54 protein-coding genes and 1 pseudogene (2 of these 55 only partly in view) are annotated in these 57,223 nt (G+C 61.7%); 30 read left to right on the forward strand and 25 right to left on the reverse strand.

Features of this window, described 5'->3' with window-relative positions; translation table 11 throughout:
• The 9 genes from AC1DD5_RS19435 to AC1DD5_RS19475 all read right to left on the reverse strand — a co-directional run.
• A protein-coding gene (locus tag AC1DD5_RS19435; RefSeq protein WP_442004138.1) for a LacI family DNA-binding transcriptional regulator crosses the window boundary here: on the reverse strand, positions 1-738 show its 5' portion. 309 nt of this gene lie to the left of the window's left edge; the window shows 738 of its 1,047 coding nt (coding positions 1-738); the start codon lies at positions 736-738; its stop codon lies beyond the left edge, outside the window.
• A gap of 76 nt (positions 739-814) precedes the next feature.
• Entirely contained in the window at positions 815-1,981 is a 1,167-nt protein-coding gene (locus AC1DD5_RS19440) for a Gfo/Idh/MocA family protein (protein WP_477522445.1), read from the reverse strand.
• A 24-nt stretch (positions 1,982-2,005) separates the two neighbouring features.
• Complete coding sequence (locus AC1DD5_RS19445) at positions 2,006-2,866, reverse strand: sugar phosphate isomerase/epimerase family protein (protein WP_477522446.1); 861 nt, start codon at positions 2,864-2,866, stop codon at positions 2,006-2,008.
• A 62-nt stretch (positions 2,867-2,928) separates the two neighbouring features.
• On the reverse strand, positions 2,929-3,816 hold the full coding sequence (locus tag AC1DD5_RS19450) for an ATP-binding cassette domain-containing protein (protein WP_442004135.1): 888 nt from the start codon (positions 3,814-3,816) through the stop codon (positions 2,929-2,931).
• Positions 3,813-5,717 (reverse strand): dipeptide/oligopeptide/nickel ABC transporter permease/ATP-binding protein, encoded by a 1,905-nt coding sequence (locus AC1DD5_RS19455; RefSeq protein ID WP_477522447.1) that lies wholly within the window; start codon positions 5,715-5,717, stop codon positions 3,813-3,815. Before AC1DD5_RS19455 ends, AC1DD5_RS19450 begins: the two co-directional genes overlap by 4 nt.
• Positions 5,714-6,655: an ABC transporter permease gene (locus AC1DD5_RS19460; RefSeq protein WP_442004133.1), complete on the reverse strand. Its 942-nt coding sequence runs from the start codon at positions 6,653-6,655 to the stop codon at positions 5,714-5,716. Before AC1DD5_RS19460 ends, AC1DD5_RS19455 begins: the two co-directional genes overlap by 4 nt.
• 6 nt (positions 6,656-6,661) lie before the next feature.
• Entirely contained in the window at positions 6,662-8,197 is a 1,536-nt protein-coding gene (locus AC1DD5_RS19465; protein WP_477522448.1) for an ABC transporter substrate-binding protein, read from the reverse strand.
• 244 nt (positions 8,198-8,441) lie between these two features.
• Positions 8,442-9,449, reverse strand: a complete 1,008-nt coding sequence (locus tag AC1DD5_RS19470; protein ID WP_477522449.1) for a Gfo/Idh/MocA family protein — start codon at positions 9,447-9,449, stop codon at positions 8,442-8,444.
• 51 nt (positions 9,450-9,500) lie between these two features.
• Positions 9,501-10,346: a sugar phosphate isomerase/epimerase family protein gene (locus AC1DD5_RS19475; protein ID WP_477522450.1), complete on the reverse strand. Its 846-nt coding sequence runs from the start codon at positions 10,344-10,346 to the stop codon at positions 9,501-9,503.
• A gap of 212 nt (positions 10,347-10,558) precedes the next feature.
• On the opposite strand from AC1DD5_RS19475, the pseudogene AC1DD5_RS19480 reads away from it, so the two are divergent.
• Positions 10,559-11,576: pseudogene (locus tag AC1DD5_RS19480) on the forward strand (LacI family DNA-binding transcriptional regulator).
• 534 nt (positions 11,577-12,110) lie between these two features.
• Here the strand turns inward: AC1DD5_RS19480 and nadE are convergent.
• Positions 12,111-12,932: an ammonia-dependent NAD(+) synthetase gene (gene nadE / locus AC1DD5_RS19485; RefSeq protein ID WP_477522451.1), complete on the reverse strand. Its 822-nt coding sequence runs from the start codon at positions 12,930-12,932 to the stop codon at positions 12,111-12,113.
• Between the two features lie 275 nt (positions 12,933-13,207).
• Positions 13,208-13,924 (reverse strand): FadR/GntR family transcriptional regulator, encoded by a 717-nt coding sequence (locus AC1DD5_RS19490; RefSeq protein ID WP_477516152.1) that lies wholly within the window; start codon positions 13,922-13,924, stop codon positions 13,208-13,210.
• A gap of 305 nt (positions 13,925-14,229) precedes the next feature.
• On the opposite strand from AC1DD5_RS19490, the gene eat reads away from it, so the two are divergent.
• From eat to AC1DD5_RS19535, 9 genes are all read left to right on the forward strand, one after another.
• Complete coding sequence (gene eat / locus AC1DD5_RS19495) at positions 14,230-15,660, forward strand: ethanolamine permease (protein ID WP_477522452.1); 1,431 nt, start codon at positions 14,230-14,232, stop codon at positions 15,658-15,660.
• 50 nt (positions 15,661-15,710) lie between these two features.
• A complete protein-coding gene (locus tag AC1DD5_RS19500) occupies positions 15,711-17,093 on the forward strand; it encodes a glutamine synthetase family protein (RefSeq protein ID WP_477522453.1) in 1,383 nt (460 codons plus the stop codon).
• Positions 17,074-17,844, forward strand: coding sequence for a gamma-glutamyl-gamma-aminobutyrate hydrolase family protein (locus AC1DD5_RS19505; protein WP_477522454.1), 771 nt, complete (start codon positions 17,074-17,076; stop codon positions 17,842-17,844). The genes AC1DD5_RS19500 and AC1DD5_RS19505 overlap by 20 nt, the downstream gene beginning before the upstream one ends.
• Positions 17,841-19,211, forward strand: a complete 1,371-nt coding sequence (locus AC1DD5_RS19510) for an aldehyde dehydrogenase family protein (protein WP_477522455.1) — start codon at positions 17,841-17,843, stop codon at positions 19,209-19,211. Before AC1DD5_RS19505 ends, AC1DD5_RS19510 begins: the two co-directional genes overlap by 4 nt.
• Positions 19,212-19,253: 42 nt before the next feature.
• Positions 19,254-20,036: a 3-oxoacyl-ACP reductase gene (locus AC1DD5_RS19515; protein ID WP_280626356.1), complete on the forward strand. Its 783-nt coding sequence runs from the start codon at positions 19,254-19,256 to the stop codon at positions 20,034-20,036.
• Positions 20,037-20,179: 143 nt separating this feature from the next.
• Positions 20,180-20,836: a PadR family transcriptional regulator gene (locus tag AC1DD5_RS19520; protein WP_477522456.1), complete on the forward strand. Its 657-nt coding sequence runs from the start codon at positions 20,180-20,182 to the stop codon at positions 20,834-20,836.
• A 91-nt stretch (positions 20,837-20,927) separates the two neighbouring features.
• Positions 20,928-21,686, forward strand: a complete 759-nt coding sequence (locus AC1DD5_RS19525; protein ID WP_477522457.1) for a MerR family transcriptional regulator — start codon at positions 20,928-20,930, stop codon at positions 21,684-21,686.
• A 44-nt stretch (positions 21,687-21,730) separates the two neighbouring features.
• The gene (locus AC1DD5_RS19530; RefSeq protein ID WP_477522458.1) at positions 21,731-22,336 is read left to right on the forward strand and encodes a TetR/AcrR family transcriptional regulator; all 606 of its coding nucleotides are present in this window, start codon (positions 21,731-21,733) and stop codon (positions 22,334-22,336) included.
• A 101-nt stretch (positions 22,337-22,437) separates the two neighbouring features.
• Entirely contained in the window at positions 22,438-22,989 is a 552-nt protein-coding gene (locus AC1DD5_RS19535; protein ID WP_477522459.1) for a hypothetical protein, read from the forward strand.
• Between the two features lie 41 nt (positions 22,990-23,030).
• Here AC1DD5_RS19535 and AC1DD5_RS19540 read toward each other — a convergent pair whose 3' ends face one another.
• On the reverse strand, positions 23,031-23,186 hold the full coding sequence (locus AC1DD5_RS19540) for a hypothetical protein (protein WP_477522460.1): 156 nt from the start codon (positions 23,184-23,186) through the stop codon (positions 23,031-23,033).
• 206 nt (positions 23,187-23,392) lie between these two features.
• Positions 23,393-23,761: a nuclear transport factor 2 family protein gene (locus AC1DD5_RS19545; protein WP_477522461.1), complete on the reverse strand. Its 369-nt coding sequence runs from the start codon at positions 23,759-23,761 to the stop codon at positions 23,393-23,395.
• Between the two features lie 311 nt (positions 23,762-24,072).
• On the opposite strand from AC1DD5_RS19545, the gene AC1DD5_RS19550 reads away from it, so the two are divergent.
• The 15 genes from AC1DD5_RS19550 (at position 24,073) to AC1DD5_RS19620 (ending at position 38,849) form a co-directional block, all read left to right on the forward strand.
• Complete coding sequence (locus AC1DD5_RS19550; RefSeq protein ID WP_477522462.1) at positions 24,073-24,669, forward strand: RNA polymerase sigma factor; 597 nt, start codon at positions 24,073-24,075, stop codon at positions 24,667-24,669.
• Positions 24,635-25,651 carry a CU044_5270 family protein gene (locus AC1DD5_RS19555; RefSeq protein ID WP_477519240.1) on the forward strand — a complete coding sequence of 339 codons (1,017 nt, stop codon included), beginning with the start codon at positions 24,635-24,637 and terminating at the stop codon, positions 25,649-25,651. The genes AC1DD5_RS19550 and AC1DD5_RS19555 overlap by 35 nt, the downstream gene beginning before the upstream one ends.
• Before the next feature lie 138 nt (positions 25,652-25,789).
• The gene (locus AC1DD5_RS19560) at positions 25,790-26,398 is read left to right on the forward strand and encodes an RNA polymerase sigma factor (RefSeq protein ID WP_477522463.1); all 609 of its coding nucleotides are present in this window, start codon (positions 25,790-25,792) and stop codon (positions 26,396-26,398) included.
• A complete protein-coding gene (locus AC1DD5_RS19565) occupies positions 26,395-27,195 on the forward strand; it encodes a peptidase M56 family protein (protein WP_477522464.1) in 801 nt (266 codons plus the stop codon). Before AC1DD5_RS19560 ends, AC1DD5_RS19565 begins: the two co-directional genes overlap by 4 nt.
• A gap of 43 nt (positions 27,196-27,238) precedes the next feature.
• The gene (locus AC1DD5_RS19570) at positions 27,239-27,772 is read left to right on the forward strand and encodes a hypothetical protein (RefSeq protein WP_477522465.1); all 534 of its coding nucleotides are present in this window, start codon (positions 27,239-27,241) and stop codon (positions 27,770-27,772) included.
• A gap of 238 nt (positions 27,773-28,010) precedes the next feature.
• Complete coding sequence (locus AC1DD5_RS19575; RefSeq protein WP_477522466.1) at positions 28,011-28,292, forward strand: DUF3311 domain-containing protein; 282 nt, start codon at positions 28,011-28,013, stop codon at positions 28,290-28,292.
• Complete coding sequence (gene mctP / locus AC1DD5_RS19580; RefSeq protein WP_477522467.1) at positions 28,289-29,965, forward strand: monocarboxylate uptake permease MctP; 1,677 nt, start codon at positions 28,289-28,291, stop codon at positions 29,963-29,965. Before AC1DD5_RS19575 ends, mctP begins: the two co-directional genes overlap by 4 nt.
• Positions 29,966-30,025: 60 nt before the next feature.
• Positions 30,026-30,865, forward strand: a complete 840-nt coding sequence (locus tag AC1DD5_RS19585; RefSeq protein ID WP_477522468.1) for a sulfurtransferase — start codon at positions 30,026-30,028, stop codon at positions 30,863-30,865.
• 83 nt (positions 30,866-30,948) lie between these two features.
• A complete protein-coding gene (locus AC1DD5_RS19590; RefSeq protein ID WP_477522469.1) occupies positions 30,949-31,107 on the forward strand; it encodes a hypothetical protein in 159 nt (52 codons plus the stop codon).
• 148 nt (positions 31,108-31,255) lie between these two features.
• Positions 31,256-32,152 (forward strand): RNA polymerase sigma-70 factor, encoded by an 897-nt coding sequence (locus AC1DD5_RS19595; protein WP_477522470.1) that lies wholly within the window; start codon positions 31,256-31,258, stop codon positions 32,150-32,152.
• Positions 32,153-32,241: 89 nt separating this feature from the next.
• Complete coding sequence (locus AC1DD5_RS19600) at positions 32,242-32,982, forward strand: SDR family oxidoreductase (RefSeq protein WP_477522471.1); 741 nt, start codon at positions 32,242-32,244, stop codon at positions 32,980-32,982.
• A gap of 205 nt (positions 32,983-33,187) precedes the next feature.
• Positions 33,188-33,481 (forward strand): hypothetical protein, encoded by a 294-nt coding sequence (locus AC1DD5_RS19605; RefSeq protein ID WP_477522472.1) that lies wholly within the window; start codon positions 33,188-33,190, stop codon positions 33,479-33,481.
• A gap of 181 nt (positions 33,482-33,662) precedes the next feature.
• On the forward strand, positions 33,663-35,174 hold the full coding sequence (locus AC1DD5_RS19610) for an aldehyde dehydrogenase family protein (RefSeq protein WP_477522473.1): 1,512 nt from the start codon (positions 33,663-33,665) through the stop codon (positions 35,172-35,174).
• Entirely contained in the window at positions 35,175-36,815 is a 1,641-nt protein-coding gene (locus AC1DD5_RS19615) for a GMC family oxidoreductase (RefSeq protein ID WP_477522474.1), read from the forward strand.
• A 405-nt stretch (positions 36,816-37,220) separates the two neighbouring features.
• Positions 37,221-38,849 carry an APC family permease gene (locus AC1DD5_RS19620; protein WP_477522475.1) on the forward strand — a complete coding sequence of 543 codons (1,629 nt, stop codon included), beginning with the start codon at positions 37,221-37,223 and terminating at the stop codon, positions 38,847-38,849.
• 78 nt (positions 38,850-38,927) lie between these two features.
• On the opposite strand, the gene AC1DD5_RS19625 is transcribed toward AC1DD5_RS19620, so the two are convergent.
• Entirely contained in the window at positions 38,928-40,148 is a 1,221-nt protein-coding gene (locus tag AC1DD5_RS19625) for an acyl-CoA dehydrogenase family protein (protein ID WP_477522476.1), read from the reverse strand.
• 137 nt (positions 40,149-40,285) lie between these two features.
• Between AC1DD5_RS19625 and AC1DD5_RS19630 the strand changes: the two genes are divergently transcribed.
• Genes AC1DD5_RS19630 through AC1DD5_RS19640 form a run of 3 tightly spaced genes read left to right on the forward strand, consistent with a single transcriptional unit; the run spans position 40,286 to position 43,612 of the window.
• On the forward strand, positions 40,286-42,004 hold the full coding sequence (locus AC1DD5_RS19630; protein ID WP_477522477.1) for an AMP-binding protein: 1,719 nt from the start codon (positions 40,286-40,288) through the stop codon (positions 42,002-42,004).
• A 24-nt stretch (positions 42,005-42,028) separates the two neighbouring features.
• Positions 42,029-42,538, forward strand: a complete 510-nt coding sequence (locus tag AC1DD5_RS19635; protein WP_442002742.1) for a MarR family winged helix-turn-helix transcriptional regulator — start codon at positions 42,029-42,031, stop codon at positions 42,536-42,538.
• A gap of 57 nt (positions 42,539-42,595) precedes the next feature.
• Positions 42,596-43,612, forward strand: coding sequence for a hypothetical protein (locus AC1DD5_RS19640; RefSeq protein WP_477522478.1), 1,017 nt, complete (start codon positions 42,596-42,598; stop codon positions 43,610-43,612).
• A 482-nt stretch (positions 43,613-44,094) separates the two neighbouring features.
• Here AC1DD5_RS19640 and AC1DD5_RS19645 read toward each other — a convergent pair whose 3' ends face one another.
• The 7 genes from AC1DD5_RS19645 to AC1DD5_RS19675 form a co-directional block, all read right to left on the reverse strand.
• Positions 44,095-44,391 (reverse strand): DUF4190 domain-containing protein, encoded by a 297-nt coding sequence (locus tag AC1DD5_RS19645; RefSeq protein WP_442002744.1) that lies wholly within the window; start codon positions 44,389-44,391, stop codon positions 44,095-44,097.
• A gap of 131 nt (positions 44,392-44,522) precedes the next feature.
• Positions 44,523-45,302 (reverse strand): enoyl-CoA hydratase, encoded by a 780-nt coding sequence (locus tag AC1DD5_RS19650; RefSeq protein WP_442002745.1) that lies wholly within the window; start codon positions 45,300-45,302, stop codon positions 44,523-44,525.
• A 35-nt stretch (positions 45,303-45,337) separates the two neighbouring features.
• On the reverse strand, positions 45,338-46,279 hold the full coding sequence (gene mmsB, locus AC1DD5_RS19655; RefSeq protein ID WP_442002746.1) for a 3-hydroxyisobutyrate dehydrogenase: 942 nt from the start codon (positions 46,277-46,279) through the stop codon (positions 45,338-45,340).
• Positions 46,280-46,350: 71 nt separating this feature from the next.
• A complete protein-coding gene (locus AC1DD5_RS19660; RefSeq protein WP_477519220.1) occupies positions 46,351-47,421 on the reverse strand; it encodes an enoyl-CoA hydratase/isomerase family protein in 1,071 nt (356 codons plus the stop codon).
• Positions 47,421-48,920 (reverse strand): CoA-acylating methylmalonate-semialdehyde dehydrogenase, encoded by a 1,500-nt coding sequence (locus AC1DD5_RS19665; RefSeq protein WP_442002968.1) that lies wholly within the window; start codon positions 48,918-48,920, stop codon positions 47,421-47,423. The genes AC1DD5_RS19660 and AC1DD5_RS19665 overlap by 1 nt, the downstream gene beginning before the upstream one ends.
• A gap of 168 nt (positions 48,921-49,088) precedes the next feature.
• Positions 49,089-50,459 (reverse strand): cryptochrome/photolyase family protein, encoded by a 1,371-nt coding sequence (locus tag AC1DD5_RS19670; RefSeq protein WP_477522479.1) that lies wholly within the window; start codon positions 50,457-50,459, stop codon positions 49,089-49,091.
• Positions 50,460-50,551: 92 nt separating this feature from the next.
• Positions 50,552-50,893 carry a hypothetical protein gene (locus tag AC1DD5_RS19675; protein ID WP_477519218.1) on the reverse strand — a complete coding sequence of 114 codons (342 nt, stop codon included), beginning with the start codon at positions 50,891-50,893 and terminating at the stop codon, positions 50,552-50,554.
• A 288-nt stretch (positions 50,894-51,181) separates the two neighbouring features.
• On the opposite strand from AC1DD5_RS19675, the gene AC1DD5_RS19680 reads away from it, so the two are divergent.
• Complete coding sequence (locus AC1DD5_RS19680) at positions 51,182-53,335, forward strand: amylo-alpha-1,6-glucosidase (protein ID WP_477522480.1); 2,154 nt, start codon at positions 51,182-51,184, stop codon at positions 53,333-53,335.
• A gap of 107 nt (positions 53,336-53,442) precedes the next feature.
• On the opposite strand, the gene hxlA is transcribed toward AC1DD5_RS19680, so the two are convergent.
• Complete coding sequence (gene hxlA, locus AC1DD5_RS19685) at positions 53,443-54,066, reverse strand: 3-hexulose-6-phosphate synthase (RefSeq protein ID WP_477522481.1); 624 nt, start codon at positions 54,064-54,066, stop codon at positions 53,443-53,445.
• Positions 54,067-54,152: 86 nt separating this feature from the next.
• Complete coding sequence (gene hxlB / locus AC1DD5_RS19690) at positions 54,153-54,743, reverse strand: 6-phospho-3-hexuloisomerase (protein WP_442018249.1); 591 nt, start codon at positions 54,741-54,743, stop codon at positions 54,153-54,155.
• A gap of 148 nt (positions 54,744-54,891) precedes the next feature.
• On the opposite strand from hxlB, the gene AC1DD5_RS19695 reads away from it, so the two are divergent.
• Complete coding sequence (locus AC1DD5_RS19695) at positions 54,892-56,184, forward strand: helix-turn-helix transcriptional regulator (RefSeq protein ID WP_477522482.1); 1,293 nt, start codon at positions 54,892-54,894, stop codon at positions 56,182-56,184.
• Between the two features lie 18 nt (positions 56,185-56,202).
• Here AC1DD5_RS19695 and AC1DD5_RS19700 read toward each other — a convergent pair whose 3' ends face one another.
• Both AC1DD5_RS19700 and AC1DD5_RS19705 read right to left on the reverse strand, forming a co-directional pair.
• Positions 56,203-56,832, reverse strand: a complete 630-nt coding sequence (locus AC1DD5_RS19700; protein ID WP_477522483.1) for an MBL fold metallo-hydrolase — start codon at positions 56,830-56,832, stop codon at positions 56,203-56,205.
• Positions 56,832-57,223 carry the final stretch of an S-(hydroxymethyl)mycothiol dehydrogenase gene (locus tag AC1DD5_RS19705; protein ID WP_477522484.1) on the reverse strand. Its footprint extends 712 nt past the window's final position, so 392 of the gene's 1,104 nt are visible here — the last part of the coding sequence; its start codon lies beyond the right edge, outside the window — the gene reads right to left on this strand; its stop codon occupies positions 56,832-56,834. Before AC1DD5_RS19705 ends, AC1DD5_RS19700 begins: the two co-directional genes overlap by 1 nt.

Raw genomic sequence — 57,223 nt, forward strand, 5'->3', positions numbered from 1 at the left:
GTCGCGCGCTACCTGGCGGCCGCCGTCGACTGTGGGTTTGGACGATTCCAGGCGGACTGCACCCAGCTTTGACCAATCGCATGCCGCTTTAACGCCCTCCCAGCGGCGAGCCGTCATCCAGGACTGCTTTGGACCCGCAACATAGGCGAGGTTCTCATGGCCATTGGCGGCGAGGCTTCTGACCGCTTGGCTGATGCCCTTGTTGACGTCCGGCACCACACATGGGACGCCTTGGACCTCGCGGTTGATAACGACTACCGGCTTGTCCTCAGCCAGCGCGCGGATGTGGTCGTCATCCATGCGGGGGCTGGCCAGGATGAGGCCGTCCACGGTGTTCAGCAGGCGACGACCTGCCGTGACTTCCGTCTCTGGCGACTCTGCGGATTCAGCCAGGACCAGGGTGTAATCACGGGCCGAGCCAGTGGTTTCAGCGCCACGGATGATGTCAAAGAAGGTCGGATTGGTGATATCTGCAACGATCAGCCCAATGGTCTGCGTCCTTCCCGTTGGAAGCGCGCGGGCGAACGGGTTCACCTGGTAATTCAGTTGCTCGGCTGCATCCTCGATGATCTTCTGCGTCTTGGCACTCACCCTCCCGGGCTTGCTCAAGGCACGGGACACCGTGGAGGGGTTGACGCCTGCAAGCTTGGCGATGTCGTAGATGGTGGGTGAGGACTTCTCCCCCCGGCCGCGTTTGGTGGGGGTAGTGGCTGCTCCGGAGTTCGTCACGTCGGTCACCGCTCCATCGTAGACCTTTTGGCAACAAAATCAGGCCGGTTGCCATTCATTAATCATGGCAACCGGCCCAGCTTGGTTAAGAACGCTCGGGGAACTTGCCCTCTTCAGCGATGCGCTTGTTGAGTTCCCGGAGGAATTCATCCTCGTCAAAGTCCAGCGAGACTTCCTTGCCGGTCCAACTGGAGAGGTGGATGGCATTGGCCAAGCGGACGCCGTTGATTCCGTCCGAGCCCGGAGCAAGCAGAGGAGTGCCATCCAGAATGTTGGCCGCAAAGTTCTCCAGGACGCCGGCGTGCTGGCCGCCCCACGCAGACTCGAACTCGATAACCTCGCTGCTGTACAACTCCTCGCGGTTCAGCTGGCCCATAAAGAGCTTGCGGACATCATCCATGCCCATGGAATCGCTGATTTCCCGCTCCGGCTTGACCAGCCGGGTGACTGTGGCCACCTTGCTGTCCTCCACCACGATCTTGCCCTGGTCACCCAGGATTTCGAATCTGTCTGTTCCCACGATGTCGTGGGTGGCTGTCACGAAAACGCCGGTGGCGCCGTCGCCATAGTCCACTACTGCGGTGACTTCATCCTCGACGGCGATGTCGCGGCGGAAGCCGTACGCCACCTTGGAGTAGACGGACTGCGGGACGCCACAGATCCACTGCCACAGATCCAGCTGGTGCGGCGCCTGGTTGACCAGAACGCCGCCACCCTCGCCGCCCCACGTAGCCCGCCACTCGCTGGAGTTGTAGTAACCCTGCGGCCGCCACCAGTTGGTGATGATCCAGTTGGAGCGGCGGATCTTGCCAATCTCGCCGTTATCGACGATTTCCTTGAGCTTCTTGTAGAGCGGGTTGTTGCGCTGGTTGAACATGATGCCGAAGGAGAGCTCAGGCTTCGAAGCGGCGAACTCGTTCAGCTCCTTGACCTGCTTGGTGTAGACCCCGGCAGGCTTCTCCACCAGCGCATGAATGTCTCGCTTGAGTGATTCGATCCCCATCTCGGGGTGCAGGAAGTGCGGCACGCAGGTGATAACAGCATCAACTGAACCGCTTTCCAGCAGGGCTATGTAGTCGTCGTAGAACGGGACATCCGGGTACTGGGATGCGGCAAGTTCCTTCTTGGCAGGATCGATGTCGCAAATGGCGCCGATCTCCATGTTCGGGACCAAGCCGTCGGTGATGAACTTGGCGTAGGCGCCGCCTTGCTGGCCCAGGCCGATGATGCCGAGGCGTACTTTCGTGCTCATGGATGCAATCTCCTGTGTTGAAATCTAGAAAAGGTCGGCGTGGCCCATGGCCACCAGGTTGTCGTACGAGGTCTGGAGTGCATCCCAGACGGTCCGTCCATACAGTTCGTCCTGCTCCACCAGGAGATACCGGGCACCTGCGCCCAGGGCGGCAGGAATGATGGATGGGAAGTCCAGGTTGCCTTCGCCCACTTCGGCGAACTGCACTACATTCCGGAACTCCGCCATGAAGCCAGGGAAGTCGCCCTTCTCCAGGAGCCCGAAGGACGATTCCGGCATCTGGCCGATCCTGTAGTCCTTGAGGTGCACCATGGCAGTCTTGCCGGCGTACTTTTGGAGGGCGCGGATGGGATCCAGGCCGCCGCGCTGCACCCAGTGGACATCAATCTCCATACCCATGGCCGGGGAGTTTTCGGCGATGATATCCAGCATGTATTTGCCGTCGAACTTCGCGAACTCAATGTGGTGGTTGTGGTAGTAAAGGCTGATGCCGTGTTCCTGCAGCCGTTCGGCGTAGCCGTTGGCTTGCTTGGCGAATTCAACCACCGAATCCAAAGACTTCATTGCCCCGAACGGAAGCATGCCAATGCGCAGCAACGAGGTATCCAGGCGCTTGGCATCGTCCACGATCTTGTCGAAGTCGTCTGCCAGTGATTCCACGGGCATGCCCTTGCGGCCTTCAATATTGACCGAAAGCGCGGCAATGTCCATGCCCAGCTCCGTGCGGGAGCGGTCCAGCTCGCCCACATTCTCCGGGGTCATGGGGATCTGGGAAATTTCGACGGCGTTATAGCCGATCGCACTGACCTTGCGGAGCGTTTCGAATGCTCCCACATCAGCAAAACTGTCCTTCAGCATCATGGCTTGGACGCCTATTGTGGCCACTTTTTCCTCCGGGGTTTTCGGGCCCTTCCGGGCCCTGGATGTGTCATGGGATGCCTGGCCGTTCAGGCCACGGCACCTTGCTGTTCGATTTGGCTGTGTTGGTTCGCGAGCAAGCGATGGCGGTCTGCCCGGCGTTGTTCCTGGCGGTCAGGATCGGGCACGGGCGAGGCGAGCAACAGTCGCTGGGTGTAGGGGTGATCGGGATCGCGGGTGACCACCTCGGCGGGGCCTTGCTCCACGATTTCGCCGTGGTACATCACGGCTACGCGGTGGCTGATGTGCCGCACGACGTCCAGATCGTGGGAGACGAACAGGTACGAAACCCCGGTGTCCTTCTGGATCTGCAGGAAGAGGTCCAGAACGCGGGCCTGAGTGGAGAGGTCCAATGCACTGACCGGTTCGTCGCAGACGATGAGTTTGGGTGACAGTGCCAAAGCCCGGGCAATCGCAACGCGCTGGCGCTGGCCGCCACTGAACTCACGCGGTAGTCGGTGGATCGCGTCCGACGGCAGGCCCACCTGGTCCAGCAGTTCCTTGACGCGCTTCTTGGCCGCTGCGGATTCCATGCCTTGCACGCCCAGTGGTTCAGCCAGGATGTCGCCGATTTCCAGCGCCGGGTTCAGCGAAGTGTAGGGGTCCTGGAACACCACTTGGAGGTCCCTGCTCAGCGTCCGGCGTTCCTTGCGGGAGGCGTTGCTGATGTCGTTGCCTTCGAAAATCACCTTTCCGGAAGTGACGGGGGCGAGGCCCAGAACGGCCCTGCCCAAGGTGGTCTTGCCTGAACCGGACTCCCCCACCAGGCCAAGGGTCTCGCCCTGGCCAATAGTGATGTTGATGTCCGTCAGCGCCCGGAAAGGCTTGGCCCGGAACCTCTTGCTGGGGTACTCGACCACCAGGTTCTCCACGGACAGCAACGGGGCGCTTTGCGGTGATGTAACTGAGATGCTCATGCCACCGGCTCCTTCTGTGCTGCTGATCCAGGCTTGGATACCAGCATCGTCATGGGGGTCTTTCCTTCGAGCATGGACCCAAGAAGGGTCTGGGTGTACGGCTCTTTCGGGTTTCGGAGGATATCCCGGACGGTTCCTTCTTCAACAAGCCGGCCGTTCTGCATGACCACAACACGGTCGCAGAGATCGGCGACGACGCCGAAGTTGTGGGTCACCAGGATCACGCCGATGTTCAGTCGCTGCTGAAGCTCGCGCAGCAGGTCCAGCACATCCGCTTGGACGGTGACGTCCAGTGCCGTGGTGGGTTCGTCAGCAATCACCAAGTCCGGTTCGCAGCTGATGGCACCGGCGATGAGCACGCGCTGGGCCATGCCACCGGAAACTTCATGCGGGTAAGCGTTGAAGGTTAGTTCCGGGTTGGCAATACCGACGTCGGTGAGCAGCTTGAGCGCACGCTGGCGGGCTTCGGACTTCGAGATTCCCAAGACACGGACCATGGGCGTGACCAGCTGGTAGCCAATGGTGAAGGCCGGGTCCAGGTTACTCATGGGTTCCTGTGGAATGTACGAGATCCTCTTACCGCGCAGCTTGGACAACCGCTCCTGGCTGACGCGGTCCTCGCCCGGGGCAACGGTGTAGTTGCCGTCGAACTGGATGGAGCCGCCCACGATCCTGGCGTTGTCCGGCAGCAGGCCCAGGATGGAGAACGCGGTCTGGGACTTGCCCGAACCCGATTCACCCACGATGCCCAGGATTTCGCCGCGGTCCACGTGGAACGAGACGTCGTCCACTACTTTTTTGATGTAACCATCAGCCTGCGGATATCCGACGCCGAGGTTGGTCACCTTGACCAGGTGGTGTTCGGTTCCGGTCTCGACGGCGGCCACGGACTTACGTGACTGGCGCGCCTTGGCGGGTTCCGCCGTCGTGCGTTCTGCAGCATTACGTTCAGCTTTGGCGACCTTCTTCTTGCGGTGCTTGATCTTTTCGCCGTCTTCCAGGGCGTCGCGGATGGCGTTGCCAAGCAGGACGAGTCCACCGATGGTGAGTGCCATGGCAAGTGCCGGCCAGAGAAGCAGGGTCGGCGTCAGATAGACGTTCTTGAAGCCTTCCGAGAGCATGACGCCCCAGGTTGCCTTGGTGGGATCCCCAAGTCCCAGGAATTCAAGGCCGGACTGGATGGCGATGGCCACGCCCGCGATTGCTGCGGTCTGGATGATGATGGGTGCGCGGACCACGGAGAAGATATGGCGGGCGATGATGCTCATGTCCGAAAGGCCGGAGACACGCGCGGCATCGACGTAGAGCTCGTTGCGGACAGACTGGACTGCTGTGCGTGTCAACCGGAAGTAGGACGGGCTGATGAGGACGCCGAACGCGATCATGGAAATCCACACGGACGGGCCGAAGGCTGCGCGGATGGTAAGCAAAACGATCAGGCCGGGCAGGCTCATCAGGATGCTCACTACCCAGTTGGAGACCGCTTCGAACTTGCCTGCGTAGTAGCCGGCGATCAGGCCCGCGGGGAGTCCGATGGCGATGGCCACACCTGCGCACAGCAGGGCGGACACCAGGGTGAGCTGGGAGCCGAAGAGCAGGCGGCTCCAGGTATCGCGTCCGGCGCTGTCAGTACCCAGGATATTCACCGAGTCCGGAGCGGCCAACGTCTTGGAGATGTTGGCGAAGTTCTCCTCAAAGGGAGCCAGGACCGGGGCGAAAATAGCCAACAAGGCGATGCTGCCCAGGATGACCAGCGAAGCGATACCCAGGGGGTTCCTGATGAGGCGGCGCATCACGCCGGAACGGACCACGGTACCGCTTTGTCCATCGGGGACCTTCGCTGCCACACCCATGGAGTCGGGACTTGCGGAAATTGCCGCTGAATCTACGGAATCGCTCATGACACACGTACTTTCGGGTTGAGCCAACCATTGAGAATGTCCACCAGGAGGTTCACCACGATGACCACCACCACGGTGTACATCACCACTCCCATGACTACGGGAAGATCGGACTGGCCTGTTGCAGTAACTGCGAGGGGACCCATTCCGGGGAGGGCGAAGATCTGCTCGATGATCACCACGCCTCCCAGCATGCCGATCAATTGCAGGCTCAATACTGTGAGGCCGGCCGGAGCGGCGCTGCGGAGCACATGCTTGAAGAGGATTTCACGCTCTCCAATGCCCCGGCTTCGCAACGTGCGGACGTAGTCACGCTCGAGCTGCTTGATCACGGCACTGCGGATTTGCTGTGCCCCGCCGGTAACACCGTTGATGAGCAGGGCGATGACCGGAAGGGTCATGGAGTACACCCAGGCCTCAGGTCCCACCTCGGGCGAGATAGTGCTGGTGGCCGGGAAGAGGCCCAGCTGGATGGCAAGGATAGTCACAAGGAACACGCCGATCACGTATCCGGGGATGGAGTCGCCGATGATGGCACCCACCTGGACTGCCCTGTCCACCCAGCCGCGCTTGACGGCTGCAGCAACGCCGATCAGAGCCGCGCAGATGGCGATCAGGATCATTGCGGAGAAAACCATGGTCATGGTCACCGGGATCCGGGTGGCCAAGGAGTTGGCCACCGGCTCCGACGTGAACCACGAGGTTCCAAGGTTTCCGCTCAAGGCATCGCCCAACCAGGCGAAATAGCGCGTTGCAAGTGGCTGGTCGAGACCGAGCTCCTGTTCCTTCATGGCCACCTGTTCAGGTGTGGCTTGGTCACCCAGGATATTTTGGGCGATGCTTCCGCTGGAGGTGTACAGCAGGATGAAGGTGAGAGCCGAGACTACGAACAACACCACCAGTCCGCTGCCCAGCCTTTTCGCAATGAACTTGATCATGGGTTCCTACTTGGCGGGCGAGTAGTTATAGATGGACGGAACGGCCTGCTGTACTTGCGGGGTGACGTTCACTTTGTCGTTGTGGTAGTACATCTGGTTCACGCGGAAGAGCGGGGCGAACCATGCCTGTTCCACAACATACTTGTTGACTTCCTGGGCCAGCTTGCCGGCCTCGTCGCCACCTGTGCGCACAGCCTGGATCTTCGCCTCAAGCTCAGGCGTGGTGTTCTTGAAGGGGTTGTACAACGCCTTGGTGGAGACGATCTGGTCGATCGCAACGGTGGGCTCACCCTGGAAGAGGTTGAAGAAGAGCGCCTGGTACTTCTGTGCCGCGACGTCCGCTGTGAACGTGTTGGTGATGGCGGCGCCCGGTTTCAGGGTGATTCCAACGTCTGCGAGTTGTTGCTGCATGACCGAGATAAGGGTTTCAGCTCCAGGCAGGGTGGGAACGTCAAGGGTTACCTTGCCCTCGAAACCGGAGTCCTTCAACAGTTGCTTGGCCTTGGCGGGATCATAGCTGTAGTAGTTCTCCAGCTCCTCCGTCCAGGCACCACTTTCCTTGCCGAACGGCTGCGAAGTGGGCGTGCCTTGGCCCAGCATGACCTGGTCCAGAATGGTCTTGCGGTCGAACGCATAGTTGATGGCCTGACGGACCTTGACGTTGGCAAGTGCCGGGTTCTTGGTGCCGTCCCGGTCCAGAAGGAGCAAACCGGACCAGTCAACCTGGTTGGTTTCGAGCTTCATCTTGGCACCCTCTGCCTGCTTGCCGTTCTTGGGATCCAGGAGCGTGGCATCAATCTGGCCGGAAACCAGAGCATTGGTGCGGGCCGTTGGATCGGTGAGGATCTTCAGGGTGAGCTTCTTGTACTTCTGCAGGTCCTTGTTCCAGTATCCCTCGCGGGCAGTGAAGACCGTCTGGGAGTCTTTCACGGATGCTGCTTTGTCCATCACGTAGGGTCCCGAACCAACCGGTACAGTCTTGATCGCATCAGTGCCGAGCGCTGCGGGGCTGCCCATCAGGCCGGCGGCCTGGCTCAGGAAATACTCCAAGGCCGGCTCTGGAGCGCTGAGGTTGATGTCAATGGTGTCCTCGTCCACCACGGCGATGTCCGATACCGATCCGAGCTGGGCCATCTGCGGGCCGTTGGCCTTCTTGAAGTGGTCCAGGTTGGCCTTGGCTGCTGTGGCGTCGAACTTGGCGCCGTCGCTGAACGTGACGTCCTTCCGGAGGTCCACAGTGAGTTTGGTATTAGTGTCGTTGTACTTCCACGCGGTGGCCAGCATGGGCCTGAGCTTGCCATCCGGTTCGCGCAGGATCAGGGAGTCATAGGCTGCTTGATATGGCTGCAGTGCGTGGCCGACGTGAGCCTGGGCAGGATCCCACGAAGTAATGTCACGGAGCGTGCCCAGCGTCAAGGCTGTGACAGTCTTTCCGCCACCAGCGTTTGAACCGGCTCCGGCGCCTCCGCCGCCACATGCGGTGAGCGCCAGGGAGGCGCTGAGTACGAGGGCGGCTGCTGCCGCCTTTGGACCTAACTTCATTGTCGGCTCCTACTGAATCTTGGCCTGATGCGAATCAGAACGAAGGGTGTGGTGTGAACCACATTTTTGTGGGTGTGGGACTTACATTACGGAAGTAATCCGGGCTTGGCAACCGATTGTCAAAAGTTTCTGAAAATGTTGCCAAGTTGCCAGGACGCTCGGCGGGGTTCCCTGAATTGGAGACGAAAACGGCCGGAAACCCCCAATGGCTCCCGGCCGGAATCGCCGGCAGGCACTGCTGCGTTCAGCTCACCCGTTCCAACTGGTCCGGATAGCTCTGTGCATAAATATCCTTGACGATCCGGAGCGACTTTCCTGCCTCTGCAGGACTTATCCAGAAAGGTCCGTCGTTCTTGAGTCCGGCGTAAAAGTCCTTGATCAGGAGATCATGCGAGACGCCCCAATAGGACCTGCCGCCCGTTTCCGCCACCCGCTCCGGGATGACATCCACGGTGCCGTCGTCGTAAGTCACAGTGAGGTCCCCGCGCAGGCTGAGCGTCGCCTTTTCGGTCACGATGTCCAGCGCTACCGGCGCATTGACCGCGTTTGCCAAAGTTGCATAGAAGACGCTGCGGGCACCGTTCACGTGCTCGGCAACAAACTCCGCGGTGTCTTCCACCTCAATCACGCCGCCCAGAGATCGGGTCGACGCTCGGCCTCCCACCTTGGCAACATCGCCAACCAACCACTGGAGCAAATCGACGGTATGGATTGCCTGGTTCATCATCAGGCCGCCCCCGCCCTCCAGCCAAGTGCCGCGCCAAGGCCGATCACGGTAGTAGTCGCCGTTCCGATGCCATAAGACGGTGGCCGATGCGCCGATTACCCGACCCAGCCCACCGCCGTCGAGCATTTTCCGCATTGCCTGCGACGTCACGTTGTAGCGGTTCTGGAAGCAGACGGCGATCTTCGCCTGGCTCCGTTCAGCCGCTTCAATAAGCCGCTTTCCCTCTTCAAGCGTGTGCGCGAGGGGCTTCTCGACGATTACATTGACGCCGCGCTCCAGGCAGTCGGCTGCCAGTGAGGCATGGAGGTGGTGTGGGGTACAAATATGTACGACGTCGGGACGCGCCTTCTCCAACATGTCCAGGTAGTCCGTGTACCCCGGCACGCTGTGGGCGGCTGCCGCCGCTTGCAACCGCTCCGGATCGGTATCGCATACCGCCACTAGTTGGACGTCGTCCAAGGTTGAGATCGCCGAAAAGTGGATCGTTGAGATGTCACCGCAACCGATGACTGCCGCTGTAGGCATTTCCTGCTCCTTTGAAGGATGGTGCTGGTGGGCTTGCGGTCGATCCGGCGGTCAGACCAGTTCGACGCCATTCCTGGCTGCCAGGGCTGCGAAAGCCCGCGCGGCGATGCCGAAGGCTACGGGTCCGGAGTACCCACCCAACTCGTGGGCGTTGTCGAGGTGCGGCTCCAGGGACGCGAAGCCTGTGAAACCGTCGGCCTGGAGTGCGGCAATTGTGGCATCAAGTTCGCCGTCGCCCTGCCCGGCAGGAACCACTTCGCCCGTATCGGCCAGGGCATCCTTTACCTGCAAGTACTCAAGGTACGGACGCAGCATTGCATAGCCCTCGGTGTAGGGCTTGACGCCTACCTGTACGAAGTTGGCGTTATCCCACGCCGCGCGGAGTGCCGGGGAGGCCACAGTCTCCATGATGTCCAGGACCCGCTCGGGTGTATCGCCGTAGATGCCTTTTTCGTTTTCGTGGAGCAGAACAATTCCACTGGCTTCAGCCTCTGCGGCCAATGCCCTCATGCGTTCCATTACGTCATCCCGGATTTCTTCCTGGCTCTGGCCTTCCGCGCGGTAGAAGGAGAAGATCCGGACGTACTTGGCGTCCAGGCCCTTGGCCACGGAGATGATCTGGCGGAGCCGGTTGACCTCATGCTCCACGGGAAGGCTGACGTCCACCTTGCCTATGGGGCTGGCAACAGCTGAGACTTTGAGGCCTTTTTCGTCAAAAATCCCCTTGAGTCGCTCTACTGCTTCCTTTTCGAGTTCGGACACATTCACGTCCCAGGCGCTGCGGACTTCGATGTGGCTGGCGCCCAGGGCCAGGAGCACAGCGGCCTGGACTGCGGGATCAGGGTCTATCTCATCACCGAAGCCGGACAGGCTCCACACGGCATTGGGTTGAGTCACGAAATCTCCTAGATAGTGCCTGTGGCGGCTTGTTCCTGACGCCGCCGCAGGGGTGCGGTGACATAGTTCACAGGCGGTGTTGTCCCCTGAGTTTAGCCAACTTGGCATCCTTATGACAACCGATTGCCATAATCTGCCATGCTGTGGCATTCTTGATAAACGGTGTGGCAGCAATCACAGCCGGATGACCCGTTGTTCAGAGAGGAACACCCATGGCGACGCAACCCGTGGCATCAAACCGGCCCGCCACCATCCATGACATCGCCGCCCTCTGCGGAGTCGCGGCGTCCACTGTCTCCCGGGCACTCACCAATCCGGACCGCGTCAATATCCGCACCCGGCAGCGGATCCAAGCTGCCGCCGTCGAACTTAAGTACACGCCAAACTCCCAGGCAAAGGCGCTGAGCTCAGGCCGGACCGGAGCAGTGGGCGTGCTGGTGCCGGATATCACCAACCCGTTCTACTTCGATCTCATTCGCGGCACGCAGTTGCAACTCAAGGCTGCCGGGTACACGCAGTTACTGGTGGACACCGAGGAATCCGATGAAGTGGAGGCCAGCACCCTTGAGCAGCTGCGCAAGAGTGCTGATGGCGTGATCGTCGCAGCCTCCCGCTTGAATGACGAGTCACTCGCCGCTGCCGCCGCCAAGATGCCCATGGTCACGGTGAACCGGGACGTCGGCGGCGTTCCTGCAGTCATCATCGATACTCCATCGGCCATGCCGCAGGCGTTGGATCACCTTATTTCGCTGGGGCACACATCCGTGGCCTACGTAGCCGGACCTGCAGTCTCGCAATCGAGCGCCCGACGCTGGGTGGCATTGTCCGAAGCCGCCGAGGACCGTGGGGTGGACGTTCGCAGCCTCGGCCCTTTTGCGCCGAAGACGCAATCCGGCGCCGCCGCTGCCGATGCCGCAGTCCACAGTGGAGTGACTGCCTGCATTGTGTTCAACGACCTCATAGCGATCGGCATGCTGCAGCGGCTTCGCGAGCGCGGCCTGCGCGTGCCAGAAGATATGAGCATAGTGGGCTGTGACGATATCTTTGGGGCTGATTTCTGCAACCCCCCGCTCACCACAATGAGCTCACCCATTGAGCAAGCAGGCCGTGTGTCCGTGTCCATGCTGCTGGCCCAGCTGAACCCGTTGGCGGGGGGGCGGTAACCGCAGCCGCTCCGTCATGCCCACCCATCTCACGGTCCGCGGTTCCACAGGCCCCGTCCCGGCCTAGGTCCCGCCCAGCGGTTGCTCTCTCACGTCCTGCCCGTTTCGGACGGTTGCTCTCTCACGTCCTGCCCGTTTTGGGCGGTTGCTCTCTCACGTCCCGCCGGTTTTGGGCGTTTGCTCTCTCACGTCCTGCCCGTTTCGGGCGTTTGCTCTCTCACGTCCTGCCCGTTTCGGGCGGTTCCGCTCTCACGTCCTGCCCGTTTCGGGCGGTTGCTCTCTCACGTCCTGCTCGACGGCGGGATGGCCGCCGTCGCTAAAGTCCGACGTCGACACTCACTGCGAGTAGTAGGCCTGGGATGAGAAGGCCCCTGGCCGAAAACGAGCGGTGAAGGTTGAGGTCGAGTTCCTGGGTGAAGCCAACGTCTTCTTGCCACCAAACAAAAGTAAAGGACTTCTTCGAGTACTAAGCGGAGTAGGCCACGGGTCACCGCGATGGGCGTCGAAGCCTGTGGGAGGTGAGAGACCGGTGGCCAAAAGCCGTTTGGACATGAGAGAACGATCGCCAAAAGCCCGTGGGAAGTGCGAGAGGATCCGGGGGTTATTTCCACCAGGTATCGAAGATCGTGACCGGCACCGTGCGCTTGTGACGCGTGCGGAGGTACTTCTGTTCGATGATTTCCGCGACGCCCTCGGGAACTTCGCGGCCTTCAAGGTAGTCGTCGATCTGGTCGTACGTGACTCCGAGCTCGTCTTCATCGGTACGGCCCGGCTTGTCGTCCAGGAGGTCAGCTGTGGGAACCTTCTGCCAAAGCCGCGCGGACGCGCCAAGTTCGGCCAGAAGTTCGCGGTTCTGGCGTTTGTTCAGGCCGAACAGCGGCAGGATATCCGCACCGCCGTCGCCATATTTGGTGAAGAAGCCTGTGACGGACTCGGCGCCGTGGTCTGTGCCGATGACCAAGTAATTGTGTTCGCCGGCCAGTGCATACTGGGCAACCATGCGTGCGCGGGCCTTGGTGTTGCCCTTGTGGAAGTCGGAGATTTCAGCGCCGGTGGCTTTCTCGAACTCTTCCTCGAATCCATCCACTGCGCGGGAGATGTTGAAGGTCCGCTCGTTTTTGGCCTTGATGAAGTCCAAGGCGGCTTGGGCGTCGTCTTCGTCGTGCTGGATGCCGTAGGGGAGACGCATCGCGACGAAGTTCGCGTTGACGCCTTCAGCTTCCAGTTCCTCGACTGCCAGCTGCGCCAATCGGCCGGCAAGAGTGGAATCAAGTCCACCGGAGATGCCGAGCACAAAGCCGTTGGTGCCCGTGGCTTTCACATATTCTTTCAGGAACGTGACCCGTTTGCGGACCTCCTCTTGGGGATTGATCCGGGGCTGGACGCCCATTTCCTCGATGATCTTGGCCTGGAGTTCGCGCATGTGTCCAACACTAGTCAGCCCCATGACAAAGGCTCAACCATATTGCGCCGTGATTCGGCCTCGCTGTGATTCGGCCGCGGCGTGATTCGGCCCGGCGTGATTCGGCCCGGCGTGATTCGGCCCGGCGGCATTGGACGTGAGAGAGCGATGACAAAAAACCCGCAGGACCTGATGGAACGACCCTGAAAAACCCGTCCGACGTGAGAGAAGGATTGCCGATAAACCGCAGGACGTGAGAGAAGGATCGCCAAAAAGCAGCAGGACGTGAGAGAACGTCAGGCGAGGAAGCCGCGCAGCAGTGAAGCCGTTCCCTCCAGGTGTTCGATGGTGGCCCGTTCAGCGGCGGGGGCATCGCCGCGCAGGATAGCCTCGGCGATCTCGGTGTGTTGTTCGTTGGCGTGCTCGAGGTTGGTGCTGAGTAAGGGGATCCGGTCCAGGAGTTCGTTGAGCCTGGATCGGGTTTCGGCCACCGCGCCCACCAAGCTTGCGGAGCCGGACAATTCGGCGACGGCGATATGGAACCGGGCATCGCGGGGCCGGTAGCCCACGGCGGGGGAAGCGCTCACTTCAGAGAGGCAGACCTGCAGGTGCCTCCGGGCAGCCGCGGAGAGGTCCGCTTTGGCGGCCAAAGAAGCAGCGGCAGGCTCGATGATGGACCTGAACAGCAGGACGTCCTCCACCTCGGCAGGATCGAGCGGCCCTTGGTCCGGCTGGCGCTGGACTGCCGTTGTGGAGACATACGTACCGCCGTACCGGCCACGCTGGACTTCCAAATAGCCGGCACTCTGCAACTCCCCCAACGCATCCCGAAGCGTGGCGCGGCTGACACCTAATTGTTCGGCCAGTTCGCGCTCGGGCGGCAGTTTTTCGGCGGGAGCAAAGATCCCCAGCTTGATGGTCTGCAGGATGTGTTCGATGGTCTCTTCGAACGCGTTGCCGCCCCTGACTGGGCGCAGCATCGAGAACGACGGGCCAAACGGTGAGTCCGGCACGGCATCTCCTTCCACGGAATGCGGGCTGCGCCCATCAGTGAGGTCATTCACCGATCAGTGAGGCCGTTCACACGGCGCTGCTGCCTCCATGCTACCCACGCCAACCACTAAAGGTCACCAAAAAAACCATTGGACACGCCCTCAATAGTGATCCAAGTCATCAGGTTTTTCAGAAAAGTCTTGACTCGTGGCGAATCACGCTCCAGACTTTGAAGCACACTTTGGACTGAAAACAGTCCTTTAGGATCTGGAAGATCCCCCGCTCGACTTTTCCCAGAAGCATTCCTCAGACGATAGGAACACGCATGGAAACAGTGCACCAGCCGCCCGGCGGCGAGGATGAGTATTTGCAGCACCGGCGCCTCAAACGGGGTGCCGCCGGATGGGTTCTTCTCGCAGGGCTCGGGGTGGCCTACGTGATCTCCGGCGATTTCGCGGGCTGGAACCTGGGCCTGGCACAAGGAGGCTGGGGCGGCCTGCTGATCGCCTTCCTGCTCATGGCCGTCATGTACACGTGCATGGTTTTCGGGCTCGCTGAACTTTCATCAACGCTCCCGACGGCGGGGGCCGGCTATGCGTTCGCCCGCCGAGCCCTGGGGCCACTCGGGGGATTCGCGACAGGTATGGCGGTCCTCATCGAATACGCGGTGGCCCCGGCAGCTATTGCCACCTTCATCGGCGGCTATGTGGAGGCGCTTGGCCTCTTCGGCCTCACCAACTCATGGCCGGTCTACCTGGTCACCTACGTCATCTTCATCGGAATCCACATCCGCGGAGTCGGCGAAGCATTGAAGATCATGTTCGCCATTACCGCGGTGGCAACCATCGCCCTGGCCGCCGCCGTCGTCGGCCTGCTTCCCAAGTTCGATTCCGCCCGGCTGTTCGATATTGTTCCCGATGGATCGGCAGGCTCCAGCGCCTTCCTGCCCATGGGTATCAGCGGCATCCTGGCGGCGCTGGTCTACGGAATCTGGTTCTTCCTGGCGGTGGAGGGCGTTCCCCTCGCGGCCGAGGAAACGTCCAATCCCAAGCGGGACATGCCCCGGGGAATCATTGTGGCCGTCATTATCCTGGTCATCTTTGGCGCACTCATGCTGGTCCTGGTCCCGGGTGCAGCCGGCTCGCAAGCCATGAGCGAATCGGACAACCCCCTTCCTGAAGCACTACGCATTGCCTACGGTGGCAACACTTTCCTGGCCGACTTCATCAACTACGCCGGCCTGGCCGGACTGGTAGCCAGCTTCTTCTCCATCATTTACGCCTACTCACGGCAGCTGTTTGCCCTGTCCCGGGCCGGGTACCTGCCCCGCTGGCTCTCCCTGACCGGCGCCCGGCGCACCCCGTACTGGGCATTGATCGTCCCGGGCACGGTCGGCTTCCTGCTGGCTGCCCTGACCCAGGATGGTGCTTTGCTCATCAACATCGCAGTCTTCGGCGCCACGGTTTCCTACGTCCTGCTGAACCTCTCGCATATCGTCCTTCGCAAGAAGGAACCCAACCTGGAACGCGGCTACAGGACGCCGGGCGGGATCGTCACGACGTCGATTGCCTTGGTCCTGTCCGCGGTGGCAGTCGTGGCGACGTTCGTCGTCGACGTCTTTGCCGCTTCCATCACGGCAGCGATTTTTGCCGCTGCCCTCCTTTACTACTGGCTCTACAGCCGGCACCGGATCGTGGCGGGCGCACCCGAAGAAGAGTTCGCCCAACTCGCCATGGCCGAGGCCGAGCTGAAGTAACAGCCAGCAGAACCTGACATCCACTCACAGAACCACACTGCGGAGACATCATGAATTCCCACATCCAAGAGTCCAGCCGGAACCGGCAGCTCACCGTCGACGAACTGCGCGAATCTGTAGCAACCGGCGAAATCGATACCGTCATTGTCGCCATCACGGATGCGCTGGGTCGCCTCCAGGGTAAGCGTTGTGGTGCACGCTCCTTCCTCGAAGACGTTCTGGACCACGGCGCAGAGGGCTGTAACTACCTGCTGGCCGTGGATGTCGAAATGCAAACCGTGGACGGTTACGCGATGTCGTCCTGGGAGACCGGGTACGGCGACATGGTAATGATGCCGGACATTTCAACCCTTCGGAGAGTCCCTTGGCTCGACGGCACAGCCATTGTGCAGTGCGATGTCCTGTGGACGGACCGGACGCCGGTAACCGCATCACCACGGCAGATCCTGAAGGCCCAAATCGAGCGGCTCGAAAAGCTGGGCTACCGTGCCCACGCAGGGACCGAGCTGGAGTTCCTGATGTTCGATGACTCCTACAACCAGGCGTGGCAGAAGAACTACACGGGCCTCGCGCCGTCGACGCAGTACAACGTGGACTACTCGCTCCTTGCCACAGCCCGGTTGGAACCAGTGATCCGCTCCATCCGCAACAACATGGAAGCCGCAGGCCTGGTGGTCGAGTCGTCCAAGGGCGAGTGCAACCTCGGCCAGCAGGAAATCACGTTCCGCTTCGATGAAGCCCTCGCCGCCTGCGATAAGCACACGTTCTACAAGAACGGCGCCAAGGAAATCGCGGACCAGCACGGCAAGAGCATCACGTTCATGTCCAAGTTCAACGAACGTGAAGGCAACTCCTGCCACATCCACTTCAGCCTCACCGACCTGGACGGGAACCCCGTGCTGGCGGGCGACGGCGAATACGGCTTCAGCCCGCTGATGGAACGGTTCGTTGCCGGTCAACTCGCGGCGCTGCGCGAACTCGCCTATTTCCTGGCACCTAACATCAATTCCTACAAACGCTTCGTGGAGGGCAGCTTCGCCCCAACAGCGATCGCCTGGGGCTTGGACAACCGCAGCTGCGCACTCCGCGTGGTGGGCCACGGCCGGGGCCTCCGCACTGAGAACCGTGTGGGCGGCGGCGATGTGAACCCCTACCTCGCGGTGGCCGCAATGATCGCCGCTGTCATCCATGGCATCGAGAACGATCTTCAGTTGCCGGCAATCACCAAGGGCAATGCCTACGAGTCCGACGCGGAACGGCTGCCCACAACCTTGCGGGACGCGCGGGACCTCCTGGCCGAGAGCAGCATTGCGCGCAAGGCATTCGGCGACGACGTGGTGGACCACTACGTCCACGCCGCCAACGTGGAGCTCACCGCTTATGACAGCGCCATCACAGATTGGGAGCGGGTCCGTGGCTTCGAACGTCTCTGAAACCTACGGGCAACCGTACAAGCCCAGAATCGCGCTCACCAGTTACCTTCAGGACGCCTCCTGGGGAGTGTGGAATACGACGGCGGCGATTCTCCCCGGATCGTACGTGGAGGCGGTGGTCGCAGCCGGAGCAACACCTATCCTGCTGCCTCCGCTGGGCACCGACGAATCCGTGCTGGATCTGGTGGATGGCTTGATCGTGGTGGGAGGTCCCGACGTCGATCCTTCCCTGTACGGTCAGGCACCGCATCCCACCACCAAGCCCCAACCACTGCGGGACAAGCATGACTCAGCGCTGATCCGTGCCGCGCTTGAAAGAGAGCTTCCCCTGTTCGCGATTTGCCGGGGAGCGCAGCTCCTCAACGTGGTTTTGGGCGGAACGCTGATCCAGCACATCCCTGACATCCTTCCCGGCAGCAACACTCAACCAGCACCAGGGGTCTATGGTGAGGCGGCATTCGACACCACGCCGGGCAGCCTCATCCACCACCTCCTGGGTGATTCCGCCACTTCGCCGTGCTACCACCACCAGGCCATGGACGACGTGCCTGAAACCCTGCGGGTGACAGCCCGCTCCGCCGATGGCCTGGTGCAGGCCATTGAAACCACGGAGGGCGGCTGGGTTCTTGGCGTCCAGTTCCATCCGGAACACAACCCCCATGATCTCCGGCTGTTCCGCGGCTTTGTGGACGCCGCCGCCAGCTACCGCTCAGACCAGACCGCAACCATGAAAGCGATGTCCCCCGCATGACAGCAACAGTGTTTGATGTGATCAATCCGGCCACGGAGGAGGTCATCCAGACCGTTCCGCTCGCTGGCGTGGCCGAAACAGACGCCGCCATTGCCAAGGCAGCGGCCGCCTACGAGATGTGGCGGGCAGTTGCCCCCGCGGACCGGGCGTTGCTGCTGCGACGGTTCGCTGCCGCCGTCGACAATGACCTGGAGAACCTCGCGCAACTGGAGGTGCGCAACGCGGGCCACACCATTGGCAACGCCCGATGGGAAGCGGGCAACGTCCGCGACGTCCTCAATTACTACTCCGCCGCTCCGGAACGGCATTTCGGCCGCCAAATTCCTGTGGCAGGCGGCGTCAACATGACCTTCCACGAGCCGCTGGGCGTTGTTGGCATCATTGTTCCCTGGAACTTCCCGATGCCCATTGCCGGATGGGGATTCGCGCCCGCACTTGCGGCAGGCAATACGGTGGTGCTCAAACCGGCGGAGGTGACACCGCTGACCGCGATCCGCCTTGCTGAATTGGCTCTGGAAGCGGGCCTTCCTGAGGGCGTCTTCCAGGTGACTCCGGGCAAGGGTTCCGTGGTGGGTCAGCGGTTCGTCACGCATCCGGCGGTCAGGAAGGTGGTGTTCACCGGCTCAACCGGCGTTGGCAAGCAGATCATGGCAGGCTGCGCTGACCAGGTGAAGCGCGTGACGCTGGAACTCGGCGGCAAGAGCGCCAACATCATTTTCGACGACGCCGACCTTGAGATGGCTGCGGCCGCCGCCCCCGGCGGTGCTTTCGACAACGCCGGTCAGGACTGCTGCGCACGCTCCAGGATTCTCGTGCAGCGCAGCGTCTACGATCGCTTCCTGGAACTGTTGGAACCAGAGGTCCTTGGCATGCGTGTCGGAAACCCTGCAGATCCGGCCACCACCATGGGTCCGCTCATTTCGGCCCAGCAGTTGGACACGGTTTCCGCTTTCGTGCCCGATGGCGCCCCGGTCGCCTTCCAGGGGAAGGCGCCGGAAGGACCGGGTTTCTGGTTCCCGCCCACGGTGCTCACACCGGATCTGAAGGCGCCGTCCTTCACCGATGAAATCTTCGGCCCGGTTGTTGCAGTGGTCCCATTCGACGACGAAGCAGAGGCAATACGGATCGCCAACAACACCGAGTACGGCTTGTCCGGCTCCATCTGGACGTCCAAAGTGGACCGGGCACTCCGCGTTGCCCGGGGAGTCGAATCGGGCAACCTCTCCGTGAACTCCCATTCGTCCGTCCGGTACTCCACCCCGTTTGGCGGCTTCAAGCAGTCCGGCCTCGGCCGTGAGCTCGGCCCGGACGCCCTGGATGCCTTCAGTGAAGTCAAGAACGTCTTCATTTCCACCCAGTCCGCCTGATCTTTTTCCACTTTTTTCAAAACTTTTCAAAGGAGAGCACCCATGCAAGCAGTAGTTTCCAACCGTCTCGCCGGCCGCAGCGCAGTCATCACTGGTGGTGCCAGCGGCATCGGCCTGGCCACGGCACGCCGGATGGCAGCTGAGGGCGCCAACGTGGTGATCGCCGACATCGAACCGACCTCGGGGATTGCTGCCGCCAGCGAAGTGGGCGGCCTGTTCGTCAAAGTAGACGTGACCAGTGAAGAAGAAGTCCGCAACCTCTACGCCCAGACCAAGGAGACGTACGGCAGCGTGGACATCGCCTTCAACAACGCCGGTATCTCTCCCGCCGACGACGCTTCGATCCTGGATACCGGAATCGACGCCTGGCGCAGGGTGCAGGAAGTGAACCTGACCTCCGTTTACTACTGCTGCAAGTACGCCATTCCTTACATGCAGGAGCAGGGCAAGGGATCCATCATCAACACGGCATCGTTCGTGGCTGTCATGGGAGCGGCAACATCCCAGATTTCCTACAGCGCCTCGAAGGGCGGCGTCCTGTCCATGAGCCGGGAACTCGGCGTCGAGTTTGCACGGCAGGGCATCCGCATCAACGCCCTATGCCCGGGACCGGTGAACACTCCCCTGCTGAAGGAACTCTTCGCGAAGGATCCTGAGAAGGCAGCACGCCGCTTGGTGCATGTTCCTCTGGGCCGCTTCGCGGAACCGGAAGAGCTGGCTGCAGCCGTCGCGTTCCTTGCCAGCGATGACGCTTCCTTCATCACGGCCTCCACCTTCCTGGTGGATGGCGGCATCTCGGGCGCTTACGTCACTCCTCTCTCGTAGCATCTCTCCGGCTGCCCCTGCCCTCCTTGGGCGGGGGCAGCTTTCGCGTTTAAGCCTCTTGACGTCGCGATAGTTACCGATATATCGTTAACTATCGCCGATAATCCTTCGGCGAACACTTATACCGAAAGGACGATGCTGTCATGAAAGGCATCCACGAACACGACAACACCTTCCCGGAGCATGGCTCCGGACTCCCCGAACACGGCCAGGGAAGAGGCCGCTTCAATCGAGGCAAGGGGCGCCGCGGTCCCCACGGACACGGCGGACCCGGCTTTGGGCCCGGCGGTTTCGGACCTGGTTTCGGACCCGGTGGCTTCGGCCCGGGCGGTTTCGGCCCCAGGGGCTTTGGTCCCGGTGGCGGGCGACGGGCAAACCGCGGCGACGTCAGGGCTGCAATCCTGTCTCTGCTGGCCGAGTCGCCATCCAACGGCTATGGGCTGATCAGGACGATTGCAGAAAAGACGTCCGGAACATGGCGGCCCAGCCCCGGATCCGTCTACCCCACCTTGCAGCAGCTGGTTGATGAAGAGCTCATCACAGCCGTGGGCGAGGGGCGTCGGACAGAGTTCACGTTGACGGACGACGGCCGCGCCTACGTTGCCGAGCATGAGGAAGAACTCGCCAATGCCTGGAACACCGAGGCCGACGGAAACATGCAGGAGTTCCACCAGAGCATCGGGAAACTCATGGGCGTCGTCCACCAGTTCCGTTCCGCGGCAACCGATGAACAACGCCGGGCAGCAATCGAGAAACTCGATGAAACCCGCCGTGCGCTGTACCTGATCCTGGCCGACTAATTCCTCCAATCCACCCCCTTGACCTTGACGTAACGTCAACCATTACTGTCAAAGGACAAGCCAGGAACGAGAGGGCCAGGACGGAGGACTCATGGACTGGTCGATCCAGGAAATCGCCAAGATGGCAGGGACCACCAGCCGCACGCTGCGTCACTACGACGACATAGGGCTGCTCAAGCCAAGCCGGACCGGTCATAACGGCTACCGCTATTACGACGGTCCGGCCTTGGTGCAGCTCCAGCGGATCCTCCTGCTCAGGGAGCTTGGACTGGGTTTGCCTGCAATTGCCGACGTGCTTGCCCGGGAGACCGACACCGTCAAGGCGTTGAGCGGCCATCTGGAATGGCTTGGGCAAGAGCAGGACCGTCTGGCGCGACAGATCGCGTCCGTACGGCAAACCATTGACACATTGAAAGGGGATGGACGGTACATGGCACAGGACATGTTTGATGGCTTCGACCACACGCAGTACAAGGACGAGGTAGAGGAGCGCTGGGGCAAGGACGCTTACGCCACGAGTGACGCGTGGTGGCGCGGCATGAGCGCCGAAGAAAAACAGCAATGGAAGGAACGCTCCCGCAAACTCGGGAGCGACTGGATCTCCGCCGCCACGTCCGGAATTGCACCCGACAGCGCTGAAGCACAGGAACTGGCAAGGCGCCACGTCGAATGGCTCCGCGGAATCCCTGGAACCCCGACGGCGGCACCTGGCGGAGACGTGAAGGGTTATGTCACAGGCCTCGGCGAGATGTACGTTGCGGACCCCCGATTTGCCGCGAACTATGGCGGGGAGTCAGGAGCCACGTTCGTTCGGGATGCCCTGCGGGTTTATGCGGAGGAGAACCTGTAGGCAGCCGGGATGCGTTGACCGGGGTTTGGCAATAGTCTGGCCGAATGGGTACTAGCACCGTAAAGTCCAGCGAACAGGTTGACCGGCAGACTCGCATTCTCGAAGCGGCCCTGGAACTGCTGTCCCGCCACGGCATTTCGGGCATCAATATGCGGGCCGTGGCGCGTGAAGCCGGCGTCGCCTTGGGGCTCGTGAACTACTACTACGAAGACAAGTCGAGCTTGATCCGTGCGGTACTTCACCGGATTGAAGAGCACGACCTCATGCTGGTGGAGCCGGAGCCGGCATCAACCCCTGAGGAGCAACTTCGAGAGTCACTTCGGCGCGTTGCGGACCCCGATCTCCTGACCACGCCGTACCTGTCCCTCCGCCTCCACCTGTGGGCTCTCGCTCAGGCGCATGAGGACTTCGCACGGATCAACGCGGCGGCGTTCGACCGGTATCTGGACGGGCTAGCCACACTCATAGGGAATGCCAAACCCGAGCTTTCCGACGATGAGAGTAAGGAGCGCGCAGCAGACATCGTCGTCGTGCAAAACGGCATGTGGCTCACCACGCTCCTGGGCATAGACAAGGCTGCCATCGAGCGAGGCATTGCCCGCACGGAGCAGATCGCGTTCGCCCCTTCGCGTCACGACGACCGGCATTGATGAAGCGCGATCCTGGACCTTCTACGCCCACCATCCGGCTCTAGTTGACTGGCTGGGGCCTTCCGGGCAGGCTGTGAGGACATCCGGCAAGGGGGACCACGATGACTTACCGAGGCTCGTCGGCCGCCGTCGCGGTGCTGCTTGGGTTTGCCCTTTCCGGATGCCAACCTGTTGCCGGGCCGCGCACGGTCGGGTCTCCCGCAGCAGCTGTGCCCAGGCCGTCGTCCTCTGAGCTTTCGGTCATCATCCAGACGGCCGTTGAGGACCGCAACGGCACTGCCCTGGACGTTCCCCCGGAGCCGCATCTCAGCGACGCGCAGTCGACGGCGGCCTACCGGGCGAAGCGCGAGAGGGACCTTCCGGTGGTGGCGAGGTCAAAGGCCGGCTTCAAGTCGATGGGTTTCTGGTACACGGACTTTTCGACGACGATCACAGTGGAGTCAATCGAGGTGGCCGGCTCGGAAGCGAGCGTCCATTTCAAGGAATTGACCGAGGAACACCAGGCCTCGGCAGCGAATGGACCAAGCGACGTCCCGTCCGGCTACTCGCTGCCGCAGACGGCGATGTTCCGGGCATCCGCGGATGGCTGGCAGCTCGACACCATCACGCCGTCAGTACATGGGGGCGGCTTACCCATGTCCGTCGTCGAGTAGTGGGAACGGGGCTGGATGCCCTGTAGCGGCTCGGGCCGCGATTAGTACCAGTACCGTCTTCCGGCAAGAGGGCGTCCGATTGCACCGAGGACCAAGAGGATGAGGCCGATAACAGCCACAATCCACCCAATAGTTATCAGGATTCCAATGTTGAAGATATAACCAAGGATTAGTAGAACAACTCCGAGTATGAGCATTTCAGTCCTTACCTTTCCAAATATTCTGACAAACCCTAAGTTGCAAGGGGGTTGCTTGCCCTCGTCTCATTCGTACCACACTGGGTTATCGAGTGGAACAGGAACCTTCAACAGATGTTCGTCCCACCACCGTCCTTTTTTGGCGCATATCCTGAGCTCGATGAAGATGCCGTTTACACCCGGAACATAGTTAACCCTGGGCGTGGCTAGAGAAGCGGACCTGCATGTCCGGCGACCAGTAGCAGACTGCCCTCTTCCCGGATCCAGACTTGGGTCATGGGCATGCGATTTTGCCTCCGGCCGGCCGCTGTGGATACATCGTCAGAAGCGATGCAGGTCAAGACAGCGGTTGTACAGAAGATCGTGATCGTGGGCTGTTCGAGGGTTTGCGAGTGCCAATTGTTCTGACCGCCGATGTTTGATCGAACGTAGGTATCGCGGTCGAATCGCTCGCCTTGATGCGAGATCCAGCAAAACTTGGGGTGCAGCAGACGAATCAAAGATTCTCCGTCACGTCGCGCAAGGGCGTCGGCCCTTTCTACAGCAGCTTTGAGCACCTCGTCCTGAGTGAGCATTCATTGAGTGTGTCAGTCAATGGCTGGCGTTGGGAACTGACAGTTGCCGGCAACGGACGCACTCAAAGTGGCTAGGGTGGCGGGATGGGGGCAAGCACGCGTTGAAAAAAGTCATTTAATGCCGAAAGTCACAACAAGAAGGGCTGCTGGAGCCGTTGTTGGGGGACGTGCCGAGAACTAATCAAGAAACGGTCATTTTTCCTTGCCACTTATCGGGTTTTTGCCGTGCCACTTATCGAGTCGTCCGACGATGGTGCGGTTTCGACCTAGACTGCCGTGAACTCTTTTCCTGCCAAGGGGCAATACAGTTTGTGACTACCGATAGCGACTTGATTCGCCGCTCCAGCAAGGACCCGCAGGCCTTCGCTGCGCTTTATGACAAGTATTCGCGGGCGGTGTACCGCTACGCGGCTACCCGGGCAGGTGACTCAGTAGCTGAAGACGTCATGTCGCAAACGTTCTTGGTCGCCTATGAAAGCCGGGAGGCTTTTGATGACGAGTGGGATGATGCCAGGCCATGGCTATTCGGCATCGCGACCAATCTTCTCCGCCGGCATCACCGCACTGAAGCAAGGCGGCTAAGAGCCTTCGCGAAAGCTGCAGGCAGAGACAGCTACGAGGACGGTGCCGATCGTGTGGCTGAGCGGCTGGACGCAGCCGTGAAGTCTTCCAATCTGGCCGCAGCGATCAGGACGCTTTCGACAGCAGATCGGGAATGCTTGCTGCTCTATGCGTGGGCTGACCTGACTTACGAGGGCATAGCACTGGCAACCGGCGTTCCCGTTGGCACTGTCCGGTCACGGCTTAACAGGGCGCGGCGCATCATTCGAGGTGCCGCCGGCCTGCTGAACATGGATGAAGAGGAGATTGAGCATGGACGAGCTATCACTCCTGCGCGAAATGCGTGACAGGACTCCCATTGCCACCGATGCGGCTATCGACAGGGGTCGGACCAAGTTACTGCAAGGTATTGATCCCCACGCGGTAAAGCTTCAGAAGAACCCGCGTCGCCGCATGGCAATGAGGTGGGGGCTTGTTTCAGCGGCAACGGCTTTAGTCGCTGGCCTCCTGGTCAGTGGCGACGTCTTTGGGCCCGGCCCACTGCGGGGAGCAGCCACCGCGCAGGCCGCGGAGGTGCTCAACGCCGCTGCCGAGACAACCATCCAGACAGCAGACCTTGTACCGGGCCCTGGACAGTACTTGAAGATCCAAAGCACCAATATGTGGGGTAGTGCCGCGGTTACGGCGGATGGCAGCGAGTATGAGTGGCTGGACACTGAAAAGAGCGCCATGTACATCCCAGCCAACCGCGAGGAGGAGTGGGTCTGGGAAAGATCAGGAAGAATCCCCACAACGTTCTTTGATGAGAAATCGAAAGAATACGCCTCCAGTATGGAACCTGCCGAAGCGTACGTGCTCCGGGGCAATAACGGAGGCTTCTACGGCACCCCACCTGAGCAGTCCAGCTTTCCCTCGCAGGATGCCCTGGCCACCTTCCCACGCGATCCAAACGCCCTCCTGGCTGAAATCCAGCGGCAAACAAACGGCAAGGGCCAGTCCAAGGATGGCGAGGCGCTGGTGTTCATCGCAGACCTGCTCAGGACGGGCATAGTCCCTGCCGATCTCCGCGCTGCACTGTACAAGTCTGCAGCGCTCATCCCAGGGGTGACCGTCACCGACGAGCAAGCCACGCTCGATGGAAGAAAAGGCATAGCCATCGGGCGAGTGGAGACAGCTTCCAACCGCCGTCAAGACATCATCATCGACCCCAAGACAGGTCTGTTGATCGGCGAACGTGAAGTGCTGACCGAACCCCGGGGATCTATTCCTGCGGGAACAGCTACGACTTGGACCGCGATCGAAACGACCATTTCGGAGACCGCACCGTAACGCTCCGCCTGTTCCCTCATGGATGATGGCAGCGAAACGAGAGTAACGAGAGAAGAAGACCGGCATCGTGTGTGCCGGTCTTCTTTAACTTTTTCTGATTCGGTGAAACCTTTTGGGCATTGCCGGACACTAAAGGGCATGGGGAACAACACAGACAGCGAAGAGGGGTTGTGGCACCAGAGTCTTCTGGGCCATGGCGATGCCTTTGGCGCCTTGTATGACCTGCATCGGGACCGGGTCTTCCGCCATGCGTACCGGCTCTGCGGGAATCACCACGAGGCTGAAGACATCATGGCTGCCTCCTTTCTTGAGCTCTGGCGGCGGCGAAAGCAGGTCCGGATCGTGGAAGGATCGGTCCTTCCGTGGTTGCTGGTCACGACGACGAACATGTCACGTAACAGCGCCCGGACGGCGTTGCGCTACCAACGCCTCCTGAAAGCCCTTCCCCGCAGCGGCGACCTGACGGACCCAACGGCAGATTCTTACCGCTCTTACCAGGACAACCTTGACCATGACCTTGCCCAGGCTCTTGCGACACTGACGCCCGAGGATCTGCACCTGGTCACGCTGGTCGTTTTCGAGGAGCACACCATCGTTGCCGCCGCCACTGTCCTGCATCTGACCCCGGCTGCAGGGAAATCAAGGATGCACCGAGCCCGCCAGCGGCTCAGAGCAGCCCTCAACGGTGAGGCATCAACAAACACGCCCACGGCTCCAACCCCGGTCTTGGAAGGAGAACGGCCATGAAGCAGCTCCACGTCGACGATCACTTCAGTGACGCCCTGCGGGCGGAACTCGTCTCCCAGGTCAAGAAGGAAACGCTGTCTGCGAAGCGGAGGCGCACCAGGGTGTGGCTTGGTACCGGCGCTCTGGCCGGTGCGGGACTGCTTGGCATTGGAGCGGCGGCAGCAGGGCTCTTCTTCATCCCTGGAAGCGAGAAAGTGACCCCGTTGGCTTCACCTGTAACCACAAGCTACGCCGGCACAGCAACCGTTGAGCTGGGCACTCCGCCCGAGGGAACCACGGGGATTCAAATCGAACTTAGGTGCCTGACCCCTGGCCGGTTTGAGTTTCCCGACGGTGCCTCGAGCAGCTGCTCAGATGTGGATGCCGCCAGCGACCGGATGGGCTGGAGCGGCTACACCATTCCCCTCACTCCCGGCCAGGACAGCATCACGATCAAGGCCGACCCCGAGGCCCGCTGGCAGCTCACCGCCGAGTATGTGAAGCAGGAACGAACACCGCTGGGCATCAATGCGAAGGGCGAAACCTACGGCGTCGAAAGCCAGGAGAACGGAACCCCCGACTTGATCGCTGTGATGGCCACCAACGGGCAATCCGGTTACGCCTACGCCAGCGACCTATCCGGCGGCCCCATGCCGACCAGCCCTGAAGACGCGGTCAAGAACTTCAACAGCCCTCGCCCTCCGCGCGAGGTCCCCGTCTTCCAAAGCGATGGAGAAACCCAAATCGGCGTCTTCATGGCTTCCGGCTCCGGCGGGGGAATACCCTCCTACCCAACGCGAAGTGCCCCGCCCGGATGAACCGATTAGTCGCTCGGTCAGCATCCACCTTTGAAGGAGCACAATGAAACCCGTTCGGTTATGGCGATGCCTGATCCTGCCCCTATTTCTCACCATGCTGCTGACATCGTGCGGCAACAAGTTGGCGGGCGATCCGGTAACTACTGAGCCCACGACGAAGGCCACTGGCTCAATCCCTGGTTCTACCAGCAGCCCCGTTCCAAGTGGTGGCCCCTTTGCGTGCGTGGACTGGGTACGGTTTGCGACCCCTCAGGACCAATACGACAAAGCCGGCCTGGTGCTCATCGGAAAGTCTGTAAGACGGGCAGGAGGGACCACAATTTATGGTCAGGAGGCCACTACCCACGTTGTGGAAGTCGACCAGGCACTGAAAGGGGATCCCGGACACGGGAACGTGCGCATCACCTCTACACCCCCGACCTGCACGGCAGGAGGGTCCTACCCTGATGGCGACCCACTGGACACTGCTGAAAGAGTCATCATTTTCGCCACCAAGCAGGGCGACGAATGGTTCACCATGACCCCCGCACAGGGAGTGCTGTCTTTCCCCCAGGGATCAGAACTTCCCTTTCACTGAATCAGCCCATACGTATTGGGACTACCAATAAATCCCGCGCCACCTCCCCAAGGCCTGAACTCAACGACCCGGAGCCGCGATTTTCGCACCGGACAGACGAAAATAAGGAGCCTTATCTATCAAAGAATTAGTCCAGAATCTATTCTGTGTTTATGGGTATGTTTAGCGCCCATCAGGCCACCGGCACACCCCGGGAAGCCCATCCCGATCCGGGGGCCGTCTCTATAAGGAGGCGTCGATGTCAACTCCCGATCTGCCGACTCGCGGGCCAGCAAGGCCCGGTCCGTATATTGTGGCCGGAATCCTGCTAGCCATCTCCGTTCTGGTTCCCTTGTTCGTCCCGGCGTACGCAATGGATAAGCCACGGCTGGCCGGTATGCCGTTCTTCTACTGGTACCAAATGCTCTGGGTCCCGATCACCGCAGGCCTGGTCGGGGTCTCCTACTGGCTGGTTACCAAGGAGGACCGCCGCCGCCGCGCGGCCGTCCGGGGCACACGCTCCGAGGAGCAGGAACAATGAACGCGCTCGCCGTACCGGTAGAGACCACAGGCGATCGTCCCGTCAACGGCATCGCACTCGCCATCGTCGTCGCTCTCTTTATTCTCGTGGCGGTTTTGGGCTTCTTCGCTGCACGGTGGCGTGCGGACAGAGAGACCGGTTTGCACAGCCTCGATGAGTGGGGGCTGGGTGGCCGTGGTTTTGGAACGTGGGTGACGTGGTTCCTCCTCGGTGGCGACCTCTACACGGCCTACACGTTCGTGGCAGTCCCGGCGGCAATGTGGGCAACGGGAGCAGTGAGCGGCTTCTTCGCGGTGCCGTATACGATCGTGCTTTACCCGATCGTGTTCCTGTTGATGAGCCGGCTGTGGTCGGTCTCGCACCGGCATGGGTTCGTTACCCCGGCGGACTTCGTTGGTGGGCGCTATGGCAGCAGGGCGCTGACCGTTGCCGTCGCCCTTACTGGCATTGTCGCCACGATGCCGTACATCGCGCTGCAATTGGTTGGCATCAAAGCCGTGCTCACGGTGCTAGGCCTCGGCAGCGCCGAGAATGCACTGTTGACAGACTTGCCGCTGATCATCGCTTTCGTGGTCCTGGCCGCCTACACGTACACCTCGGGCCTGCGCGCCCCGGCGCTTATCGCCGTCGTGAAGGATCTTTTGATCTATCTGGCCGTCATCGTCGCGGTGATCTATATGCCGATCAAGTTCGGGGGCTGGGACAACATCTTTGGCGCCGCCCAGACGAAACTCGACGCCGTTAGTCCCGCTACAGGCAAACCGGCTGGCATCTTTATCCCAGGCGCTGCCAGCTACTCGGCCTATTGGACACTCGCTCTTGGCTCGGCGATGGCGCTGTTCATGTACCCTCACTCGGTGACGGGGGTCCTGGCGACCAAGAGCAGGAACACGATCCGCAAGAATGCGGCAGTGCTGCCCTTGTACTCGCTGATGCTGGGATTCCTCGCCCTCCTGGGCTACGCAGCCATCGCTGCTGGCACCAAGCCCGTTGACCTCAACGGTGCCGTGAATCCGCAACTAGTGGTTCCGCAGTTGTTCTTGGACAACTTCCCCGCATGGTTTGCAGGGATCGCCTTGGCCGCCATCGCTATCGGCGCCCTGGTTCCAGCAGCCATCATGTCGATCGCAGCTGCCAACTTGTTTACCCGCAACATCTACCGCGACCTGATAAAGCCCGACGCCGACCCGCGGCAGGAAGCGAGGGTCTCCAAGATCGCGTCGCTCGTGGTGAAGTTCGGAGCACTGATCTTCGTCATCGCGATGGACCAGTCTGCCGCAATCAACATGCAGCTTCTCGGCGGTATCTGGATCCTGCAGACATTCCCGGCGATCGTGGCAGGACTCTACACCCGCTGGTTCCATCGCTGGGCGCTCTTCGGAGGCTGGGTAGCCGGAATCATCTACGGAACCGTTGCAGCTTACAACGTGGTGAATCCGGTGACAAAGGCCAATTTCGGTGGCTCCATCGCCGCCATCCCCGGCACCAACGTGCAGGTCTACATCGCCGTAGTGGCCTTCGCGATCAACCTGATAGTTGCCGTTATCCTGTCGCTGCTCTTCCGTGCGATGAAGCTCCCCGACGGAAAGGACATTACGCGAAACTCCGACTACGGAGCGGACGAGAACGACCCCAAAGTCGCCAAGCTCCAGCGCGAGTACCCGCTCAGCTAAGGTTCCGCATAATGAGACGTTTTTGCTCGAATAATGGACACATCCTTTAGCCTGCACTGTATGGATGACAGTCTGATAACCCAAGAGGACCTTCCGCCCTTTGTAGATGCCGCGTGGCTTAAGGCGCACCGAAGCAGCGTTGTTACCGCTGATGTTCGGTGGTACCTCGACGGCGCGTCGGGCCGTGCAGCGTACGACGGCGGGCACCTTCCGGATGCGGTGTTCGTGGACCTGGATTCATGGCTGTCTGGGAGTTCGGGACCACACGGGCTGAACCCGCTTCCCGACTATGAGGTATTCGCACAGGGAATGTCCTCCTTGGGAATAGGCGACAACACGACCGTCGTCGCCTATGACGACGCCGGAGGAGTCATCGCCGCGCGGCTCGTGTGGATGCTGCGTGCGCTCGGGCACCGGGCGGCGTTGCTCGACGGCGGGATAGCCGCGTGGACGGGACCGCTGGAGACGAAGCCCGTGACGCCGACGCCCGCCACCTTCACGCCGTCTCCGTGGCCGGAGGCGCATCTCGCCCAGCTTGGGGACATCACGGCAGGGGTTGCCGGGATCATCGTCGACGCCCGCAATGCCGACCGCTTCGACGGAAGCCTCCAGCTGCCCACCGATCCCCAAGCCGGACACATCCCCGGGGCTGTGAACGTCCCGTGCCGTGGAAACCTGGCCCCTGATGGACGCCTGCGCCCGATCGCCGAGGTCCGACGAGCGTTTGCGAAGGTTGGGATCGAAGACGCGAGTGCCGTCATCTCTTACTGTGGATCGGGCGTCACGGCCTGCCACAACCTTCTCGCCCTGGAGTATGCAGGACTCGGCCGCGGCCGACTCTACGCAGGCGGTTGGTCAGAGTACGGAGCCGAGCCTCACCGCCGAGCCGAGCTTGGCTGACAACTGACCTACGCCTTCCAGCCTCCGTGGGAATCGCTGTTGGCTTGCGTAGCATTGGGGCTCAACAACTATTGGGGGTAGTAGTGAATTTAAGTCCAGCCTTCGGAATCCTCGGGATCCTTTACGCGGTCTTCGTGATCGCGGTGTCCGTCCTGGCGGTGTACGCCCTGGTCTTGGCCATCATCTTCCTACGGCTGAGGATCGCTGAGTTGAAGAGGGCAGCACGGGCCGAGGACAGCTGACGCCGCTGCGCAATTCCGGCTAAAGGTGCCGGTAGGGTCATAACCCCGAAGGTCCGATCCGAATCTCCAGATCGAGTTGCCTTTTAGGGCTTGCTTCATCCGGCTTCCACGGCCAGCGTCCAATCCTTCGAGCAGTAACATTGGGCGCATGGATGCCGACACGGGGTCAGCGGCCGAATTGGAAACGGCATCGACTATTTTCGCGGAAGTCCGTCCTCGATTGTTCGGGATCGCCTACCGCATGCTCGGAAGTGTCAGCGAGGCCGAAGACATCGTCCAGGAGACGTGGGTCCGATGGCAGACATGCGATCGCAGCATGGTTCGGCATGCGCCGGCCTTCCTGGCGACTACCGCCACTCGCCTTGCCATCAATGTCGGGCAGTCAGCACGCGTCCGTCGTGAGACATATGTGGGTCCCTGGTTGCCCGAGCCTGTGGACACAAGCGCCGACCCTGAACTGGGCGCCTTGCGTGGTGAAGCGCTCGAATTTGCGGTGTTGCTGATACTGGAAAAGTTATCGCCGACCGAACGTGCAGCGTACGTGCTGCGGCAGGCATTCGACTACCCGTACGAGCAGATCGGCGAGGTCATCCAACAGACAGAAGGGAATGCCCGCCAGCTCGTTAGCCGGGCACGCAAACGCCTTGCTGAGGAGAAACGTGCTCAGGTGAGCGTGACCGAGCAACGGCAACTGCTGGAGGCATTCCTGGCTGCTGGGCGAACCGGGAACCTGGCCGCGCTGGAGGCTCTGTTTGCCGCCGACGTCGTCAGTTACTCCGACGGCGGCGGGAAGGTTCGGGCTTCGAAATTTCCTGTTGTCGGACGGGAACGGGTCGCGAAGTACTATCAGGCGTTCGCGTCGCGTTTCTGGATTGGTGTCGATACCCAGGCTTTCATGGCCAACGGCCGGCCCTCCGCACGCCTGGCCCGGGACGGGGTGGTGTTTGCGGTGGTGACGCTCACTGCGTCTGCCGATGGTATTGATCGGTTGTTGTGGACGATGAATCCAGACAAACTCTCCGGCGTGACGAGGGTTGGAGGCTGACTGTCACAGATTGATCCGGTATCCGGTCATAGCTGGTGGACGGAATGGCTCTACATTCCGCTACGCCAACATCGGAGGGAAAGATCATCATGAAGATCGTTGTAATCGGCGGCACTGGCCTGATCGGCAAGCAAGTTGTGGAGATCCTCAGCAGTCAGGGTCATGAGGCGAAAGCGGCATCCCCTTCCACCGGGGTGGATTCCGTGACCGGCCATGGATTGGATGAGGCGATGGTGGGGGCGGACGTCGTTGTCGACTTGACGAACACATCCGATTTCGACGAGAAGGTAGTCGTTCCCTTCTTCTCCACTTCATCCCGCAATCTTCTCGCTGCCGAGAAAAGGGCGGGCGTGCAGCATCACGTGGCTCTGTCGGTCGTTGGAACTGACCGTATCGACGTCGGCTACTTCGCCGGAAAAGCCGCGCAGGAGAAGGCTGTTAGAGATGGTGGAGTGCCGTACACCATTCTGCGGGCAACTCAGTTCTTCGAGTTCATCCCGATCATCGCCAATGCAGGAATGCGCGACGGGTCGATTTATGCGACAAATTACCTGATGCAGCCGATGGCTGCTGCCGACGTTGCCCGCACCGTGGCGGAGACGGCTGTCTCGCCAGCGATCGACGGCGTCCTGGAAATGGCGGGTCCTGAGCGCGCAGGAATTAATGAATTCGTAGGCCGGGTTCTCGAGGCCCACAATGATCCCCGCCCAGTGGTTATTGACACCCAGGCCGGCTACTTCGGTATACCGATCGAAGAGACGAGCATCGTCCCCTTGGGTGAACCCCGGATCGGGGACATCACCCTCAAGGAGTGGCTGAACCAGCAGTAGCCGCACAGGGTGCGGAGTGTCCTTTACAGAGGACACTTGAAAGGGCGCTCCGCTCCCTGCTTTTCGATCAAAAATGTACTCAAAATGGCCCCTGTTGAGCAGACCCCTTACTCCCTGCCGCAGTGTATTGACCGGGTATTTGGGCAGGTCTAGCGTTGCGAATGGCAGTGGGACCATCCCCCGCCGTTCCCATTGGAGGTCCATTATGGCCATTGCAGTAATCATGGATTTCACCGAAGGCACCCTTGAGGATTATGACAAAGTGGTGCAGCGACTAGGACTCGCTCCCGGCGGACCCGGCGCCCCCGGCGGGCTCTTCCATTGGGTATCCGGGACTGACAACGGTGCCCGGATCGTGGATGTGTGGCGGACCCGCGAACAGGCCGATTCCTTCTACCAAGAGAAGCTCGGCCCGGTTACAGCCGAACTCGGATTGGCGCAGCCCCAGATCAGCTATTTCGATGTCCACAATTTCCAGACGGAAGGACCTGAGGCCTGACGGCCTCGCAGAACGCAGACGACGACGGCGCCCCCCGGCAACGGTAGGGGCGCCGTCGTCGTTCGTCACCCGGACTGGAAGTAGCGGCAACTGGTCACGATCAGATACCAGCCAGCACCACTTTGAACATTTGTTCATATTTTCTCTTGAACAGATGTTCAAGATCCTCTAATCTACAAGTATGACCCAAGCCACATTCTCCGATTCCGCATCCACGCTTTTCATCAACGGCTCGTGGGAGCCGGCTGCGTCCGGTGCGGTCCGCCAAATCCACAACCCGGCCGACGGCGAACTGGTCGCCACGGTGTCCGAGGCCGGCCGTGAAGATGCCGAGCGCGCCATTTCTGCGGCTCGTGCAGCCTTCGACTCCGGCGTCTGGTCTTCAGTCCCCGCACCCGAACGCGGCGCGTTCCTGCTGAAGGTCGCCGCGGAACTGCGCGAACACCGGGAGAAGTTCGCCCGTGCCGAATCGCTGGACACCGGCAAGCGGATCATCGAAAGCCGCATCGACATCGACGACATCGCAGCCTGCTTCGAATACTTCGGAAGGCTCGCCGGGCAGTCGACGGGCCGGGTGGTCGACGCCGGGGACAACGCCGTCGTCAGCAAAGTTGTCTACGAGCCCGTTGGCGTCTGCGGCTTGATTACGCCGTGGAACTACCCGCTGCTGCAGGCTGCGTGGAAGATCGCTCCCGCGCTGGCCGCTGGCTGCACTTTCGTCCTCAAACCCGCCGAGCTGACCCCGTCCACGGCAATCCTTGCCATGCAGTTGCTTAAGGACCTTGGCCTGCCGGACGGCGTCGCCAACCTCGTGACGGGCCCGGGCGCCAAAGCGGGCGCACCCCTTTCGGAGCACCCTGACATTGATTTGGTCTCCTTTACGGGTGGCCTGGAAACCGGCAAGCGCATTGCCGCGGCCGCCGCTGGCACTGTAAAAAAGATAGCCCTGGAGCTCGGCGGCAAGAACCCCAACGTTGTGTTTGCGGACGCTGACTTCGACGCCGCCGTCGACAATGCGCTGAACGGCGCGTTTGTGCACTCAGGCCAGGTCTGCTCCGCTGGGGCGCGGCTGGTGGTGGAGGAATCCATCGCCGAGCGCTTCGTCGACGAGCTGGTCCGCAGGGCTCAGGACATCCGCCTCGGTGGCCCGTTCGATGAGTCCGCCGAAACCGGACCGCTGATTTCCGCAGCCCACCGCGAGAAGGTGGATGCCTACGTCCAGCGTGGCGTGGCGGAAGGCGCACGATTGCGTTGTGGCGGCGCGGCCCCCGAAGGGGAGAAGTACGACGCCGGTTTCTACTACCAGCCGACTATCCTGGACCGCGTCCAACGGGGAATGTCGGTTGTCATCGACGAAGCCTTCGGCCCTGTAGTAACTGTGGAAACCTTCCGCACGGAAGACGAAGCCGTCGCCACTGCGAACGACACCATCTACGGACTGGCGGGCGCCGTCTGGACGCAGGATGCAGGCAAGGCACAGCGGGTAGCAGGCCGGTTGCGGCACGGCACCGTTTGGATCAACGACTACCACCCCTACCTTCCGCAGGCCGAATGGGGCGGCTTCGGCCAGTCCGGCGTCGGCCGCGAGCTCGGTCCCACTGGACTCGCTGAATACCAGGAAGCCAAGCACATCTACCAGAACACCAACCCGCAGGTAACCGGCTGGTTCGCTGAGCGCAGCAAGGAGAAATAGATGCACACCGACAACATCGAGAACCTCAATGACCGAGGGTTCGACTACGTGGTCATCGGCGGCGGCTCTGCCGGGGCCGCTGTAGCGGCCCGTCTGAGCGAGGATCCTTCCGTTACCGTGGCGCTGGTTGAAGCCGGTCCGGATGACCGCGCCCTCCCTGAGATCCTGCAGCTTGACCGTTGGATGGAACTGCTGGAGTCGGGGTACGACTGGGACTACCCGGTGGAACCGCAGGAGAACGGCAACTCCTTCATGCGCCACGCCCGCGCCAAGGTCATGGGCGGCTGCTCGAGCCATAACTCCTGCATCGCTTTCTGGGCTCCTCGCGAAGACCTGGACGAGTGGGAGTCAAAGTACGGCGCCACCGGCTGGAACGCTGCTACCGCCTGGCCGTTGTACCAACGCCTCGAAACCAACGAGGACGCCGGCTCGGATGCTCCCCACCATGGCGGCTCGGGGCCAGTGCACCTGATGAACGTGCCACCGACGGATCCCACCGGCGTCGCGCTCCTTGACGCCTGCGAGCAGGCCGGCATCCCCCGCGCAAAGTTCAACGATGGCAGCACTGTGATCAACGGCGCCAACTTTTTCCAGATCAACCGCCGTTCGGACGGCACGCGTTCCTCCAGCTCGGTCTCCTACATCCACCCCATCATCGATCGTGAAAACTTCACGCTGCTGACTGGCCTGCGTGCCCGCCAGTTGGTGTTCGACGCAGACAAGCGCTGCACCGGTGTGGACGTCGTTGACTCGGCTTTCGGCCGGACCCACCGTCTCACAGCGCAGCGCGAAGTCATCCTGTCCACCGGCGCCATAGACTCCCCCAAGCTCCTCATGCTCTCCGGCATCGGCCCGGCCGCGCATCTCGCCGCACACGGCATCGACGTGGTGGTCGACTCCCCCGGCGTCGGCGAACACCTGCAGGACCACCCGGAAGGCGTGGTGCAGTTCGAGGCCAAGCAGCCGATGGTGCAGACCTCCACCCAGTGGTGGGAGATCGGCATCTTCACCCCCACCGAAGACGGTCTGGATCGCCCGGACCTGATGATGCATTACGGCTCTGTCCCGTTCGACATGAACACCCTTCGGTACGGCTACCCCACCACGGAGAATGGCTTCAGCCTCACGCCGAACGTCACCCACGCCCGTTCCCGCGGGACCGTCCGGCTTCGCAGCCGGGACTTCCGCGACAAGCCGATGGTTGACCCCCGCTACTTCACGGATCCAGAGGGCCACGACATGCGCGTCATGGTGGCCGGCATCCGCAAGGCCCGGGAAATCGCCGCGCAGCCAGCCATGGCTGAATGGGCCGGCCGGGAGCTCTCCCCCGGTATCGAGGCACAGACGGACGAGGAACTGAAGGATTACATCCGCAAAACGCACAACACGGTCTACCACCCCGTCGGCACTGTCCGTATGGGACCAGTAGAGGACGACATGTCACCACTGGATCCCGAGTTGCGGGTCAAGGGCGTCACGGGCCTGCGCGTTGCCGATGCCTCCGTCATGCCGGAACACGTCACCGTCAACCCCAACATCACGGTCATGATGATAGGCGAGCGGTGCGCGGACCTCATCAAGGCAAGCCGGACGGATGAAACCACGACGGCGGAGGCAGACTTCAGCTTGGCCCCCGCCTGAGCAGGGTGATTGCCATTGGAAAGACCGGTGGGGGCGCACCCAGTGCCCCCACCGGCGTTCCAGCGCACACGTTTCCGGCCCGCGTTTGCCCGCCCACCTTTCCGGTCCGCGAGCGCAAGCCCGAAAAGGACGCCCGCATTATTCTTGAACATTTGTTCATAGACAAGTCTTGAACGCCTGTTCAATCTGAACTAACCTCTTCTTATGACCCACGCCACACCTATTCGGTTGCGGCTTGGCGGGCGTGGTCTGGGCCTTCGACCATATCGGAGGCCCAGCCGGCCCCGTTACAACAATGGGGAACAGCCGGAGGCACACAGTGGTGCCCGGCCTTTTGATTTCGACTGCGACCAATGGCGGCCGCAGGTCATCACCATTCGGTGCACGTCTGAGTTAGGAGTTCGAATGTCAGAACCCAGCAAATTAGGACCTAGCAAGAGCGATGCCAGTGGCATGGACGAGTTTGGCTACGCCCAGACCCTTGACCGCAGCATCGGCAAGTTCGCCAGCTTCGCCGCCGGCGTCAGTTACATCTCTATCCTCACCGGCGTTTTTCAACTCTTTTACTTCGGCTTTTCCACGGCCGGTCCGGCCTATGCGTGGTCATGGCCAATCGTCTTCGTCGGCCAGCTAATGGTCGCTCTGTGCTTTGCGGAACTGGCTGGCCGCTACCCAGTGGCTGGATCGGTCTACAACTGGGCTAAACGACTCTCCACCGGAACGTGGGCCTGGCTGGCAGGCTGGTTACTCCTCATTTCCTCGATCATGGCTCTGGGTTCCGTTGCCTTGGCCCTTCAAATCACCTTGCCGCAGATCTGGAGTGGCTTCCAACTGGTGGGCGATGGAACAGGCCCATACGACTTCGCCGTCAACGGCGTCATCCTTGCCAGCATCATGATCGGTATTTCCACGCTCATCAACGCTTTCGGCGTGAAGCTCATGACCATGATCAACAGCGTTGGCGTATTTGTGGAACTGGTTGCGGCCGTCCTGCTGATCGCTGCGCTGATTTGGCATTCCGTGCGGGGACCGGAAGTCCTCCTGGACACGGCCGGTTTCGGCGAAGGACATCCTCTGGGCTTCTTCGGGGTGTTCATGATTGCTGCCATGGCCTCCGGCTACGTCATGTACGGGTTCGATACCGCCAGTTCCCTGGGCGAGGAAACCAAGGACCCCAAGCGCACGGCGCCCAAGGCCATCCTGCGTGCCGTTACGGCGTCCTTCCTCTTGGGAGGACTGCTCCTCCTTGGCGGCATCCTGGCCGCGCCCGATCTTTCCGATCCCAAGCTTGGAGCTGCCGATGGCGGGCTCCAGTACATCGTACTTTCGGTGCTGGGCGGCCCCTTCGGCAAGGCCTTCCTGGTTTGCATCGTGGTGGCCGTCGTGGTCTGCACACTGGCCGTCCATGCAGCAGCTATCCGGATGATGTTCGCCATGGCCAGGGACAACAACCTTCCCTTCAGCCGCCAGCTCAGCAAAGTGCATCCCACCCGCAAAACCCCGACAGTGGCTGCAATCGTTATCGGTGTAGTTGCTGTGATTCCGTTGATCGTCAACATCTCCCAGCCAGCTATCTTCACCATCCTTTCCAGCATCAGCATCGTCCTGATCTACCTGTCCTACCTGCTGGTCACGGTGCCGATGCTGCGGCGCCGGTTCCTCAAGAAGTGGCCGCTGAAGGACGACGGTTCAGAACCAGGATTCAGTCTCGGTAAATGGGGGCTGCCCGTGAACATCCTGGCGGTACTCTGGGGCGGCGCGATGACGCTGAACCTGATCTGGCCCCGGCCGGAGATTTACAACTCAGTACCGCCCTTCGAGTGGTACCTGCAGTGGGGCGGCGTCATGTTCGTTGCTGCCGTAGTCATCGGCGGAACGCTCCTCTACCGCCTCCGTATCAGGCACCGGACAGGGGTCCTGGCCGAGCACGCCGCTGCGGCCCCCTCCCCGGAGCCAGCCTCCCCGAAACCAGCGGCCCTGGACGCGGAGCCAGCGTCCTCGGAGCCCGTCCACGTCCTAACCCAAAGTTCCTAGCCGTTACTTCGGAGTCACACCAACGAGAGCATCTCTTCGCCAGCGTTCCATGGGCGAAGAGATGCTCTCGTTTTCGGCTTAAACGAACGCTGACTTTCCCGTTACCGCCCTGGCCACGATCATGGAGTTGATCTCGTAGCTGCCCTCGTAGGTGTACAGGATTTCGGCGTCGCCGAAGAGCTTGCCCATCTCGTAATCCGTGGTGATGCCGTTTCCGCCCATCAGGGATCGGCCCATAGCCACGGACGAGCGCGCCAAACGGGTTGTGGTCGCCTTGCACATGGCGGCCTGCACCATTTCCAGCTTCCCGGCCTGCTGGATGCGCGCCAGTTCCACCATCAAGGACAGTGAGGCGTTGGCGTTGCCCAGAATGTCCGCCAGCTGCTGCTGGATGAGCTGGAATCGGGCCAATTCCTTGCCGAACTGCTTGCGTTCCAGGGCGTAGGAGCGGGCGATATCAAAGGCCGCGAGCTGGATGCCCGCAGCCTGCCAACCCACCCAGGCCCGCGAATCCCGCAACAGGTCATTGGCCCGCGAGAACGCTGTGGCGCCGGGCAGCAGGTTATCCACAGGAATCCGGACGTCGTCCAGTGTGATGTCCGCGTTCTGCATGATGCGGAGGCCGATCTTGTTGGTGATCTTTGTGGCCGAGTAACCTGACCGGTCCGACTCCACAATGAAGCCCTTGATCTGATGATCGGACACGTCGCGGGCCCACACCAAGGCGAAGTCGGCAATAGTGCCCGCCCCAATCCAGCGCTTGGCACCGTTGATGACCCATTCGTCGCCGTCGCGTCGCGCCGTCGTCGAGAGTCCTCCGGCGATGTCCGAACCGTGGTCCGGTTCCGTGAGTGCGAAGGCGCCCAACTGAGTGAAGGCCTCCAGCCCCGGCAGCCATTTCCGCTTCTGTTCAGGAGAGCCGAGTTCGTGGATCATGCCGACAATGAGTTCGTTATGGATGCCCACGAGCGCAGAAAGGGACACGTCTGCCCGTGCAATCTCGGTGTACATGAGGCCCTTGAACAGCTTGGAGGAGCCATCGGTCTGCAGCCCGCCGAGCCCATATTTGGCCATCTCGGCCAGGAGCCCGAACGGGAACTCTTCGCGGTTCCAGTATTCGATGCTGGCGGCACGGATCCGCGTTTGGAGGAACTCCCGCACGTCCGCGTACCGCTCACGCTCCCCCGCAGGAAGCAGGTCCACCACGTGCATCAGGTCCGCCTCCGGATAAGGAGGGAGGACTTTCTGTGTCGGTTCGCCGCTGGTAACGGTGCCGGCAGCTGCTTTTTCGTCGAGCATTTGACCCCTTCGTCATGTCCAACGCAGGCTCTTCCAAACCCTTGGATGTCCTAGTATATTGCAAGGTGATGTGGACCACTAGGCGGGATGCTGCGGCGACGGCGCCGAAGCACGATCCCCCCAGCGAAAGGCGGACTATGACAGTCACAGAAGACTTCCGTGCGGCGCGGGACCGGCTGCTGGAACTGCGCGAGGACTACAAGCAGGCGCACAGCGAATTCGAATGGCCACATTTTGACGAGTTCAACTTCGCCCTGGATTGGTTCGACCAGATCGCTGCCGATCCGGAACGGGGAAACAAGCCGGCACTGGTCATCGTTGAGCAGGACGGCAGTTCCACCCGAAGAACGTTTGCGGACCTTTCACAGCGTTCCTCGCAACTTGCCAACTGGCTGCGCAGCGAGGGCGTCAAGCGCGGGGACCACATGATCGTCATGCTGGGCAACCAAGTAGAGCTCTGGGAACTCATGCTGGCCGGCATCAAGTTGGGCATCGTCATGATCCCCACCACCACCCTTATGGGTGCCCGCGATCTGCAGGACCGGGTAGAACGGGGCGGCGCCAATTGGGTGGCCGTGGGTAGCGCCAACATCGGGAAGTTCACCGCCGTGGAGGGCGATTACACGCTGATCGAGATCGGCGGGGAACGCACCAACGCGGAAGCCAAACAGTATGGAGATTCCTTCTCCGCACCGCAGGAGTTCACGCCTGACGCCCCCACCAAAGCGGACGAGACGATGCTGCTCTACTTCACGTCCGGCACCACCTCGCGCGCCAAGCTCGTGGAGCACACCCACACGTCCTACCCCGTGGGCCACCTGTCCACGATGTACTGGATCGGCCTTGAACCCGGCGATGTCCACCTCAACGTCGCCTCTCCCGGCTGGGCCAAGCACGCCTGGTCCAACGTTTTCACCCCTTGGATCGCCGAGGCCTGCGTCTTCATCTACAACTACGACCGCTTCAATGCGGCCGCCCTCATGGAGCAAATGGGCCGCGAAGGAGTCACGAGTTTCTGCGCACCGCCCACCGTCTGGCGCATGCTCATCCAGGCGGACCTCACGCAGTTGACCTCGCCGCCGCAGAAAGTGGTGTCCGCCGGCGAACCGCTGAACGCCGAGGTCATCGGCCAGGTGGAGGAAGCGTGGGGCGTGACCATCCGCGACGGTTTCGGCCAGACCGAATCCACCGTCCAGATCGCAAACACCCCCGCGCAGCCGGTGAAGATCGGTTCCATGGGCCGGCCGCTGCCCGGGTACGACGTCGTCCTGGTCGATCCACTCACCGGCAAGGAAACCGACGACGGCGAACTGTGCCTGCGTTTGGACCCCCGCCCAGTGGGGCTCATGAAGAGCTACTTCGGCGACGAAGCGAAAACAGCAGAAGCGTTCCGCGACGGTTACTACCACACCGGCGACATGGCCAGCCGGGACCCCGACGGGGTCATCACCTATGTGGGCCGGGACGACGACGTCTTCAAATCCTCCGACTACCGTTTGTCGCCTTTCGAACTTGAAAGCGTACTGATCGAACACCCCGCAGTGGCGGAGGCCGCCGTCGTCCCTTCGCCGGACCCCGTGAAACTGTCGGTGCCGAAGGCGTTTGTAGTGCTCGCCGCCGGCTACGAACCCGGACCCGCTGTTGCGGAGGACATCCTGCGGTACTGCCGCGAGCATCTGGCGCCCTTCAAACGGATCCGGCGACTCGAATTCGGCGAACTTCCGAAGACCATTTCGGGCAAGATCAGGCGTGTGGAACTACGCGGCACAGAAGTGGCCCGGCATGGTAGCGGACCCCTGCCGGCAGGTCTCGGCCTGGAGTACACCGAGGAAGAGTTCCCGAATCTGAAAGACTAGCCACCCGAGCAACGAAGGAGGCCCATGGGCACCCCACTCCCCCGCGATCCCATCGCCGACGCCCAACGCAACTGGGAACGGCATGGTTGGGGCGATGTTGCCGCGCCCATGGCTGCCATCACCGCGATCATGCGCACACAGCAGATCCTGCTTGCGCGCATCGAAACCGTCCTCAAACCGTTCGGACTGACCTTCGCACGCTACGAACTCCTCGCGCTGCTGAGTTTCGCCCGCAGCGGCGCACTCCCCATGAACAAGGCGAGTGCGCTCCTGCAGGTACACCCCACCTCGGTGACCAACGCCGTCGACCGTTTGGAAAAAGCCGGCCTGGTGGCCCGTTCCCCGCACCCAACGGACGGGCGGACCACCCTGATCGAACTCACCGCCGAAGGCCGCACTCTCGCGAAGAAGGCGACGGCGGCCCTCAACTCTGAGGTTTTCGGCAACTCGGGCTTCGGAGACGACGACGTCGATCACCTTATCCGCGTCCTGGGCACCTTCCGCCGGGATGCCGGTGACTTCACGGAGGAGTGACTCACGGCGCTGGCGAGCGTATCCTAAAGTTCCATTGCCGCAGTTGGGGGTGGAGCCATGGCCAAGGACCCGGGACAACGCCGAAGAGGACAGCGCCGCAGCGCACTTCTGCGCGCTTTCCTCCTGGCTGTGCTGGGGTCAACCGCATGGATAATGTTGCTGGCCGGGCCTTCCTCAGCAGCGACGGACATTGGGCCGGTCATTCCGCCGCTTCCCAGCGGTACAACGTCACTCACGCAGAACTCGGAGACTTCTCTAACACGGTCCGTCACGCCTGTGACCGGCACGGTGGACTCAGTGGTTTCCGCTCTGGACCCGCTCCCGGTGGTTCCCGAAGTTCCCGCGCTACCTGCTGCCCCAGCGATCCCAAGTGTTCCCGCCGTTCCTGTACTCCCGTCGGTGGCCGTCCCCGAAATCCCGCTCGTCGGCCAAGTTCCCGAGGTACCGGGGCTACTTCCAGTGGAGGAAGTCCCCGGCCTCCTGCCCGAAGTACCTGACATACTTCCAGTCCCCGCGCTTCCAGTGCCCGCGCTGCCTGGCCTACCCGACGTGCCGGAGTTGCCCGGGCTGCCCACACCTCCGCTTCCTCCACTGTCAGGCCCGGTTCCAAACCCGCTGCCAAACCCCCTGCCGGGTTCGGTGCCAAACCAGCTACCAACCCCGCTCGACGTCGCCCCGTCTACGGTGCCGACCCTCCGGGACGCCACTACCTCGCCCGCAGGCGCTCCCACGCTGCCCCTCGCCGTCGTACTCCAATCCACGCAAGCCGGGGCGCCTCTGCTCGGAGGCATCAGCCTGCCCCTGCCCTTTTCAATGCATGATCCGGTGGGCATTCCGCCCGCGGCAATGCCCAGTCCCGTGAATCCCGTTCCGGACCCGCCGCTTCATCCAGCCTTGACGCCAAGCGCTGCGGGCTCATCAGGAGCCCGGGGCTCAAGAGCCTCGGCCCCCGGAGCATCCGACATTCCGGACGTCCTCTCACCGTTGCCCCCGCCTCGAGCTGGACCTGTCATGGACCCGCAACGAAGCGCAGCACCACAACCTTCGTACGATCCAGGGTCCCGACCTGACTGATGCGGTGGTTCCTGCTTTGGCAGGCACCACCACCTGCGACAACCGCCGCAGGCATATTCATCAGTCAGGAGGCACTCATGCTTCGCAAGATCCAGATTCCCGTCCGCAACCACGCAAGGGTATGCGCCAGCCGGGATATCGGCTTTTGGCCCGACTTCGTCGGCAACTGGCCGGACCCGATGCACGCGGAAAGGAGCCGGACAATCTGCTGAATGGGCCACATAGCCCAAGAAAATAACGACGCCGGCCGGATAGTCAGTCTGACTGCCCGGCCGGCGTCGTGCTGTCCGAAGCCACGGCAAGCGGGTGATCCTCAGCCTGCTCCGGGCATGGCTCAGGAAACTCCCCAAGCTGTGTCCAGTGCCAGCCTTCCAAGCAGTCGTCGTTATCGCAGAACCGAGCCGTCATCGCGTCCCCCACCTCGTTGCCTGGCTATCCCTTCTTTAAGAGGGGGCAACTAGCGGGTCGTGACGCAGAAAGGCTTAGTGAATACCGGAGGTAAACGCGAAGATGAGGGCTGAGCCCAAGGACAGCAGGCCGATGCCATAGCCAACAACCAGGGCACCAATCGCGAAGGGACGTCCGCGTTCTCGACGTTGCTGGATCTGGTTGAGGGCCACGTGACCTGCGCCCACAACGAAGATTGCAATGACGGCCATCCCCGCGAAGAACAGACCAACAAGGGCCAGCACTGCCATCGCGGCTGCCACGATGGCCTGGCGGTTGATCGGTTGGGCGGATGCTTCCGTGTGGCCGGTTTGAACGATCTCCGTTGACATGTTCTCTCCCCATTTGTCGGTGCCAACGAGTCTATCCTCGCGCATCCCAAAACTCCGCTGCTGGGCCTGCTTTGCGCGCTACGCGTCGCGTTTAGGGCGCAAAGCGGGCCTCACAACGAAAGTAGGTGAAACTAGCGGTGCTTGAACTCGGGCTGCCGCTTCTCACTGAACGCGGCCATGCCTTCCTTCTGGTCCTCAGTGGCGAAAAGCGAGTGGAACACGCGCCGTTCGAAAAGCACGCCCTGTGCCAGACCCATTTCAAACGCGGCGTTGACGGCTTCCTTGGCCACCATGGCTGCGGGCTTGGATTTGGAAGCGATGATCTCGGCGGCTTTCACTGCCTCGTCTATCACTTCAGCTGCGGGAACAATCCGGGAGACAAGCCCGGAGCGTTCAGCTTCCTCGGCATCCATGAAACGGCCCGTAAGGACCATGTCCATCGCCTTCGCCTTACCCACCGCACGTGTGAGCCGCTGGGAGCCGCCCATTCCCGGAATGACACCCAGGTTGATTTCCGGTTGGCCGAATTTGGCGTTGTCCCCGGCAATGATGAAGTCCGCCATCATCGCCAATTCGCAGCCCCCGCCGAGGGCAAAGCCGGAGACCGCGGCAATGACGGGGATGCGGAGCCTGGTCAGGTCCTCCCAGCGACGGAACCAGTCCGCCGCATACATTTCCATGTAGCTCTTGGAGGACATCTCCTTGATGTCGGCGCCTGCCGCGAACGCCTTGGCGGATCCTGTGATGACCACTGCGCCGATGTCAGGATCGGTGTCCATCGCTGTCACGGCGTCCACAAGTTCGTTCATGAGTGCAGTGTTCAACGCATTCAACGCCTGCGGCCGGTTCAGGGTCACCAAACCCACGCGGCCCCGGCGTTCCACCAGGATGTTCCCGTACTGCTCCGTCATGCTCTCCCTCTCACCCAACGTCATGTACAGAACTCTCACACAGACTTATCGCGAATGTCCGTGATGATGCCCGAGAAGTCACGTCCAGCGCCTTCCCCGGCTGCAAAAGCATCGTAGATCCGGGATGCCAACGGCCCCATTTCTGCAGCAACTCCAGTGCTTTCCAACGCGTTTACGGCCAGCCGAAGATCCTTGGCCATCAGCGCCCCGGCAAAGCCGGGCTGGTAGTCGCGGTTGGCCGGGCTGGTGGGCACGGGCCCGGGAACAGGGCAGTTGGTGGTCAGGGCCCAGCACTGACCGGAAGCGTTGGAAGCGACGTCGAACAATGCCTGGTGCGTGAGTCCAAGTTTCTCGCCGAGCACGAAGGCTTCTGCGACAGCAATCATGGACACGCCCAGGATCATGTTGTTGCAGACCTTGGCTGCTTGCCCGGCACCGTGATCGCCGCAGTGCACGATCCTCTTGCCCATGAGTTCCAGGATGGGTTTGACGGTCTCAAAGTCCTCCGGCAAAGCGCCCACCATAAAAGTCAGGGTGCCGGCCTCGGCACCCACAACGCCACCGGAAACCGGCGCATCCACGGAACGGTGTCCCGCTTCCAAGGCAATGACGGCGGCCTGCCGGGCCTCGTCGACATTGATCGTGGAGCAATCCAGGAACAACGTGTTCGGCGCGGCAACCGACAACAGCCCGGGCCCGTCAACACCGCGGTACGCCTCCAGCACGTGCTTGCCGCTGGGCAACATGGTCAACACCACGGCCGCGCCGTCCACGGCTTCCTGCGCCGTGGACGCCATGGGAATCCCGTGGTCCTTGGCTGCCTCAACGGCGGCCGGCACGGGGTCATAGCCGATCACGTCGTGCCCGGCTTTGATCAGGTTGGCCGCCATGGGTCCGCCCATATGGCCGAGTCCGAGGAAAGCGATGAGTCCCGTCGCCGGGGCTTGGATATCTGGCACGGCTGCGTTCTCTGTCATGTCGTCTCCTTCAACTGGCTAACAAACTGGCTGGGCAACTTCCTGGACAATCTGGCTGGGCAAGCGGAGTGTCACGTAGCGTCAGCACCCAAGGCGGCGAGCCCCAACTCCCGCTCACCGAGCGATGCAAAGTAGCCCTCGACGTCGGGCTCGCGCACCTCAGCAAGCGTGGCGGGCTTCCATTGCGGGTTCCGGTCCTTATCCACTACCTGTGCGCGGATCCCCTCCCGAAAATCGGGCCCCGCCAGGCAGCGCAATCCCACCCGGTACTCCTGGTCCAGCGCTTCCTCCAGCGACATCCCTCGCACGCGCCGCAAGGATGCCAAAGTGACCTTCACGGAAGTGGGCGACTTCGTCTCAATGGTGTCGGCCGCGGAAGCTGCGTCGGGCGCAGAATCCCCCAGCGAGCGCAAACTTCGTACGATCTCCTCCGCGTCGTCATGCGCATAGGCCGCGTTGATCCACTCCTGCTGTGCTGCCAAAACCGAGTCCGGCGCTGCTTGGGCAAAGCGCCCGACGGCGTCCTCCGCCGTCGAGCTTTCCAACGCTTCCGCCAGTGCGGGCAGGCTTTCGGACGGCACAAAGTGATCCGCCAGGCCGAGGAACAGGGCATCTGTCCCCGTGAGGTGGGCGCCGGTCAGGGCCGCATGGGTTCCCGTCTCCCCGGGTGAGCGGGACAGCAAAAGGGTGCCGCCGACGTCGGGCACGAACCCAATGGTGGTCTCAGGCATGCCGGTGCGCGTCCGCTCAGTAACGATGCGCACCGAGCCGTGCGCCGAAACCCCAACGCCGCCGCCCAGCACCAACCCGTCCATGAAGGCGACATAGGGCTTGGGGTAACGGGCAATGAGCGAGTTCAGCCGGTACTCGTCGGCCCAGAACTCCGCCGTTTCCGTTCCGCCCTGCAACATGTCCTTATAGATGGCCACGATGTCCCCGCCGGCGCACAGCCCACGGTCGCCCGCGCCGCGCACCAGGACGGTTGCCACGGCGTCGTCGTCAGCCCAGGCAGTCAACTGCTGGAGCATGGCTTTCACCATTCCCGCGCTGAGGGCGTTGACTGCCTGGGGCCGGTTGAGCGTCACGATGCCAAGGTGGCCGCGGCGCTGGAAAAGAACGTCTTCTGTGTCCAAAGCCCCCATCAGCTGCCTGCCGGCATGATGAAGCTGGCGCCCTGTCGAATGCCGGAGGGCCACCGCGACGTCACGGTCTTGGTCTTGGTGTAGAAGCGGAAGGCATCGGCGCCGTGCTGGTTGAGGTCGCCGAAGCCCGAGGCTTTCCAGCCGCCAAACGTGTAATACGCGATCGGCACCGGAATGGGGACATTGATGCCCACCATGCCCACTTCCACGCGGCTGGCGAAGTCGCGGGCGGAGTCGCCGTCGCGGGTGAAAATTGCGACGCCGTTGCCAAACTCGTGCTCGCTGCAGAGCCTAAGCGCTTCGTCATAGTCAGCCGCGCGCAGCACGCTGAGGACCGGGCCGAAGATCTCTTCCTTGTAGATCTTCATGTCCTTCGTGACATTGTCGAAGAGTGTAGGGCCAACCCAGAAGCCGCCGTCGTAGCCTTCCACGGTGAGCCCGCGTCCGTCGGTGACCAGGGTTGCGCCTTCGTCAACGCCGGACTGGATGTAGCCTTCGATCCGTTCCTTCGCGGAGGCAGCAACCACGGGACCAAAGTCAGCGTCCTTGTCCAGGCTGTGCCCAACCTTGAGGTCCTTGACGCGCTCGGTCAGCTTGGCCACCAGAGCATCCGCTGTTTCCTGGCCCACCGGGACTGCAACGGAGATCGCCATGCAACGTTCGCCTGCGGAACCGTAGCCGGCACCAATCAGGGCGTCGGCAGCCATGTCCAGATCGGCGTCGGGCATGATCACCATGTGGTTCTTCGCCCCGCCGAAGCACTGGGCACGCTTCCCGTGCGCCGCCGCCGTTGCGTAAATGTACTGGGCGATCGGCGTGGAGCCAACGAAGCCAATGGCCTTGACGCGCGGATCCTCAAGCAGGGCGTCAACGGCTTCTTTGTCACCGTTGATCACGTTGAAGACGCCGTTGGGAACGCCGGCTTCGCTGTACAACTCTGCGAGCCGAAGCGGAACAGAGGGATCCCGTTCGGAGGGCTTGAGGATGAAGGCGTTGCCGGCTGCGAGCGCTGGCCCAGATTTCCAGAGGGGGATCATGGCCGGGAAGTTGAACGGCGTAATGCCCGCAACCACGCCCAGCGGTTGGCGCAGTGAGTGCACGTCAATGCCCTGCCCCGCGTTGTCCGAGAACTCACCCTTGAGCAGGTGCGGCGCCCCTGCGGAGAATTCGACCACCTCGATGCCGCGCTGGATGTCGCCCTTGGCGTCAGCAAACGTTTTACCGTGTTCGGAGGAGAGGAGCTTGGCGAGCTCGTCCATGTTCTCGTTGACCAGGTCCACGAACTTGAGCAGGATGCGTCCCCTGCGCTGTGGGTTCATGGCCGCCCATTCGAGCTGGCCCTTTTCGGCATTTGCAATCGCGTTGCGGACCTCGTCCGCGCTGGCCAGCGGAAGCCGCGCCTGCACTTCGCCCGTGCAGGGATCGTAGACATCGCTGAACCGACCGGACGTGCCGTCGATCCTCTGGCCGTCTACGTAGTGTGAAAGCTCGCGCACCATGGTGGAATGCTCCTTTGCATCGTGAATGACTGCCGTACGGCTGGTTCCAGTAGTCGGCAGGAACGCCTCAGCGACTGTGAGCCAGGTCATCTCTGAACCGAATATACTCGGACTTCCTACTAATTTCCAGAGGAGGTTTTTCCGGCCCTATTCAACACCGGGCACTAGCTAGTGAACCTCTTTGAGTCCCTTGTAAGCGTCCAGGGCATCCTGCCGGGTGGTCTTGAGATCCACGATTTCCTCCGGGTAATCCGGCGTGCCGAACTCCTGGATCCAGCGCGCTATGTACTTGCCGTGGGGATCGAATTTGATGCGTTGGGCTTCTGGATTGAAGATCCGGAAGAACGGCGAAGCGTCTGCCCCTGAGCCCGCCACCCATTGCCAGTTGGCAGGGTTTGAGGCCGCGTCAGCATCCACAAGGGTGTCCCAGAACCACTGCTCCCCGACTTGCCAATGGATGCCCAGGTTCTTCACCAGGAAGCTCGCCGCGACCATCCGCACCCGGTTGTGCATCCACCCCGTCTGCCAGAGTTGTCGCTGCCCCGCGTCGACGAAGGGAAACCCGGTCCGGCCCCTCTGCCAGGCGCGGAGCTCCCCGGCTGCAGACTCGTGACCGTCACGATCCGGCCAAGCCCACGGGAAGCGGTCAAACTCCCTGCGCAGGTTCGCTGTGGCGAGATCCGCGTTGTGGAAGTACTGGTGCCAACAGAATTCGCGCCATCCGAGTTCGGAAGCGAAAATACTCGTGCTTTCCGATCTGTTGGTAGCCAGCGCCTGCCAAACCTCGAACGGGCTGACCTCACCCCACCGCAAATAAGGCGAGAGGCAACTGCTGCCATCGATATCGGGGCGATTTCGGCCTTCGCTGTAGTTTGTGAGTCCATCCGCCACGAATTCCTTGAGCCGTTGGTGGCCGGCAACCGATCCTGGCGTCCACGCCTCCCGCAACCCTGCGGACCAGTCCGACGTGGTGGGCAGCAGGTGCCAGGACTCCAGCGAATCGTACGCCGGGAGTTGGCCAGCGTAGCCTCGCCCTTGCTCCGGCACAGCCAACGGGTCCCGGAAGTCCCGCGCTGAAACGGTCCGCCAGAAAGGGGTGAAAACCTTGTACTGGCCGCCCGTCTTGGTGGTGACTTCCCACGGCTCATGAAGCAGGGACGCCTGAAAACTCTCCACATGAATACCGGAGTCGCGAGCCCACGCCTTGATCCCGGCGTCGACCGTCCGCTCCGCCGGGCCGTACCGGCGGTTCCAGAACAGCGCGCCCGCGTCGATCGCCGTCGTGATTTCCTGAACGACCGGGGCGGCCGGTCCCCGACGCAGCAGAAGCGGCACTCCAAGTGCTGCGAGCTCGTCCCGCAGCGCTCTCAACGAGTGGTGCAGCCACCAGCGTGCGGCACCGCCGTGGGCGCGGATGCCGGGCGATTCTTCGTCCAGGATGTAGAGCGCAACCGCCGCGCCATCATCGACGGCGGCACTCAAGGCAGGGTTGTCCGTGACCCTCAGGTCGTCACGGAACCAGACGATGGCCGGCTTCACTATTACCCTCTTCCGGGCTCGTGTATGGCTGATGCCCCTAGGAACGCATCCTAAGGGCATCAGCTGTACTCAAATTCGGGAACTCAACGGGGTTACCTCAAGGAAGGAACCGAGTCCTCACTCAACTGGGTTAACACGGGTACCCTGTTGTCGGTTTCAGTCCAGGCAGGGACACTGTTCATCACGTAGTCCCTGGCTGCGGCGCCCACCATGTTCAGGCCGGGGTAGACGCGCTGGCCATGATCTTTCCTGGCGCGCAATCCTTCAAGTTCAAGGGCGGTCCTGAAAGCGGAATCAGGAATGGGCACTTTGCGTCCGAGGACGCACCAACTGATGTAAAGGCCGTAGAGGGTGTCAAAATCCAGCCCCTCCTCGGTGTCATCATCAAACACCACACAGTCACTCAGAAAACTACTGATTTGGGTGTCGGTCATTGCGGGGCCTCCGGTGGCGGAAGTTAAAAACGGGCCGCCGGGCTGCATCAGCGAATGTCCTGTTCCCCCACTATAGTCCTCTTGAGCTTCGCCTGTACTGGAAAGTAGGTGAACTCTGGATTGCATCGGCGTGGCGTCCCTGCTAAACGAACCTTCTTGCCTCTGGTGCCCACTGCCGCATCGGCGTAGCTTCGGATACGTCTACACATACGGCCGAGCCGACTCCCAGGCAAGCCGAGCAAAACCGCTTGTGCGGGCCATCGTTCCGCCCTGATTGGAGGCACAGACGTGGCTGGATGGAACGCCGATACTGCCGCCGGGCCCCTTGGCTCCGGCACGGTCACGCTGGTGGAAGGCTCATCATTCTGCATTTCCGCTGCCAACGGAGACATCCGTCCCGAGCTACCGCAGGGGGTATTCCATTTGGATACCCGGATCCTGTCCAAATGGGAATTGACGGTCAACGGACAACCACTCGAGCCACTGGCCGCGGAGACCAAGGAACCTTACCGGGCGCTCTTTGCCTGCCGGGTGCCCCGTTCGGATGGATATGCGGACAGTCCGCTGCTGGTGGAGCGCCTGCGCGAGGTCGGAGCCGGAATCCTGGAGAAGATCACAGTCCGGAACTACTCCACCAAGGCAGCTGATTGCCGGATCCTGCTGACGGTCGAGTCTGACTTCGCGGACCTCTTTGAAGTGAAGGAGGCCAGGATCACCCGTCATTGGACCGAAACCCGGCTTCCTGAGGGCAATTCGCTGGAAATCCGTGGCCGGTGGGAGGGTTTCCGAAAAAGCGTCGTCATCCAGGCCGAAGGTGCGGGTGCGGGAGCAAAGGCATTGGGCTTCAGGACCACGATTCCACCTTTCGGGGAATGGAGCACTCGGGTCACTGTTTTGCCAACCGCCGATGGCGTCGTGGCACCCTTCGTCCATCCAGCACGCGGGGAAATGTCGCCCAGCGACCGGCGGCGGCAAGATTGGGTGGATAAAATCCCCGTCCTGCATATTGGCAATCGATCCATTGAGCGGACCCTGCGGCGCAGCTACGAGGACCTCGGCGCCCTCAGGATCCAGGATCCGGACCATCCGGACAGGGTGGTTGTGGCCGCCGGCGCTCCATGGTTCATGACGTTGTTCGGCCGCGACTCCCTCTGGGCATCCGAGATGGCGTTGGCCGTTGACCCCTCCCTCGCTTTGGGGACGCTCCGAACCTTGGCCGACCGCCAGGGAACAGTGGTGGATCCGGTCAGCGAGGAAGAACCGGGCAAGATCCTGCATGAGGTGAGGCTCGATGTCTCCAGCGGCCTCGCTCTCGGCGGAAAATCCGCTTACTACGGCAGCGTTGATGCCACCCCCCTCTTCGTGGTTGTCCTGGGATCGGTCAGCCGCTGGGGTTTCGGCAAGGAAACCATTGCGGCCCTGCTTCCCAATGCGGACCGCGCCCTTGAGTGGATCCGCGATTACGGCGACCGGGACGGCGATGGCTTTGTGGAGTACGGTCGCCCCAACGAGCACGGGCTCATCAACCAAGGATGGAAAGACTCCTGGGACGGCATCAACTTTGCCGATGGCACCCTTGCCGAACCGCCCTTGGCGCTGTGCGAAGTCCAGGCCTACGTGCACGGCGCCTATACGTCCCGGGCCTGGACAGCTTACGACGCCGGCGACCTCAGCTTGGCTGCGGAGCTTCAGGAACGCGCGGATCGCCTCAAGCAGAAGTTCAACGAAGAGTTTTGGCTTCCGGACAAGGGCTATTATGCCGTCGCCTTGGACGGCGACAAGCGGCCTGTGGATGCATGCGCTTCCAACATGGGCCACTGCTTGTGGTTTGGCTTGGTGGATGAGGACAAGGCCCCCTCTGTGGTGGAGCACCTGATGTCCCCGGAGATGTTCAGTGGTTGGGGAATCCGGACGTTGGCAAGCAATATGGGCGCCTACAATCCGGCCAGCTATCACAACGGCTCAGTCTGGCCGCACGACAATGCCTTGATTGTCCAAGGGCTGCTGCGGTACGGCTTTGTGGAAGAAGCACAACGGATTGCCACAGCGTTGCTGGAAGCCGCCGAGTATTCAGGTGGCCGGCTCCCGGAACTCTTCTGCGGCTTCGACCGGAAACAGTTCAGCGAACCGGTTCCCTATCCAACTGCCTGCTCACCCCAAGCATGGGCCGCCACAACGCCCATTCAACTGGTCATGGGCCTCATGCGCTACGACACGCACATTTCGTTGGGCGGCGTCTGGCTGGACCCCGTTTTGCCGCCGTCCTTCGGAGACCTCCACATCGGCAACGCCCCTATGGGAAGCGGCCGAATCACCATCGACATCAGCGGTTCCAAACCCTCGGTCCAAGGCCTGCCGGAGGGGTTGACGTTCCACCATGCCCAGCGGCCCTGGCTCACTGAGCTATTGGAACAGGCGCACCTTCCAAGCCCGGAAAAGTAGGCCTCAAATAAGGGAGTCCCAAAAAAGCGAGCGGCCCGGAAAGTACCTTTGAAAGGGTACTCTCCGGGCCGCGGCATCCAGCGGGTTGAGTGAGGTAGTAACAGGCCTTACTGGATAGCGGCTTTGAGTTCCTTCGCAGCCAGTTCCGGATCAAGGGCACTGTAGATGGCGCTACCGGCCACGGCGACGTCTGCACCGGCCAACTGCACGGCCTGGATGGTGGAGAGGTTGACGCCACCTGCAACCGAGAACGGTACACGGGCTTCTTCACCGGCGTTAAGGAGTCCGCGAAGGTCGAAGCCAGGCTGGGCTTGCTCGTCCAGGCCAGCGTGGAACTCGATGAACTTGGCCCCGAGAGCGCGGGCTTCCTTTGCGCGGCTGACCTTGTCAGCAACGCCGATCAGGTCCACCACGATGCCCTTGTTGTGTGCCTGGGCTGCCTTGACGGCACCTGCAATGGTGGAGTCGTCTGCCGTTCCGAGCACTGAGACGAGGTCGGCGCCGGCCTTGAAGGCGATGTCTGCCTCGAGTTCTCCAGCGTCCATCGTCTTCATGTCGGCGAAGACGATCTTGGTGGGGTGTGCTTCCTTGATCGCGGTCACTGCGGAGAGGCCCTCTGCCTTGATCAGCGGCGTGCCCAGCTCGATGATGTCAACGTGCTCGGCTACTTTGCCAGCCAGTTCCAGGGCGGCCTCGGTGGTGAGGAGGTCCAGTGCGACTTGAAGTTTCATAGTGTTCTTACTTTCTTTGTGGGTTGTTGGTGAGTTGGAGTCGGCCCCAAGCAGGCAGTTCAACTGCGCAGCTAAGTCAGCGGGGCCTATTCGAGGTTTGCGTGACGCAGCCAGAGCTGTTCAGCGGGTTCGTCGGCGGCGTCCCAGAGGGTCTGGAAAACCGACTCCGTGGCGAGAAACAGCGCCTGCTCAAAGAGGCTGCCGGAGTACTGGCGCGAAATGTTCGAACCGTGGTCCGTCTTTTGGGCGGCCGGGATAATCACCAAGGCGTCGGCCAGCCCCGCCAGGGGCGAGGAGGCGTTGGTGGTGATGGCAGCAACCTGTGCACCGGCCTCAAGTGCGGTTTGGGCAGCTTTGACCACACCCGACGTCGTACCCGAACCGGACGCGACCACGAGCAAGTCTCCGGAACTGATGGCCGGCGTGGTGGTGTCACCTGCGACGTGGACGGTCAGGCCAAGGTGCATCAGCCTCATGGCAGCCATTCTGAGGACCAGGCCGCTGCGCCCGGCTCCGGCGAGGAACACACGCCCGGCCCCACTGATCCTGTGTGCAAGATGGGCCAACTGAGCGTAGTCAATGCCGGAAGTAGTGTCAGCGACTTCGCCGAGGATCAGGGATACATTGCCGGCTACGTCCGCGCTCGTGGCAGTTGCTGTTTCTGCGGTGACGTTCACATTCACTCCTTCGTGGATAGGTGCTCAAGCCTTTCGGGCCTATGGACAAGTCTTCCGGCTAGTTCGGGTAGGGGGAACGCCGAAAACGAGCAGTTCATACCACCCTTTTGGGTAGTTAACGTGGCTCATATTCCTTTAGGCTGCTTCCATGACCCAGCTGACCGATAGCAAACGCCGCCCGGATACCGGGGCCCTTCCGTGGCAGCTTCTGGACGCCGTCGCGGAAATAGCGCAGGCACCCTTGATGCGTATTGCAGAGAGCCTGCGTGGTGCGCTGGCCCCGTTCATCAAGTCCAGCGCCTTGGTGATTTTCACCGAGGACTGCACGGGCCGGCCGCAAAAGAAGGCGGGCGAGGAAAGCATTGTCAGCAGGGTTTCCATTCCGGAACTGGACCGTGTACGGGCCACGATTCCAGACGAGGGACCGTGGCGGGGCAAGGCTGTTGTCGGGGGGACGGAGCGGGATGTGCTGGCCTTGGGCTACGCACCGAGTAACGCCCTCCTGGTCCTCACGGATCCTGCAGAAGGCTTGGCAGAAGATGCGGAGCGTGTCCTCTCCTACCTTTGGCGGCTCACAGCGGCGCGTATCCAGGAGAAGGTCTCTGACGCGCCGCCGTCGTACCTTCTGGAGTCCCGAGCCGCATCAGCGGAGCGGATCCGCGTAACTGCCGAGCTGGTGGATCAGCACTCCACCACCTTGGAAACTGTGCTCGCGGCCTTGAGGTCGAGCTCCATGGACGACCACGCAGCCCGTACAGCCGTGACCGACATGACCGTCAAGGCCCTGATCAGCCTGCGCACTTTGAACGACCGCACCAGCGATCTTGTGGAGGAACCGGTCAGCACGGCGTTCGAAAGGCTTCGCGAGGACCTCCGGCCGCTGATGCACTTCAGCAACATCGATATCCAATTCATCGAACCGCCTGCGAACGGCAGGGCATTGCCGGGCGAAGTAGCCCACGCCGCCCGCGCTGTGGTTCGAGGCCTCGTCCTGGCCATCGCCGAGCAACCCGACGTGCATCGTGTCCGGGCACAGTGGGACTGCGACGGCGAGAACCTGCTCATCAATGTCCGTGACGATGGCAGAGGCGAGCTATCCCCCGAGGCTCCCAACATCGAACGCTTGCGCCAACGCGTGCAAGCCGTTAACGGCAGGATGAGCCTGGACGTCATGCAGGGCTGGGGAGCCGACATCTCCGTTGTGCTGCCGCTGGATCCACCATCAGCGCCGGCGGGGGATGTCGCGGCGTGGGGCCTTGCGGCGAGGGAGCTGGAAGTCCTTCAATTACTGGCGGCCGGCCAACGTAACCGGGCCATCGCCACTGAACTCAACGTCAGCGAAAATACTGTGAAGTTCCATATCCGGAACCTCTTCCGGAAGCTCGACGTCCGGTCCCGCACTGAGGCCATCGCTTTGGCGCACAGTGCGGGACTCCGGTAGCCGAACCCTAGTCCTGCCTTACGCTTGGTTCTTCTCTACCAGCGCCAGCGTCTCGCGCTCGGCTCCGATGGTGGTGTTGTCCCCATGCCCGGTGCGCACCACCGTGTGGGCCGGCAGCGTCAGGAGCCGTTCCCGGATGGATGCCAGGATGGTGGGGTAATCGCTGTAGGACCGCCCGGTTGCTCCCGGACCACCGTTGAACAGGGTGTCTCCGGTGAAAACCGTGTCCTGCTCCTCGAGCAGGAAGCACGTGGATCCCGGTGAGTGGCCCGGTGTATGGATGGCCCGCAATTCAGCTCCCGCAACGGTGAAAACATCGCCGTCGCTAAGGTGCTTGTCTGGCGTGGTGTCCGGATAGACCTGTTCCCACAACACCAGGTCCTCGGGATGCAGGTAGATGGGAGCTTGAACGGCATCAGCAACCTCCCGCACGGCCCCAATATGGTCGTTGTGGGCGTGGGTCAGCAGGATGGCCAGGACTTTGCGGCCCTGCACCTGCTCGATGATGGCCTGGGCATCGTGCGGGGCATCGATGATGACGCATTCCTGCTCGTCCCCAACAATCCAGACGTTGTTGTCCACATCCCAGGTGCCGCCGTCGAGCGAAAACGTTCCGGAGGTGACCCGGTTCTGTACGGTGACGGCCATCAGAGCGCCACCGCCGGCTCGATTTCCACCACGGAGCGAAGGACTTTGCCTTCCTGCATCCGGGCGAAGGCTTCCTCCACCTGGTCGATGGTGATGCGTTCTGTCACGAAAGCGTCCAGGTTCAGGTTGCCTTGCTTGTAGTGCTCCACCAGCATCGGGAAGTCGCGGGAGGGCAGGCAGTCGCCGTACCAGGAGGACTTCAAGGATCCGCCGCGGCCGAAGACATCCAGCAGCGGCAACTCCAGTGTGGCGGTGGGCGAAGGAACGCCAACCAGGACAACGCGGCCTGCGAGATCGCGGGCGTAGAAAGCCTGCTTGTACGTTTCGGGACGTCCGACGGCGTCAATCACCAGGTCTGCGCCGTTGCCTCCCGTCAGGGCCTGGATAGCTT

It is taken from the genome of Paenarthrobacter sp. 10L420 (assembly GCF_056395385.1).

Excerpts from the sequence above, each read along its gene's own strand:
- AC1DD5_RS19440 (WP_477522445.1), bottom strand. The coding sequence starts at position 1,981 with ATGAGCACGAAAGTACGCCTCGGCATCATCGGCCTGGGCCAGCAAGGC.
- AC1DD5_RS19450 (WP_442004135.1), bottom strand. The coding sequence starts at position 3,816 with ATGAGCATCTCAGTTACATCACCGCAAAGCGCCCCGTTGCTGTCCGTG.
- AC1DD5_RS19455 (WP_477522447.1), bottom strand. The coding sequence starts at position 5,717 with ATGAGCGATTCCGTAGATTCAGCGGCAATTTCCGCAAGTCCCGACTCC.
- AC1DD5_RS19460 (WP_442004133.1), bottom strand. The coding sequence starts at position 6,655 with ATGATCAAGTTCATTGCGAAAAGGCTGGGCAGCGGACTGGTGGTGTTG.
- AC1DD5_RS19465 (WP_477522448.1), bottom strand. The coding sequence starts at position 8,197 with ATGAAGTTAGGTCCAAAGGCGGCAGCAGCCGCCCTCGTACTCAGCGCC.
- AC1DD5_RS19470 (WP_477522449.1), bottom strand. The coding sequence starts at position 9,449 with ATGCCTACAGCGGCAGTCATCGGTTGCGGTGACATCTCAACGATCCAC.
- nadE (WP_477522451.1), bottom strand. The coding sequence starts at position 12,932 with ATGCGCGAACTCCAGGCCAAGATCATCGAGGAAATGGGCGTCCAGCCC.
- eat (WP_477522452.1), top strand. The coding sequence starts at position 14,230 with ATGGAAACAGTGCACCAGCCGCCCGGCGGCGAGGATGAGTATTTGCAG.
- AC1DD5_RS19500 (WP_477522453.1), top strand. The coding sequence starts at position 15,711 with ATGAATTCCCACATCCAAGAGTCCAGCCGGAACCGGCAGCTCACCGTC.
- AC1DD5_RS19510 (WP_477522455.1), top strand. The coding sequence starts at position 17,841 with ATGACAGCAACAGTGTTTGATGTGATCAATCCGGCCACGGAGGAGGTC.
- AC1DD5_RS19515 (WP_280626356.1), top strand. The coding sequence starts at position 19,254 with ATGCAAGCAGTAGTTTCCAACCGTCTCGCCGGCCGCAGCGCAGTCATC.
- AC1DD5_RS19520 (WP_477522456.1), top strand. The coding sequence starts at position 20,180 with ATGAAAGGCATCCACGAACACGACAACACCTTCCCGGAGCATGGCTCC.
- AC1DD5_RS19525 (WP_477522457.1), top strand. The coding sequence starts at position 20,928 with ATGGACTGGTCGATCCAGGAAATCGCCAAGATGGCAGGGACCACCAGC.
- AC1DD5_RS19530 (WP_477522458.1), top strand. The coding sequence starts at position 21,731 with ATGGGTACTAGCACCGTAAAGTCCAGCGAACAGGTTGACCGGCAGACT.
- AC1DD5_RS19535 (WP_477522459.1), top strand. The coding sequence starts at position 22,438 with ATGACTTACCGAGGCTCGTCGGCCGCCGTCGCGGTGCTGCTTGGGTTT.
- AC1DD5_RS19540 (WP_477522460.1), bottom strand. The coding sequence starts at position 23,186 with ATGCTCATACTCGGAGTTGTTCTACTAATCCTTGGTTATATCTTCAAC.
- AC1DD5_RS19545 (WP_477522461.1), bottom strand. The coding sequence starts at position 23,761 with ATGCTCACTCAGGACGAGGTGCTCAAAGCTGCTGTAGAAAGGGCCGAC.
- AC1DD5_RS19555 (WP_477519240.1), top strand. The coding sequence starts at position 24,635 with ATGGACGAGCTATCACTCCTGCGCGAAATGCGTGACAGGACTCCCATT.
- AC1DD5_RS19560 (WP_477522463.1), top strand. The coding sequence starts at position 25,790 with ATGGGGAACAACACAGACAGCGAAGAGGGGTTGTGGCACCAGAGTCTT.
- AC1DD5_RS19565 (WP_477522464.1), top strand. The coding sequence starts at position 26,395 with ATGAAGCAGCTCCACGTCGACGATCACTTCAGTGACGCCCTGCGGGCG.
- AC1DD5_RS19570 (WP_477522465.1), top strand. The coding sequence starts at position 27,239 with ATGAAACCCGTTCGGTTATGGCGATGCCTGATCCTGCCCCTATTTCTC.
- AC1DD5_RS19575 (WP_477522466.1), top strand. The coding sequence starts at position 28,011 with ATGTCAACTCCCGATCTGCCGACTCGCGGGCCAGCAAGGCCCGGTCCG.
- mctP (WP_477522467.1), top strand. The coding sequence starts at position 28,289 with ATGAACGCGCTCGCCGTACCGGTAGAGACCACAGGCGATCGTCCCGTC.
- AC1DD5_RS19585 (WP_477522468.1), top strand. The coding sequence starts at position 30,026 with ATGGATGACAGTCTGATAACCCAAGAGGACCTTCCGCCCTTTGTAGAT.
- AC1DD5_RS19595 (WP_477522470.1), top strand. The coding sequence starts at position 31,256 with ATGGATGCCGACACGGGGTCAGCGGCCGAATTGGAAACGGCATCGACT.
- AC1DD5_RS19600 (WP_477522471.1), top strand. The coding sequence starts at position 32,242 with ATGAAGATCGTTGTAATCGGCGGCACTGGCCTGATCGGCAAGCAAGTT.
- AC1DD5_RS19605 (WP_477522472.1), top strand. The coding sequence starts at position 33,188 with ATGGCCATTGCAGTAATCATGGATTTCACCGAAGGCACCCTTGAGGAT.
- AC1DD5_RS19610 (WP_477522473.1), top strand. The coding sequence starts at position 33,663 with ATGACCCAAGCCACATTCTCCGATTCCGCATCCACGCTTTTCATCAAC.
- AC1DD5_RS19615 (WP_477522474.1), top strand. The coding sequence starts at position 35,175 with ATGCACACCGACAACATCGAGAACCTCAATGACCGAGGGTTCGACTAC.
- AC1DD5_RS19620 (WP_477522475.1), top strand. The coding sequence starts at position 37,221 with ATGTCAGAACCCAGCAAATTAGGACCTAGCAAGAGCGATGCCAGTGGC.
- AC1DD5_RS19625 (WP_477522476.1), bottom strand. The coding sequence starts at position 40,148 with ATGCTCGACGAAAAAGCAGCTGCCGGCACCGTTACCAGCGGCGAACCG.
- AC1DD5_RS19630 (WP_477522477.1), top strand. The coding sequence starts at position 40,286 with ATGACAGTCACAGAAGACTTCCGTGCGGCGCGGGACCGGCTGCTGGAA.
- AC1DD5_RS19635 (WP_442002742.1), top strand. The coding sequence starts at position 42,029 with ATGGGCACCCCACTCCCCCGCGATCCCATCGCCGACGCCCAACGCAAC.
- AC1DD5_RS19640 (WP_477522478.1), top strand. The coding sequence starts at position 42,596 with ATGGCCAAGGACCCGGGACAACGCCGAAGAGGACAGCGCCGCAGCGCA.
- AC1DD5_RS19645 (WP_442002744.1), bottom strand. The coding sequence starts at position 44,391 with ATGTCAACGGAGATCGTTCAAACCGGCCACACGGAAGCATCCGCCCAA.
- AC1DD5_RS19650 (WP_442002745.1), bottom strand. The coding sequence starts at position 45,302 with ATGACGGAGCAGTACGGGAACATCCTGGTGGAACGCCGGGGCCGCGTG.
- mmsB (WP_442002746.1), bottom strand. The coding sequence starts at position 46,279 with ATGACAGAGAACGCAGCCGTGCCAGATATCCAAGCCCCGGCGACGGGA.
- AC1DD5_RS19660 (WP_477519220.1), bottom strand. The coding sequence starts at position 47,421 with ATGGGGGCTTTGGACACAGAAGACGTTCTTTTCCAGCGCCGCGGCCAC.
- AC1DD5_RS19665 (WP_442002968.1), bottom strand. The coding sequence starts at position 48,920 with ATGGTGCGCGAGCTTTCACACTACGTAGACGGCCAGAGGATCGACGGC.
- AC1DD5_RS19675 (WP_477519218.1), bottom strand. The coding sequence starts at position 50,893 with ATGACCGACACCCAAATCAGTAGTTTTCTGAGTGACTGTGTGGTGTTT.
- hxlA (WP_477522481.1), bottom strand. The coding sequence starts at position 54,066 with ATGAAACTTCAAGTCGCACTGGACCTCCTCACCACCGAGGCCGCCCTG.
- AC1DD5_RS19695 (WP_477522482.1), top strand. The coding sequence starts at position 54,892 with ATGACCCAGCTGACCGATAGCAAACGCCGCCCGGATACCGGGGCCCTT.
- AC1DD5_RS19700 (WP_477522483.1), bottom strand. The coding sequence starts at position 56,832 with ATGGCCGTCACCGTACAGAACCGGGTCACCTCCGGAACGTTTTCGCTC.